Annotated in this window: 47 protein-coding genes and 4 pseudogenes (1 of these 51 only partly in view); 32 read left to right on the plus strand and 19 right to left on the minus strand. The window is 61.9% G+C overall.

Translation table 11 applies throughout. The features are described from left to right. The first annotated feature begins 1490 nt into the window (after window positions 1-1490). From HY556_05380 to HY556_05405, 6 genes and pseudogenes are all read left to right on the plus strand, one after another. Window positions 1491-1862: pseudogene (locus tag HY556_05380) on the plus strand (PKD domain-containing protein). A 1788-nt stretch (window positions 1863-3650) separates the two neighbouring features. Further along, a pseudogene (locus HY556_05385) lies at window positions 3651-4964 on the plus strand (PKD domain-containing protein). A 192-nt stretch (window positions 4965-5156) separates the two neighbouring features. Then, window positions 5157-5435, plus strand: a pseudogene (locus HY556_05390) (PKD domain-containing protein). Between the two features lie 126 nt (window positions 5436-5561). Next, a pseudogene (locus HY556_05395) lies at window positions 5562-5951 on the plus strand (PKD domain-containing protein). A gap of 375 nt (window positions 5952-6326) precedes the next feature. Further along, window positions 6327-7124, plus strand: a complete 798-nt coding sequence (locus tag HY556_05400) for an Ig-like domain-containing protein (protein ID MBI4393217.1) — start codon at window positions 6327-6329, stop codon at window positions 7122-7124. Between the two features lie 223 nt (window positions 7125-7347). Further along, window positions 7348-8601 (plus strand): FAD-dependent oxidoreductase, encoded by a 1254-nt coding sequence (locus tag HY556_05405; GenBank protein MBI4393218.1) that lies wholly within the window; start codon window positions 7348-7350, stop codon window positions 8599-8601. Window positions 8602-8671: 70 nt separating this feature from the next. Here the strand turns inward: HY556_05405 and HY556_05410 are convergent, their stop codons facing one another. Next, window positions 8672-8881, minus strand: a complete 210-nt coding sequence (locus tag HY556_05410) for a hypothetical protein (GenBank protein MBI4393219.1) — start codon at window positions 8879-8881, stop codon at window positions 8672-8674. Window positions 8882-8982: 101 nt separating this feature from the next. Then, entirely contained in the window at window positions 8983-9672 is a 690-nt protein-coding gene (locus tag HY556_05415; GenBank protein ID MBI4393220.1) for a metal-dependent hydrolase, read from the minus strand. 79 nt (window positions 9673-9751) lie between these two features. Here HY556_05415 and HY556_05420 point away from each other — a divergent pair, with 79 nt between their 5' ends. Next, window positions 9752-10183 carry an HIT family protein gene (locus tag HY556_05420; GenBank protein ID MBI4393221.1) on the plus strand — a complete coding sequence of 144 codons (432 nt, stop codon included), beginning with the start codon at window positions 9752-9754 and terminating at the stop codon, window positions 10181-10183. 123 nt (window positions 10184-10306) lie between these two features. Here HY556_05420 and HY556_05425 read toward each other — a convergent pair whose 3' ends face one another. Next, window positions 10307-10555: a hypothetical protein gene (locus HY556_05425; GenBank protein MBI4393222.1), complete on the minus strand. Its 249-nt coding sequence runs from the start codon at window positions 10553-10555 to the stop codon at window positions 10307-10309. A 288-nt stretch (window positions 10556-10843) separates the two neighbouring features. Here HY556_05425 and HY556_05430 point away from each other — a divergent pair, with 288 nt between their 5' ends. Further along, window positions 10844-11653: a serine protein kinase RIO gene (locus HY556_05430; protein MBI4393223.1), complete on the plus strand. Its 810-nt coding sequence runs from the start codon at window positions 10844-10846 to the stop codon at window positions 11651-11653. Between the two features lie 61 nt (window positions 11654-11714). Next, on the plus strand, window positions 11715-12266 hold the full coding sequence (locus tag HY556_05435; protein ID MBI4393224.1) for an RNA-processing protein: 552 nt from the start codon (window positions 11715-11717) through the stop codon (window positions 12264-12266). 73 nt (window positions 12267-12339) lie between these two features. Here the strand turns inward: HY556_05435 and HY556_05440 are convergent, their stop codons facing one another. After that, window positions 12340-12789, minus strand: coding sequence for a hypothetical protein (locus HY556_05440; protein MBI4393225.1), 450 nt, complete (start codon window positions 12787-12789; stop codon window positions 12340-12342). Window positions 12790-13264: 475 nt separating this feature from the next. Here HY556_05440 and HY556_05445 point away from each other — a divergent pair, with 475 nt between their 5' ends. The 6 genes from HY556_05445 (at window position 13265) to glmM (ending at window position 19513) form a co-directional block, all read left to right on the plus strand. After that, window positions 13265-13795: a hypothetical protein gene (locus tag HY556_05445; GenBank protein MBI4393226.1), complete on the plus strand. Its 531-nt coding sequence runs from the start codon at window positions 13265-13267 to the stop codon at window positions 13793-13795. Continuing rightward, a complete protein-coding gene (locus HY556_05450) occupies window positions 13792-15018 on the plus strand; it encodes a cation:proton antiporter (protein ID MBI4393227.1) in 1227 nt (408 codons plus the stop codon). Before HY556_05445 ends, HY556_05450 begins: the two co-directional genes overlap by 4 nt. 228 nt (window positions 15019-15246) lie before the next feature. Further along, entirely contained in the window at window positions 15247-16092 is an 846-nt protein-coding gene (locus HY556_05455; protein MBI4393228.1) for a hypothetical protein, read from the plus strand. Between the two features lie 380 nt (window positions 16093-16472). Next, window positions 16473-16871 (plus strand): hypothetical protein, encoded by a 399-nt coding sequence (locus tag HY556_05460; GenBank protein MBI4393229.1) that lies wholly within the window; start codon window positions 16473-16475, stop codon window positions 16869-16871. Window positions 16872-17117: 246 nt separating this feature from the next. Next, window positions 17118-18101 carry an NDP-sugar synthase gene (locus HY556_05465; GenBank protein ID MBI4393230.1) on the plus strand — a complete coding sequence of 328 codons (984 nt, stop codon included), beginning with the start codon at window positions 17118-17120 and terminating at the stop codon, window positions 18099-18101. Continuing rightward, complete coding sequence (gene glmM, locus HY556_05470) at window positions 18101-19513, plus strand: phosphoglucosamine mutase (GenBank protein MBI4393231.1); 1413 nt, start codon at window positions 18101-18103, stop codon at window positions 19511-19513. The genes HY556_05465 and glmM overlap by 1 nt, the downstream gene beginning before the upstream one ends. Window positions 19514-19571: 58 nt before the next feature. On the opposite strand, the gene HY556_05475 is transcribed toward glmM, so the two are convergent. Next, entirely contained in the window at window positions 19572-20543 is a 972-nt protein-coding gene (locus HY556_05475) for a right-handed parallel beta-helix repeat-containing protein (protein ID MBI4393232.1), read from the minus strand. 110 nt (window positions 20544-20653) lie between these two features. Here HY556_05475 and HY556_05480 point away from each other — a divergent pair, with 110 nt between their 5' ends. Further along, entirely contained in the window at window positions 20654-26260 is a 5607-nt protein-coding gene (locus tag HY556_05480; protein ID MBI4393233.1) for a hypothetical protein, read from the plus strand. A 54-nt stretch (window positions 26261-26314) separates the two neighbouring features. On the opposite strand, the gene HY556_05485 is transcribed toward HY556_05480, so the two are convergent. Both HY556_05485 and HY556_05490 read right to left on the minus strand, forming a co-directional pair. Beyond that, entirely contained in the window at window positions 26315-27727 is a 1413-nt protein-coding gene (locus HY556_05485; protein MBI4393234.1) for a cysteine--tRNA ligase, read from the minus strand. Between the two features lie 130 nt (window positions 27728-27857). After that, a complete protein-coding gene (locus HY556_05490; protein ID MBI4393235.1) occupies window positions 27858-28865 on the minus strand; it encodes a DUF4910 domain-containing protein in 1008 nt (335 codons plus the stop codon). Window positions 28866-28953: 88 nt separating this feature from the next. Between HY556_05490 and HY556_05495 the strand changes: the two genes are divergently transcribed. The 3 genes from HY556_05495 (at window position 28954) to HY556_05505 (ending at window position 31712) form a co-directional block, all read left to right on the plus strand. Beyond that, window positions 28954-29328: a DUF4188 domain-containing protein gene (locus HY556_05495; protein MBI4393236.1), complete on the plus strand. Its 375-nt coding sequence runs from the start codon at window positions 28954-28956 to the stop codon at window positions 29326-29328. A gap of 97 nt (window positions 29329-29425) precedes the next feature. Next, window positions 29426-30886: an RtcB family protein gene (locus HY556_05500; protein MBI4393237.1), complete on the plus strand. Its 1461-nt coding sequence runs from the start codon at window positions 29426-29428 to the stop codon at window positions 30884-30886. A 97-nt stretch (window positions 30887-30983) separates the two neighbouring features. Then, window positions 30984-31712: a prepilin peptidase gene (locus HY556_05505; GenBank protein MBI4393238.1), complete on the plus strand. Its 729-nt coding sequence runs from the start codon at window positions 30984-30986 to the stop codon at window positions 31710-31712. Here the strand turns inward: HY556_05505 and HY556_05510 are convergent. Next, window positions 31678-32640 carry a hypothetical protein gene (locus HY556_05510; GenBank protein MBI4393239.1) on the minus strand — a complete coding sequence of 321 codons (963 nt, stop codon included), beginning with the start codon at window positions 32638-32640 and terminating at the stop codon, window positions 31678-31680. The two genes, HY556_05505 and HY556_05510, sit on opposite strands and share 35 nt — an antisense overlap. 111 nt (window positions 32641-32751) lie before the next feature. On the opposite strand from HY556_05510, the gene HY556_05515 reads away from it, so the two are divergent. The 3 genes from HY556_05515 (at window position 32752) to HY556_05525 (ending at window position 35842) form a co-directional block, all read left to right on the plus strand. Then, complete coding sequence (locus HY556_05515) at window positions 32752-34983, plus strand: DEAD/DEAH box helicase (protein MBI4393240.1); 2232 nt, start codon at window positions 32752-32754, stop codon at window positions 34981-34983. Window positions 34984-35094: 111 nt separating this feature from the next. Continuing rightward, window positions 35095-35475 carry an acyltransferase gene (locus HY556_05520; GenBank protein ID MBI4393241.1) on the plus strand — a complete coding sequence of 127 codons (381 nt, stop codon included), beginning with the start codon at window positions 35095-35097 and terminating at the stop codon, window positions 35473-35475. A 103-nt stretch (window positions 35476-35578) separates the two neighbouring features. Then, a complete protein-coding gene (locus HY556_05525) occupies window positions 35579-35842 on the plus strand; it encodes a UPF0147 family protein (GenBank protein MBI4393242.1) in 264 nt (87 codons plus the stop codon). Window positions 35843-35888: 46 nt separating this feature from the next. Here HY556_05525 and HY556_05530 read toward each other — a convergent pair whose 3' ends face one another. The 3 genes from HY556_05530 to HY556_05540 form a co-directional block, all read right to left on the minus strand. Beyond that, window positions 35889-36059: a DUF1931 domain-containing protein gene (locus HY556_05530; protein MBI4393243.1), complete on the minus strand. Its 171-nt coding sequence runs from the start codon at window positions 36057-36059 to the stop codon at window positions 35889-35891. Window positions 36060-36187: 128 nt separating this feature from the next. Beyond that, the gene (radA, locus tag HY556_05535; protein ID MBI4393244.1) at window positions 36188-37129 is read right to left on the minus strand and encodes a DNA repair and recombination protein RadA; all 942 of its coding nucleotides are present in this window, start codon (window positions 37127-37129) and stop codon (window positions 36188-36190) included. 106 nt (window positions 37130-37235) lie between these two features. Then, on the minus strand, window positions 37236-38126 hold the full coding sequence (locus HY556_05540; protein ID MBI4393245.1) for a hypothetical protein: 891 nt from the start codon (window positions 38124-38126) through the stop codon (window positions 37236-37238). Between the two features lie 206 nt (window positions 38127-38332). Between HY556_05540 and HY556_05545 the strand changes: the two genes are divergently transcribed. Together HY556_05545 and HY556_05550 are read left to right on the plus strand one after the other, a co-directional pair. Then, window positions 38333-42547, plus strand: coding sequence for a hypothetical protein (locus HY556_05545; GenBank protein ID MBI4393246.1), 4215 nt, complete (start codon window positions 38333-38335; stop codon window positions 42545-42547). Between the two features lie 885 nt (window positions 42548-43432). Next, window positions 43433-44527, plus strand: a complete 1095-nt coding sequence (locus tag HY556_05550) for a hypothetical protein (protein ID MBI4393247.1) — start codon at window positions 43433-43435, stop codon at window positions 44525-44527. On the opposite strand, the gene HY556_05555 is transcribed toward HY556_05550, so the two are convergent. From HY556_05555 to HY556_05590, 8 genes are all read right to left on the minus strand, one after another. Beyond that, window positions 44496-45374 (minus strand): DNA adenine methylase, encoded by an 879-nt coding sequence (locus tag HY556_05555; GenBank protein ID MBI4393248.1) that lies wholly within the window; start codon window positions 45372-45374, stop codon window positions 44496-44498. The genes HY556_05550 and HY556_05555 overlap by 32 nt on opposite strands. Beyond that, window positions 45361-46209: a DNA adenine methylase gene (locus HY556_05560; GenBank protein ID MBI4393249.1), complete on the minus strand. Its 849-nt coding sequence runs from the start codon at window positions 46207-46209 to the stop codon at window positions 45361-45363. The genes HY556_05555 and HY556_05560 overlap by 14 nt, the downstream gene beginning before the upstream one ends. A 169-nt stretch (window positions 46210-46378) precedes the next feature. Beyond that, a complete protein-coding gene (locus tag HY556_05565; GenBank protein MBI4393250.1) occupies window positions 46379-47560 on the minus strand; it encodes an MFS transporter in 1182 nt (393 codons plus the stop codon). Window positions 47561-47619: 59 nt separating this feature from the next. After that, complete coding sequence (locus HY556_05570; GenBank protein MBI4393251.1) at window positions 47620-47982, minus strand: PIN domain-containing protein; 363 nt, start codon at window positions 47980-47982, stop codon at window positions 47620-47622. A 12-nt stretch (window positions 47983-47994) separates the two neighbouring features. Beyond that, window positions 47995-48294, minus strand: coding sequence for a hypothetical protein (locus tag HY556_05575; protein ID MBI4393252.1), 300 nt, complete (start codon window positions 48292-48294; stop codon window positions 47995-47997). A gap of 52 nt (window positions 48295-48346) precedes the next feature. Next, window positions 48347-48808 (minus strand): gamma carbonic anhydrase family protein, encoded by a 462-nt coding sequence (locus tag HY556_05580; protein MBI4393253.1) that lies wholly within the window; start codon window positions 48806-48808, stop codon window positions 48347-48349. Between the two features lie 101 nt (window positions 48809-48909). Next, window positions 48910-49332, minus strand: coding sequence for an acyl-CoA thioesterase (locus tag HY556_05585; protein MBI4393254.1), 423 nt, complete (start codon window positions 49330-49332; stop codon window positions 48910-48912). 64 nt (window positions 49333-49396) lie between these two features. Continuing rightward, entirely contained in the window at window positions 49397-50260 is an 864-nt protein-coding gene (locus HY556_05590) for a hypothetical protein (GenBank protein ID MBI4393255.1), read from the minus strand. Between the two features lie 185 nt (window positions 50261-50445). Here HY556_05590 and nth point away from each other — a divergent pair, with 185 nt between their 5' ends. The 8 genes from nth to HY556_05630 form a co-directional block, all read left to right on the plus strand. Continuing rightward, window positions 50446-51078: an endonuclease III gene (gene nth / locus HY556_05595; GenBank protein ID MBI4393256.1), complete on the plus strand. Its 633-nt coding sequence runs from the start codon at window positions 50446-50448 to the stop codon at window positions 51076-51078. 349 nt (window positions 51079-51427) lie between these two features. Then, entirely contained in the window at window positions 51428-51757 is a 330-nt protein-coding gene (locus tag HY556_05600; protein ID MBI4393257.1) for a hypothetical protein, read from the plus strand. A 5-nt stretch (window positions 51758-51762) separates the two neighbouring features. Continuing rightward, the gene (locus HY556_05605; protein MBI4393258.1) at window positions 51763-53838 is read left to right on the plus strand and encodes a V-type ATP synthase subunit I; all 2076 of its coding nucleotides are present in this window, start codon (window positions 51763-51765) and stop codon (window positions 53836-53838) included. Window positions 53839-53883: 45 nt separating this feature from the next. Further along, window positions 53884-54204 carry a hypothetical protein gene (locus HY556_05610; protein ID MBI4393259.1) on the plus strand — a complete coding sequence of 107 codons (321 nt, stop codon included), beginning with the start codon at window positions 53884-53886 and terminating at the stop codon, window positions 54202-54204. A 12-nt stretch (window positions 54205-54216) separates the two neighbouring features. Further along, the gene (locus HY556_05615) at window positions 54217-54771 is read left to right on the plus strand and encodes a hypothetical protein (protein MBI4393260.1); all 555 of its coding nucleotides are present in this window, start codon (window positions 54217-54219) and stop codon (window positions 54769-54771) included. Then, window positions 54772-55839: an ATP synthase A1 subunit C gene (gene ahaC / locus HY556_05620; GenBank protein ID MBI4393261.1), complete on the plus strand. Its 1068-nt coding sequence runs from the start codon at window positions 54772-54774 to the stop codon at window positions 55837-55839. Further along, on the plus strand, window positions 55836-56141 hold the full coding sequence (locus HY556_05625) for a V-type ATP synthase subunit F (GenBank protein MBI4393262.1): 306 nt from the start codon (window positions 55836-55838) through the stop codon (window positions 56139-56141). Before ahaC ends, HY556_05625 begins: the two co-directional genes overlap by 4 nt. 12 nt (window positions 56142-56153) lie before the next feature. Further along, window positions 56154-57671 carry the 5' portion of an ATP synthase subunit A gene (locus tag HY556_05630; protein ID MBI4393263.1) on the plus strand. 246 nt of this gene lie beyond the right edge of the window, so only the first 1518 of its 1764 coding nucleotides appear in the window; the start codon lies at window positions 56154-56156; the stop codon falls past the right edge of the window.

Below are 57671 nucleotides of genomic sequence, written 5' to 3' on the forward strand. Positions count from 1 at the left end.
CCCAAGGCGTCAACGTCGGCTCCAAACCCGCGGGCGTCTACGTGACGGTGGGGAGCGGCGCCGAAGAGCGCGCGACCGACGACTCGCCTGATTCGGCGACGTGGCACATCGACCATGACTTCTCGGTCTACGCGCCCGGGACCGGGCTCGTCATCACCGCAGTCTTCTTCGACGGATCCTCGGAGAGCGCGCCTGATTCGGTGAGCGTCACCGTGGGCGAGTCTGGGACCATCACCATCACGAGTCCCGCCGACGGGGCCTACGTGGACCCGGGCATCGTCCCCATATCGGGCACGACGCCGGATTCAAGCGGCTCCGGCCAGTCCTCCGGCATGTGGACCCTTCCGTTCGCGGACGACGTGGACATGGATCGCGTCCAGGACGCCTTGGAGGACGAACTTTCGCAAGCCAGCGCAAGTGACGTCTACAGCGTCAAGGTGCTCCTCGACCACCCGGCGACGGCGTTGGACGCCTTCAAGTTGGGAAGCCGCGGACACGCGACATACTCGTACCCGATCAAGGTGATCGACGCCGTCGACCTCGAAGGTGTTCCCGCTTGGGCCGTCAAGGGCCTCTTGCGCCACGACGGGGCGATCCGTGTCGAGTGGAACCCGCCGGCGGTCCTCGCTGACGGTCTCTCCGGGCAGATCATCAAGGCTAGGCCGTCGAGCACCTACGCGGACTGCGTGTGGGGCGGGGCGGGTTGCCTCGGCTACACCGGCAAAGGGGTCGGCTACGCCAACTTCGACGCCGGCGCCATGGGCACCCACAAGGCGTTCGAATGGGGCGCTTTCGCCCCGACGGGCGTCTCGCCGTCGACCTCGAAGCGCGTCGCCACCCTCGACGTCTGGGGACAGAACACGGTCGGCAACCACGCGACGGCGACGGCGGGTCTCGCCGTCGGGACCGGCATGGCGACCACCGAGCAGCCGCTTTACGGTTCGGCTCCGGGTGCTTCGCTCGTGAGCGTCATCGCACTCCAGGAGATCGGCGGCGCGACGGGGAACAGCGTCAACGTGCGCACCTGCCAGGCCGTGGACGCGGTCATCGCGGCGAAGGCCACGTACAACATCCGCGTTGCGAGCCTTTCATACGGAAGCCTCCTTCCCGCGTCCACTTCGGACGACGCGTGTGTGGATCGCGCGGTCGACAACGGCATCGTCATGGTCATCGCGTCAGGCAACACGGTCGGGATCGGAAGCCCCGGTACGGCCGCGAAGGCGATCACGGTCGGGAACCAGGACGATCTCCGTACCGTATCCCGTGTCGACGACACCGTCTGCCACGGAGCCTTCTTCGAAGCCAACGGTTTCGGGGGTGCTTGCGGTGTCAGCGGTTCCGTCACGGCCTCCAACCAGGTCGGCAAACCCGATCTTCTGGCGCCGGGCGTCTGCGTCTCGGTGGCCCAGGCGACGTCCACGACCGCCTTCAACGAGTGCGGCTCGGGAACGAGTTACTCTGCTCCCATCGTCGCGGGCATCGTCGCCCTCATGTTCGAGGCGAACCCCGCGTTGACACCGACCCAGGTCAAGAGTATCCTCAGGGAGACATCCCACGTCGGCGACCTGCCGCCCACCAACACGTGGGTGCCCGGGATCGGCTACGGTCACGTGGACGCCTTTCTTGCAGTGAAGGCCGCGAAGGACCTTGCCGGAACGACGCCCCTCAGCGTCGATGCGGGCGGCCCGTACGTGGGCTCCCCTGGCGTCGATGTCGCGATGTCGCCGACCATCAGCGGCGGCACCTTGCCCTACACCTATTTGTGGAATTTCGGCGACGCGCAGACCTCGACACAGGCCGCTCCGAGCCACGCTTGGGCCTCGGCCGGGACGTACACGGTGACGTTGACCGTCACGGACTCGGCGGCAACGCCGTCCATCGTCAGCGACTCGACCACTGCCACCATCTCCGCGGGGCTACTCGCGGCGATTGGAACCCCAGCCGCGGATGACGTCGTGTCCGGCTCCGTCCCCGTTTCGGGCACGGCCTTCTTCCCGCCCTCGGCGGGAAGTGCTCTCGACCTCAACGCCCCGCTCTGGACGGACACGGCGGGCGACGGGGGCGCGGGCGGCGCGAACATCGATCACATGGACTTCGTCTCTGGGTACGCTTGGGGAGACGACGGGCCGGCGGACACCACGTTCAACGTCGGCGCCCGCCTTGCGTCGCTTCCGAGCGACCCTCGTAACGCCGAATACGCGCGTTACACCCTGCAGTTCGTCTACGGCGACAGGCAGTACTACCTCCTGAGCCGCCTCTCGAACATCGCGGGGACGAACCTGCCGGATGGCGAGTTCAAGGAACGCTTCGTGCTCTACAACCGGCCATGGCCCATCGCCTCGACGAGCCTCACCTACATCGCGGACATAACCGGTTCCTGGGACAGGAACACGGGGCTCGTGACGTGGAACGTCCCCAAGGACCGTATCCAGGATTCCAGCGGTAACGCCGTGCAGCCGGGCGAACTCCTCACCGACTTCGCCGGCTCGACGTCGCTTGCGGCCGCCGGTTCGGGTATTGTAAGCATCGATTCCACGAGCGCTCCCGCATCGGCCACGTTCACTATCGGCCCCTCGGGAGGCGACCCCTCGGTCGAGGTGACCTTCGGTTCTCTAGGGCCCGTGCTCGCGACGGGGACGACGTCCTGGAGCACGTCGTTCGATTCGACGCTCGTTCCCGACGGTTCGACCACCATCACTGCGATCGCCTACGACGGCCTGGGCCACGCGAGCCCGCCGGCGACGGTCGTCGTGACGGTCTCGAACGGCGGCGGGACGGACCCGTCGGTGTCCTTCACGACTCCGGGTGCCGGGGCGACGGTCTCTGGTTCGGTCCTCTTCTCGGGAACGGCCTCCGCCGGCACCGGGGGTTCAAGCAGCATGCCGCAAGGCGTCGGTGGGATAGAACTCCATGGAACGAACGGTGCGGTCCCCATGCGGGCCCAGATCGAGACCTACGCGTACCGCGACGTGCGGTCGTGGCGCCTTGAATGGGGCGACGGCCAGATCGAGGCCGGCGTTGGAGCCCCGTCAGGCCTCTACAACCACCTCTACCTCATCCCGGGCACGCACGAAGTGCGTATGCTCACCGAGGACCACGATGGTGTGTTGCACCTTGACGACTTCACGGTGATCGCATCGAGCGACCCCAACGGCGAGCCCGGCCCGACCAAGAAGACGCTCTACTTCCACATGGCGGATACGAGTGTGCCCGCGGACGGTCTCATCGACGAACAGTGGGTCAACGCGGATCCCGACGATCCGGAGGGCAACTCCGACGGCGCGATATCGAGCGGCGGCTTCAGCCCCGACGGCGTCGACGAGTGGCCGCTGTCTCCGGCACCCAGCCAGACGCTTTACCTCACGACGGGCGGCGTCGGTGTCGCGACCCTCGAATACGAGGGCCCGGCCGACGTACAGACGCGCGTCGTCGTCGACGTGCTCGTCGACGGGGAGCTGCGCGCCACGGGTTCGACGACGGCGGACTTCACGGGCCTTGCCCCGACGACGGTGACTTTCAACGTCGTCGTGACCACCGATTGGGACGGGACCATCCCCGCGGGAGCGGACGTACGAGTCGTGACCAAGTACCAGACCGCCACGGGCGGTTGGGTGGGAGCGCACGGGTTCGACACGACGTTGTGGAGCCTCATGCTGCCCTTCACCACCACCTCCGGTGGAGGCGGCGGGGGCAGCACCATCGAGGAGGTCAAGTACTACCCGCAGAACGTCGTGACGACGTTCAACTCGGGCGGTTGCAGCAACACGGCGGCCGGGTCGATGGCCTTGACCTCGCCGGCCGGGCAGGCGTACCTCCACACGACGAAGCTCGCGAACGCGAACTGCGCCCAGAACTCGCTCACGTTGAAGTTCCTGACGGACGTCTTGGTCGACGACCTCGACATCTCGAAGGACGGCGACGTCGAGGTAGTGATGGGCGTCAGCGGTTACCCGTGCGGTGACTGCGCGCTCGCCCCGATAAGCATCGGGGCCAAGGTCGGAACGGCCGCGGACCCGACGCTTGTGGGCTCCGTCGAGGCGGTCGTCGGGCCATCATCGCCGCTTGAGTACCCGTGGATGTTCACCTTGACGTTCACGCCCGCCGCCGATGTCACGATCCCGGCAGGCTCGAAGCTGCGCCTTGAACTCGAATGGGACAGCTCCCAGGGCCAGGGCCGCTACTTCGGTCCGCCGCACGCCGTCTACGGCGGTGGCGACGATCTGACGCAAGGCCCGGCGTATTGGAGCGTCACAGTCCCGAAGAAAGTCGCGATCCCGCCACCCGCGCAGGTGACAGGCCTCTTCGCGATACCCGGTCCCGAAGAGATCACGCTCGGATGGAACGTCGTGTCGGGGGCGACTTCGTACAAGATCTACCGCGACGGCGTGTCCATCCAGCAGCAGAGCGCGATCGGGTTCACCGACACCGGCCTCACGGACGGGCAGCTTTACACGTATGAAGTGAGTGCTATGGGTCCGGGCGGCGAAGGCCTCAAGTCCTCACCCGTTTCCGAGACACCCGGACCGGTCGAGGTCGACGAAAAAGTCGACGTGACCGTGCGTAGGACAAGCGACAGCGTCGTCGTGTTCGGTCCCTCGACCGCGACCGGCGTTTCCGCCTGGAGCCTGTCGTGGGACTCGACGACGGTGGGCGACGGCGACTACGTCGCGACAGCAGTCTACCAGATGACGGACAGCTCCACGGTGCAAGCCGAACGCGCGTTCAGCGTGGACAACGTGCCAGACGTGGTCGCTCCCACCGTGAGCCTCTCCGCCGACAAGGCGAGTGCGCTCACCGGCGAGACGATCACCTACACGGCCATCGTGACGGGGACAAGCCCCACGATCGAATGGGCCTTCGGCGACGGCGCGACGGCATCCGGCGGCACCAGCCAGACGCACAGCTACGCATCGGCCGGGACCTACACGACCACCGTGACGGTATCCAACTCCGCCGGAAGCGATGCGGACAGCGTCTCGGTGACGGTCCTCGTTCCGAAGACGGTCGAAGTGCGCATCCTGGGCTCCATCGATGATTGGGCGCTTGCGACCCCCACGGGTCCTGCGGGCTCTTGGTCGTCGTGGGCCTACGATTGGGACGCGACCGGCCTACGCGGTACCTTCACCATCGAAGCACGCTACTTCGATGGAACCACGATGAACGATCCGACGTCGATATCGGTGACCGTAGACGCCGCGCCGACGGCCGCCCTCACGGCGACTCCGGGGACGGCCCCGACCGGCATGGACGTGACTTTGGACGCCAGTGCGTCCACGGCCACGACCGGTGGTTCTCTCGTCGAATACAGTTTCGACCCCGGTGACGGAAGCGGTGTCGTGACCGGCGCCGGCTCCTCGCTGGTGCACAGTTACGCGGCCCCCGGCACGTACACGGCGAGCGTGACCGTCGAGGACGACCTCGGGCGCGTAAGTGCCCCTGCGACGATCGACGTCGTGGCCGAGGATCGCGCCCCGACGGCAGCCTTCACAGCGCCGTCCACCGTGCTTACCCTTGTATCCGTGGCCTTCGACGGTTCGGCAAGCTCGGACCCGGACGACGCCATCGCGTCGTACGCTTGGAACTTCGGAGACGGGGGTTCCGGGTCGGGTGCTGCGACGAGCCACGCCTATGCAAGCAAGGGTACGTACACCGTGACGCTCACGGTGACCGACGGCCACGACGCCTCCGGCTCGGTGTCGAAAGACATCCAGGTCTTGAACAGGCTTCCGAGCGCGTCGCTCGATGTGAGCCCCGCGTCGGCCCTTGCAGGAACGGAGAGGACGCTTTCTGCGGCTTCAAGCTCCGATGCGGACGGCACGATCGTGGAATACCGCTTCGACCCAGGGGACGGAACCGGCGTCGTCATCGGCACGGCGAGCTCGATTGCGCACACCTACGAGGTCCAAGGACAGTACACGGCAAGCGTCGTGGTCGTCGACAACGACGGCGACACGGACCTTGCCGAGTTCCTCGTTACGGCGGCCAACAGGGCCCCGGTCCTTGGCGCGATCGGGAACAAGGCGGGACCCGAGGGAGCGCTCATCACCTTCACGGTGACGGCGAGCGACCCCGACGGCGACGCCGTGACGCTTTCCGCGTCGAACCTCCCCGCAGGCTCGGACTTCGACACGACGACTGGTGTGTTCTCGTGGACGCCCACCTACAACCAGGCGGGCACCTACGTGGACGCGCACTTCGAGGCGTCCGACGGCCTCACGTCCGATTCGGAGGACATCCTCATCGCGGTCTGGAACGTAGACCAAGCGCCCGTGATCGCGGCGATCGCCGCCCAAACGGTCGTCGAGAGGACGCAGCTCGTATTCTGGATGCACGCTTCCGATGCGGACGGGGACACTTTGACCCTCTCGGCGCTCGGGCTTCCAGCAGGCTCGATGTTCACGACGACGCCCGCCAACGACTCGGCGTACGTCGCATGGACGCCGGGCTTCGGTCAATCGGGCTCGTACGTGGTGACGCTACGTGCTAGTGACGGCAACCTCACGACCGCGGTCGCGGTGGGCATCGTCGTCGAGGACTTCCCGGACCACGAGGCACCGGTTACAAGCGCCGCGATCACCAGCGGGACCCAGTCGCCGAGTGGCTGGTACACGACGAACGCGGAGGTCACGTTGACGCCCGCAGACGCGGGCGGCTCGGGATTGAAATCCACCTACTACCGCTACAACGGCGGTAACAGGATCGGCTACAATCCGTCGACCAGGATCAACGTGCCGAGCGAAGGGACGACCGTGATCTCGTACTGGTCGGAGGACAACAACGGCAATCTCGAGGCCGAGAAGACGATCACCGTGCGTATCGACAGGCTCGCTCCCACGGTGACGATCACTTCGCCGACCGGGGTCTTCGGCACCGACATCGCGACGACCGAGGGCGGGACCGTGAACTTCACCATAAGCGCCAACGACGGCAGCGGTAGCGGCATCGGCCAGGTCCGCTTCTTCGTCGACGGGGTGTTAGTGAAGGTCGACACGTCCGCCGGCCCATACTACTACAACTGGAACGCAGGCGCGGCAACGACCGGTCGCCACGTGCTTTCGGTGAAAGTGGTGGACAACGTCGGGATACTCGTTGAGAAGTCGATAAGCGTCGTGAAGCTCACGTAGACGACGCGGCAATGGGGGGCCTGCGCGGGGCCCCTTCTCCTCTTCCCTTTCCAACGTAGCGCAAGCCACACCGAAAGGCGGGTTGTGGGGCGCCGATCTTGGCGCTGTCAAGGGTTGACATGGGTGACAAGCGCATGGTCACTACCATTGGCCGCGTCTTGTGGCCTCCTTCGGCGACCCAACAATGATTAAAGTGTGGTCCTCGTATAGCCGCATAGTCAAGATGCCGCGACCTCGCTACGTCGTCATCGGAGATGGGATATCCGGGGCCACGGCAGCCGTCACCCTTAGAAAGAACAGTGCCGACTGCGACATCACCGTCCTATCCGACGAGCTTGAGCCGCTCTACAACCGCGTGAAGATCAAGGACTTCGCGAAAGGATCCGTGACGGAGCAAAGCGTCCGGATGCACGACGCGAAGTTCTACAAGGACAATGAGATCGAGCTCCGCCTCGGCACACCGGTGCGCAACATCTACGACGTCGACAAGCAGGTCGTCACGGAAGACGGCGAATCGATCCCTTTCGACAAGCTCCTCATCGCCACCGGCGGGATCCCGAGACGCCACCCGGCTCCCGGCTCCGACCTTGGAGGGATACACAGGTTCTGGACGTTCGTGGATTCCCGCCGCATACGCGCTCACGCGCAAAAAAGAGGGAACGGGGTCGCCATAGGAGCCGGGCTACTCGGTATCGACATCGCGGTGGTCTTCGCCGTGAACGGCGTCAAGACCAGGTACATCATGCGCGGAGACCGCTGGTGGCGTGAAGGCATCAGCAAGGTGGGCTCCGAGATAGTGGAGGAGGCGATGCTCAAGAAGGGCATCGAGTGCGTCTTCCATGAGAACCCATTGGAGTTCAAGGGCACCGATGGACACGTCTCCTCGGTCGTCACGGACAAGGCCGAGTACCCGTGCGAGATCGCAGGGGTCGCCGTCGGGCTTCAATTCAATACGAGGCTCATCGCGGGGACGAAGGTGAAACTGGGTGAAGGGATACTCACGGACGAAAAACTCCAGACATCTGTGCCGGGCATCTACGCGGCCGGCGACATAGTGCAGTTCTACGACGTTGTCCAGGAGCGTGTGAACATGAACGGGTCGTGGGCCTCCGCGAAGAAGACCGGGGAGGTCGCCGCGATGAACATGCTCGGCAAGGACATGGTTTTCCGCCACGTCGACACCTACAGCATCAACCATTTCGAGTTCATGATCGGCTCCGTCGGGTCGGTCTTGGGCACCGACGCGATAGAGGTGAAACTGGGGCCGAAGGACTACAGGCGCGTCGTGTTCAAGGGAGACAGATGCGTAGGCGCCGTCTTCATCGGAAGCCTCGCGATGCAGGGAAAGTTCAGCAAACTCATCGACGGGAAGGTGGACATCTCAGGGAAGAAGGAGCTTCTGCTGGAGAAGGACGTCGACTTGACCAAGTTCGGGTTGGCCGCGAGGGCGCCGGCCCCGGTGACGGCCACCGAGTGACGGAGTCACCGACGTAGCGACAGTCAAGTGGCCCGCGTGCCCGGACGTGAGCACCAGCATCCAATGGCGTCTACGCGCCCGAGACCTCGGGTTGCCTTCCCCCTTCCGTCTTCTCTATCTCGTCCCTTCTGAACGGTTTTCTCATCCCCGTCTTGAATTCAATGACTATGTAACCGTCGGGCCTGAAGCCTTTCACCGTCCCCCAGGCGCCCCTCCATTGTTCCTGTACGGTGGGAACGTCAAGGACACGGACCTCATCCCCCTTCTTCAAGACCAGCATGCCGGGCTCATCAACGCATGCGGACTATAAAAATCGAGGGAATGGGCACGGTGAGGGAAAGCGCCCACGCCGCACGGGCGCCGCATGCTTGTCGCGGCCCCCTAGAAAACGAGCGTTTCATCGGCTTTTGGGATGTGCACTTGCGCCTTCGACCGTTCGGCCACCATCCGCTTGAAGGATACGGGCGCTGCGACGATTGTCGGAACCGTGTTGTAATGGATCGGGATGACGTGGTCGACCCCGAGCCAATCCGTCGCGATCGCCGCCTCGAGTTCCCCCATAGTGTAGTGCCCGCCGATGGGAAGCAATGCGATGTCCGGCCGGTAGAGTTCACGGATCACGTGCTTCATGTCGCCGAACAACCCCGTGTCGCCCGCGTGGTACACGCGATGCTCGCCATCGTCGATGACGTAGCCGCAGGGGTTGCCTCCTTGGCCGTCGAAGGGCCCTGCCTGATCGTCCTGGATGCCGCTCGAATGGGCCGCGAACGTCATCGCGACCATGATTCCGGGCGAGACGACGTATCGACCGCCGATGTTCATGCCGGTCGTCTTCAAGCCCTTCCTCTGGAGGTAGTTGGATATCTCGAAATTCGCGACCATGGGAGCGCCGATCGTAAGCGCGTCGCCCATGTGGTCGTCGTGGCCATGTGTGACAAGGACAAGGTCCGGCCTCAAGTCGGTGGCCTTGGCGCCCGTGACGTTCGCCGCGAACATCGGGTCGATGAGGATCCTGAAACCCGTCCGGCACTCGAGCTCCACGTTGGCGTGGCCGTGCCAGGTTATCTTCACCGGAAGACCGCTCCAGCCATGGGGTAGTCAAACGCCTCGGTATCCTAAAGTATTTCGACAAGGACGAAAATCAGGCCCTATGCCCGATTGCATCTTTTGCAAGATCGCGAAAGGCGACATACCGAGCGTCAAGGTCCACGAGGATGAGCACTCGTTCGCATTCCTCGACATCGACCCGCTCACGGTCGGGCACACGCTCGTCATACCGAAGAAACACTACGACAGGCTTGAAGCGATGCCGCAGACCGAATCGAATCGGCTCTGGGCGACCATCGCCAGACTCGTTCCAGCCGTCCAAGAAGGGGCGGGCGCCACGTCATCGAACATCGCCTTCAACAACGGTCCCGAGGCTGGCCAAGAGGTCGCCCACGTCCACTGCCATGTCATCCCGAGGCGGAAGGGGGATGGTGGCGGGCCGGTGCATGCGATCATACCGCAGGCCGCAAGACCGAAGGTGACGAAGGACGAGCTCGCAAAGACCGGAGAAGCGATCCGGACGAACATCCGTTGATGGGACCATCCGGGCCGGGGTCGACGGGGGCCGAGCCGGGACGCCTCGCTCGTTGCGGGAGACCTGGAATCGACTGGGACGCCCGGTCGCATCAAGCGTGCTTTCGACAAAGTGATGGTGATTTCACGGCTTTGACAAAGGCCGCCCGCGTCCGTAGCAATGTAGGCACGGCACGAGGTGGGCGGCCTTCAAGACCTTCGTGGCGGAAAGCTCGTCCTTGTAGTACACGCGTTTGTCTGGGGGCACATCGGGGAGGCGGCATGCGGGAGTGAGGCGGCCGATGTTATGGATCTCGCCTTTTACCAGGTCGCGGACGAACAGGCCCTTGGCCAGTTCCGAATCGCGGGTCGGCTCGAAGTCATCGTCGGCCATTTTCAACCCTGTACGGGTCCAGGAATGAAGGCCCATCGTTATCAAGGGAGGGGGGAAGGTTGAAGTCGTGGTCAGGCCCTTTCGCCCTTGTCCTCGACTCCTGCCGGGGAAGATGGGCGCCCGACCTCACTCCCCTGAAGCCAGAATGACGGGGAATTCTGGGCCGCCCGAAAACCGTTTTTCCAGCACTGGCGAACGCATTACGCTCCTGCCTCGCCCGTCTTGCACTAACTAATATAAACGGGAGGGTGGTAATCATCAGCCGTGGAAGATAGTTGGCTGGACCTCGTGGAGAAGCGCCTCGAGCGCGTCCTCGACAGGACGAACCGGGAGCGTGAGCTTCGAAAGGAGGTCGAATCGAAGGACAGGAAGACCGTCGACGAGGTCTTCGACCGGCCCACATTGTTGGCGCTCTACAAGCTCATCAGCAACGGCGTCGTCCACACCGTCGATTACCCGGTCTCGACCGGCAAGGAAGCTAACGTCTTCCACGCAACGGACGGAAAAGGCAAATCGATCGCCCTCAAGATATTCCGTGTCCACACGGCGACGACCCACGCCTACCTCACGTATCTCCAGGGCGATCCACGTTTCGACGGCGCCAACCGCGGCCGGCGGGACACCATTAACACCTGGGTGAAGAAGGAGTACAAGAACCTTCTAAGGATGGCCGACGCCGGGGTCCCGGTCCCGAAGGCGATCCACGCCATCGACAACGTACTCGTGATGGAATTCATCGGTTCCCACGGGACGCCCGCACCGATGATGCGAGAGGTGCGCCTACGCGACCCACAGAGGTCGTACAACCAGATAATCGCGAGTGTGCGCAAGATCGTGCGCACGGCCAATCTCGTGCACGGCGACCTCTCCGAATACAACATCCTCGTCAAGCAAAGCGCCGGCGCCGACAAGCTCTACGTGATAGACGTGGGGCAAGCGGTCCTCATCAGGCACCCGATGTCGAACGAACTTCTTGCCCGCGACCTCAAGAACCTCTCCCGGTACTTCAAGAAACTCGGTGTCGACGCCGACCCCGCGGTCGCGTTGAAGAAAGTGATGCCAAAACAAGGTTTTGCCCGGGAAGTGGTCGTAGCATGATGGCACCGACGGTGAAGTTTCCGTGCTACTTGTCGGATCGTGACATGGGACGTGCACCCACGTGACCGAGGATGTCGTCCGGATCCCGGTAAGGCGCATCGGTGTCCTCATCGGGAAGAACGGGGAGGTGAAGGCCGAGCTCGAAGCGCGCGCGGGCGTCGTCCTGGGGATAGATTCCGAGAGCGGCGACGTGACGGTGGAGGATTCGAAGGCGTACGACCCCGTGGTCGCGCTGAAAGTGAGGGACATCGTGAAGGCCATCGGGCGCGGCTTCTCGCCAGAGCACGCGTTCCGGCTCTTCCAGGACGAGACCTATTTCGACGTGATGGACGTGACGGATTACGTCGGAAAAAGCGACAAGCACATCAAGAGAGTGAGATCGAGGCTCATCGGCACGGGCGGGAAGACGCGCCACATCATCGAGGAGCTCTCCGGCGCCAACGTATCGATAATGGGCAACTCCGTGGCGTTACTCGGCGACATCATGGAAGTGCGGGTCGCTCGCGAGGCCGTCGAGATGCTCATGGAAGGCGCGCCGCATTCGACCGTCTACAAGTTCCTGGAGCGAAAGAGGAAAGAACTCCGGCTTTACGACCTTGGTATCCGTTACTAGGGAAGCTTGGAGTGGCAAGCGGGGCCACTCGTGACCTTGGCATTGGGACGCGGCTCGGGCCGCGACCTCATCATCAGCGTTGATCTTGCGGTAGATCGACCGTTGCGCCGTTCTTCACGCCAGGTGCTCTCAACATCGTCCCGGCGAAAAGCACGGCGAGGCCCGACGCGAACGCGACGAATACGCCGCTTCCCCGTTCGCATTTGAAGAAACCGCACGATTGGGCCGCGTCGGGTTCGAAGGCGAGTGAGAAGGCCAGGAGCGCGGTCGCTGCACCCAGGAGCATGAACGTCCGTCCACGGGCCCCACGTCCTGGGACGGACCAGAGCGCGACGTACCCCGCAATTGCGATCGGCGCAAGGAACACGGCGCTCGTGTCGTAGCCGTACACCGGGACCGCGGTGGATACGGCGCCCGTCTTGGTCATCCAAGGAAGAACGACCGAAAAAAGCATCGTGGGAAAGGCGACGGCAGCAAGCCAGTCGCCCGGCGGCATCCCATCCCTCGCTTCGAGCGAAGCCACCACTTGGAGACCCGATTGCACGTGCCGCACTTAACGGTTTGGGTGACACCCATGCTGGAGTCGAAGCCGGTCCGCTACGCGGGCGCGACCAGTCAACGTGCCCTTCTCGTGCGCTCATCGCGAGATGATGGCCCCGGTCGCCGACCCTGTCACTGCGTCGCCGAAGATCTTGGCGACGATGCGCGTCCTTTTCGGTTTGTGATCGCATAGCGTGTGATATGTTTCTCATTGATCGACCGCGACGTTGGAACTCGGCCTGGGAAGCGACAGGCGTCTTGATCCGTGAAAGTAACATCGGGTCATCGATGGTTTGCAGGCCGCAGTCCGTTTGGCGATCGACTTCGAGGATCGAACCGGGATTCGAAGATCGGCTGGCGACGGACGTGGGGCACAAGGAAGGTTGGATTTTCTAAAACGAATAAAATAGCAACCTTCTTATTGGCGGACCCCGCATTTCTCGCTGGGATGCACAGTGGTGAGCATAGAAGAGTGTGAACTACCCGGGGTCGGACACAAGTTCACGCTCGAAGAGACGCCCGGCGGTCAAAAGTTCGTCGTCATCTTGAGAAACGACGGCCGTCGAGAGCTGTACGAATTCCACGGGCCGGATGCGACACCCGTCTCGGTGACGATGAGCGAGGAGGAGGCCAAGCGGGTGGCCGTCGTGCTCCTTGGTGCATACTCGGTGCCCCACAGTGAACCCCGCCCGACGGTCGGCCTCGGGGAGAGCACCTTGTCTTGGTACGAGGTCCCGAAACTCGGGACGCATCCCCACACGGGCCACGACCGGCGGGGAGTTCCCGAAGCCAACGCTGGATCCGCGCCCCAACTTCTCAAGCAGCTATCGGACTGCGGGCTCCAACTGGTAGGCCTTGTCCGCGCCGGCGTCACTCTATCGCCGCCCGCGAAGGAAGCAGACATCCGCACCGGGGATCTCATGGTCGTCCTCGGGCCGCCGCGCGCACTCGACTCGTTCGCTAGAGGCTTGACGGGGAGCGCAAGATGATAGGCCTGGTCGAATTGGCGGTGGCGCTTGGCGGCATAGCCGTGGTGGCACTCCTAGCCGCGCGCTTCGGCCAATCGGCCATCCCTGCCTTCATACTCTGGGGGATCGCGTTCGGACCCTTCGGGTTCCGGATCGTCGACGCCGCCCACAACAGCGAGGGCCTCGCGCTCGTCTCGGAACTGGGGATAATCCTCCTCCTCTTCTACCTGGGGCTCGACTTCTCGATCAGCAGGTTCCTCAAAAGCGGGAAGAAGACATTCGAGAACGGGGCCGTCGACACTGTCCTGAACTTCACGCCGGGTTTCCTCATCGGTTGGATCTTCGGCCTTGGCCCCGTCGGGGCGATGTTCCTCGGCGCCATCGTCTATTGCACGAGCACCGGCATCGTCGCCAAGGTCATAACCGATCTTCGAAGGACCGCCAACCCCGAGACCGAGATAATACTCGGGCTCTCCATCTTCCAGGACCTCGTGATCGCCTTTCTCATCGTCGTCCTTTCCGGACTCGCGTTCGGAGGCCTCGATCCGGGTTCCGCGGGCGTCGCGATCGCCAAGTCGTTCGGATTCTGCATCGCGGTCATCCTCGCATCGCGCAGCCTCGCCGCCCCCATCCAGGCGTTTCTCAAACCGCGTTCCGAGGAGATCTTCGTCCTTCTCGTGATCGCCGCCACCGTGACTGGCGCCGCCCTCGCCCATCTCGCGGGGCTTTCGGCCGCGATCGGGGCATTCCTTACCGGATTGGTCTTTGCGGAGACGAACGTCGTCGGACGCATCAAGGCCAAGGTCGCCCCCATCAAGGACCTGTTCGTCGCCCTTCTCTTCTTCGTGTTCGGGCTCACGATCAACTTCTCATCCGTCGATTCGGTGATGCCGCTTCTTCTTTTCGTCATCCCGGCCGTGCTCATCACGAAATTCGCAACAGGCATCATCATCGGGCGCTGGAGGGGCCAGACGGAACGCGGTCAAGCCAACATCGGAACCTCGCTAATAGCCGTCGGCGAGCTCTCCATCGTGCTCGCGCAGGTCGCGGTCTCTGCCGGCTTTCCCCAGGAGATCGCCGTCTTCACCGCCATCTACGTGCTCGTCACGGCGCTCGTCGGCCCCATCATGATGACCCTCTCGCACCCAATCTCGGACCAACTCAAGTACACGACCGGGATAGGCCTTGCCGCCTCCGACATGATATTCAAGGCGCGGATGGCCTTCAACCGGCGCCCGGGTTGACGCTTTTCTTGGCTTTCGCCGTCGCGCTTCATGGATATCCGTTGTTCAACAACCCTTAGTATCGCGCAAGGCGGCGGCCTTCAGGGAAGGCGGGTCGCATAGGCGGCCTGCCGAAACCAAAGGTGTTGCCAGAATGCCGGACAAGTATGACGATAGCCCCAGCGCAAGCGTCGTGTCGAACGATTCGTTGCTTGAATGCTCTCTCAACGCGTGCGCGGAGGCTTGAACATGAAGCTTCTCAAAGCCTCCGTCGCGATTATGGCAATCCTGCTTTCCGCGCCCGCGTGGGCCGATAACGTCGACACGCAGGCGAGCGTTTCGAACCAAGCGCCGACGGTGGTCGAGGTCGCCTTGGTCGAAGATGACGACAGTGGCCTTCCTGGCGCACAGATCGCGCCCACGCCCGGTTCCTCGAGGACCCTTTCCATCAGAGCAAGGGCCCAAGACGGAAACGGTTGGAAGGACCTCGATTCGCTGTCCCTCGAGATCACGCGCCCGGACGGCACCGTCCTTGTAAATCTCGCGGCCACGCCGACGAGCGAGCACTCGGGTAGGACCCAGGTGTATTCCGCCTCGTTCAACATGGACTATTACGAGGCGCCCGGGATCTACACAATCACTTCGGACGTCTCCGACGGGCCAGGTTCCCATGGAGCCCATTCGGACTCGTTCACCTACCAGTCGCTCCTCGCGTTCGCCCTCGGTTCGAGTTCCATCAGCTTCTCGGCCGGGGCGCTCGATCCGGGAGCGACCAGTTCAGTCGCCTCCGTGAACGTCATGAACAAGGGGAACGTCAAGTTCGACACGCAGCTCTCTGGAACGGACCTAGGCGCGGTCGGCTTCGATGCGATGATCCCCGCCGACAAAGTCAAGTACAGCGCCGACTCCGCGATGGCCGGCGAGGTGGGCCTTTCTGGCGCACCCCGGACGGACGCGTCCTTCGACCTTGCCCCGGGCGCTGCGGCCGCAAGGAACGCCTACTTCGACGTCCACGTGCCGTCTGGTGACGACCAGTTCGTGCCTGCCGCGAACTACGTGGGCAGCATCACGATCGGTGCGGTCGCGAGCGCGTAACCTATCAGCCCCGACCCGACACGCGCCCCGGTCGTCGCCAGGCGGCGGCCGGGGCACCATTCCCCACCTCTTTTCGTTCCGCCTCGTCCCCCGGTCTCAAGCCGACTTTCGGAACGCATAGGCTCTAGTCCGTGCTACCATGTAGCAAGGCTTAATACCCCAACTTTCGGAACAAATGCTGGAGAGCGGCAGATTACAGTGACAATCTGCCGGGTTTGAGCAGGTGTTGCCGGATGAATGGAGAGGAGAACCACTACAATCACAAGGCCAGCGGAGCGGAGACCGATGAGCAAGCGGAACCGCGCCCGCCCTCGGATAACGAGTGTTCGATAAGCGTATTAGCCGCGAGGGCAGCAGAATACACGGGTGGAGCCAAAGCGATGCCAGCCAAGAAAGCCCGAACGGGAAAGAGCGCGAAGACCAAGCGGTTGAACGCGCTCGTCGGCGCCCTCGAACGCGAATTCAGGATGCAGGCCGACGACGCGAAGGCGATAGCCGAGATCGTCTCCGAACGCTTCGCCGAGGACGAGGAGGTCAACGACGACAACCTCGACGCGGAGATCCGATCCATCTTCTACACGCTCGAATCCAAGAAGCTCCTGTCCTTCCGCCGTGAGGAGTACCAGTGGGAGAACGGCGAGCACCGCCGCGCCTTCTATTGGAAGCTCCGGGACGAGGCACTCTTCGAGCACGAGGCGCCCGCGATGCCGCAGATGAACGATTCGGTCTACGACAGCCTCCCGGTCGACGCGTGGAAGCGCCCCGTGAGAGCCAGCTAAGACCCATACGTCTCAAGACCAACCTCCCATCGGGGGACGCGAAGTCCCCCTCCCTCTTTTCTCCGTTCGTTTCTCTCTACCCCGCCCGATCCACGGACGCGAGGTCGCGTCAGGCCTCCACGAGGAATAGAGACTAACGAGACGCCTCCTTCTTGGGCCGCCCGCTTCTGGCCACGCCCCCGTTTCCATCGCGCCGGCCCTCATCCACAATTCAATTTATAATGGCAACCCTCGTTCCAAGCCTCCATGCAGGCCGTTATCCTCGCTGGCGGGCTTGGGACGAGGATGCGCCCGCTGACGCTCACACGGCCGAAGGCGCTTCTTCCGGTCCTCAACAAGCCGGTGGTCGCGCACATCATCGACAAACTGCCGCGCGAGATCGACGAGGTCATCCTGGCGACCAACTACAAGACCGAGATGATCGAGGAGTTCTTCCTCGATGAGCCGTCCCGCATCCCCGTGCGGATAGTCACCGAACCCGAGCCGCTCGGGACGGGGGGAGCCGTCAAGAACTGCCGTGACCACCTCAAAGGCCCCACACTCGTCCTTAACTGCGACATCCTCGACTCGCTCGATCTCACCAAGTTCATTCGTTACCACCGTGAGAAGCGGGGAGCCGCGACGATCTCGCTCTGGGCCGTGGAGGATCCAAGCCACTACGGGGCCGTGTCCTACTCGAACGGGAGGATCGACAGGTTCGTGGAGAAACCGGCCCCGGGCGAAGCGCCGAGCAACCTCGTGAACGCCGGCACGTACCTCCTCGAACCCAGTGTGCTCGACTACATACCGGAAGGGAAGATGGTGTCGCTCGAACGCGAGGTGTACCCGAGGATCATCGCCGACGGGAAGGGGCTCTTCGGCTTTCCGTTCACCGGGCACTGGCTCGACGCCGGGCGCCTCGACTCTTACCTCGCCACCCACGCTAGCCTCCTAGGCGAACGCGGCATCGTGGTCGGCCATTCCGTGAAGATGGACCAGGCCCGCGCCAAACCGTGGGCCGCCATCGGGGCCAAGACGAGGCTTGGCCGCGGCTCCGAGGTCGAGAAGTCCGTGATATTCCCCCGCTGCCAGGTCGGCGAAGGCGTTTCCATAACGGGCTCGATCCTTGGGGAATCATGCTCCATAGGTGACGGTGCCGTCGTACAGGACTCCGTTCTCGGCGACGGCGTCGTCGTCAAGGCGAAAACGGTCTTGAAGAAGGCCACGTTGCAGCCAGGGGAGTCGAGGTGATGGGCCGGCTCTTCGGGACCAATGGGGTGCGAGGCCTCGCGAATGTCGAGATCACGCCCGAATTGGCGCTTGCCGTCGGCCGGTCCTTCGGCACGTATGTGATGGCCCAATGGCCTCCGAGGCCCGCGAAAGGCGGCGAAAATGGGCCCGTGACGGCGGCGCCGCGCGTTCTCGTGGGCTGCGACACGAGGACCACGAACGAGATGCTCAAGGCGGCGGCCATATCCGGCTTACTCTCTACTGGCTGCGCGGTCGAGGATTGCGGCGTCGTGCCCACCCCAGCGCTCCAGTATGCGGTGAAGTCCTTTGGCTTCGCCGGGGGGCTCATCATCACCGCGAGCCACAACCCGCCCGAGTTCAACGGCATCAAGATCATGGATTCGGACGGCTCGGAGATGCCGCGCGACAAGGAGGCGCTCGTCGAGGACGCGTATTTCTCGAAGAAATTCAACGAGGCGCATTGGAAGAGCATTCGCACGGACATGGCATTACCGGGCGTGAACGCGCACTACGTGAACGGCGTCATCGGCCAAGTGGATGCGAAGGCGATACGCGAGCGCGCATTCACCGTCGTCTTGGACACGAGTAACGGAGCCGGTTCCTTGACCGCCCCCTTGGTACTCACGGGACTTGGTTGCCGGGTCGTGACATTGAACGCGCAACCTGACGGCACTTTCCCCGGCCACCCGAGCGAGCCCACGCCCGAGAACGTGGCCGACCTCATCTCCACCGTCAAGGCCGTTGGGGCCGACCTCGGCGTCGTCCAGGACGGGGACGCGGATCGCGCCATATTCGTCGACGAGAAGGGCGCTTACGTCATGGGAGACCGGACGCTCGCGCTCATGGCCGGTTACGTCGTGAAGGCGAAGAAGGGTGGCGTCGTCGTGACGCCTGTCTCCTCCTCATCCGGCGTCGAGGACGTGGTGAAGGCCAACAAGGGCCGCATCGAGTACACGGCCGTCGGAAGCCCCGTCGTCGCCAAACGCATGAAAGAGGTGAAAGCGGTCTTCGGCGGAGAGGAGAATGGCGGCCTCATCTTCCCGGAGCACCAGCACTGCCGCGACGGCTCGATGAGCATGGCGAAGATGCTGGAACTACTCGCGAAGGAAAAGAAGCCGCTTTCGCAACTCATCGCGGCCACACCCCGATATTCGCTTTACAAGACCAAGCTCCAATGCCCCGACGCCAAGAAAGAGAAGGCGATCAAGGCCTACCTCGCGGCGAACAAGGGAACGAAGGTGGACGCGACCGACGGCGCGAAGGTCTACTTCGACGAAGGATGGGTCCTGGTGAGGCCGAGCGGGACCGAGCCGCTCTTCAGGGTGTTCGCGGAGGCGAAGACGGATGAGGCGGCGAAGAGGTTGGGGGAGACGGAGAGGGAGAGGATCGAAGCCATCATTGGAGAAGCCTAGAGGCGGCTGGAGAACCTCTCCAGGTCACTTGCGTGTCCATGCCATGGACGTCGCCCGACTACGGTCCGGCATCACCGTTCGCGGTCGTCAGCCACGGGTCGAACAAGGGCGGTTGTCCGCCTGGGTTGTCTAAGAGTGCGTCCCCCGTTCCGCTTCCCGCTCCGCTCGGGCCTGAGGCGTCGCCCCACCAGTTGCCCCGGAGATCGATTTCCAAAGTCGAACATGCGCAGGCACCGTAGTTCAAGTTGTCGAAGATGTTGTTCCCACTGTAATCCACGCCTTGGCGGCCAGCAAAGAGGCCGCCGCCGGAGTTGTTAGAAATGACGTTATCCGTGACGCTACCGGCAGAGCCCGTGAAGTAGATGCCGACGCCCGTGTTGTTCGTGACGAGGTTGTGGCTGATGGTGACGTTGGGGTAGGAGCCGCCGATTGAGAAGCCGGCGGCGGTTGTCCCGCTCACCGTGTTTCCACTCAAGAGGACGTTCGCCCCAATAACACTGATCCCCACCTGTCCGCCAGCGATGCCATTGCCGATGATGTCAACGTTTGAGCTGCCCATGAAAACGGCAATCCCAGTATCGTCGGTCGAGATGGAGTTGGTTTCAACCACAATGCCGGTGCTTCCAGAAACCAGCACACTGCCGGTCAAGGAATTGTCCATGACTCGTAGGTTCTGCGCGTTTTCAATTCTTAGAGCGTTGGCGAATCCAATGGGTATCGTGTTGTTTCTTACGAGGACGTGGCTAGTCGTACCGCGGATCACGATTGCGTCGGAGCTGATGAGCGCGTCATAGACAGGATTCGGCTCGATAAACCATCCCTCGATGACGTACGGGTTCGATGCGGTTCCACAACCTGAGACCACGCCGCTGGCAAGATTCGGAACGCAACCGACCCCGAGCATGGCATTGTTCGTGATGAAAATAGGTGGCCGCGACTGTTGGCCGGGCCCGAGCGGGTTTTCCGCGCTGACCCCCACGGGAATCAAGACGACGCAGATTATTGCCAAAACCACGACTTGACCTGACATACCCTTGAGCATCAGAGTAGGTGCGGCTGTTTAAGTGTTTTTTCGATACATTCTATTCCTTTCAGCATCCAGTATATGAACTCGCAGGGGTTTGCGTTTCCGGGGAGAGGTTGAGGCGCGATAGACTCCGCGCCGTGTTCTTGCTGGTCGTGCTGCTCATGTCGAGCTGGCCCGCGCCTGTGGACCGTTGGCAGCCTGTAGGTAGCGCGGTCGCCTCGCACTCGAATTTTGATTTCGGCAACGTCACGATCGAGCCGTCGAGTCCCAACTCTTCACAGGACGTCGTCGTGAAGATCACTTGCAATCCATGCACGAAGGTTCTCCTGCTCGCCGAACGCGGCGCAGATACGCTCGCGGAGGTCGAGATGTCTCCGATCACTCCGATCGTGAATGGGCTCACCCACGAGTTCATCAAGATCAACGCGTCGGACCTAAGATTCGGCGATGTGATTCGATTGACGCTTACGGGCGAGTTTGGTCTCGAGGACCACGTACTCTATCACAATTTCACCATCGCCAACAGCCACCCGGTCGCTTCGAGCCAGTTTTGGACGAAGAACAATCTCAAACCAGGCGACCAGGCGTTTTGGACGGGCGGCCCTGGGATCGTGACGTACCGGCTGCGGAACACTGATCTCTTGAACATGAGCGGCGACGTTTCCGTGTTCAACTTTTACGACAAGGAGGCGGATCCGCTTATCGGCTTTCCGAATGTCACGACGAGCGAAACGGACTATCAGAGTCTAACCTTCAATTGGACTACGACGAACACCACGCTCAACGACATCGCCAGCTCGATCAACAACACCCGTTCCTTCCGCGGCATCGGCAATTACAGCGTCAGGGTGAACGTTTCGGATGGTCTCAATTTCACGTTGGGGGATTCGCGGGTCCAGGTCGTGAATTACGTTCCCTGGCTCCCCTTCGCCGAGGCACGTCGGATGCCGGCATCGAACTCGCCGACTTCTACGGATCCGAATGCCACGGTCGCCAACACGACCGTGGTCCGGGTCACGGTGAAGTGGCGTGACGATGACTCGAGCACGAGCGCGGATCGGGTCTACCTGGACTTCTACAACATGACCGCGGACACGACAATCGCGAACCCGAACGCGTCACGCGAAGTAAGCCAAGGACCCATCGGAGCGACCACATCCACTTTCGAACTTGACGCGTCCAGTTTCGTAAGCAAACTCATGAAGATCTGCATCCGAGACGTCGTCAACGATCTCAACGTAGGCGGAGCGCCGCTTCCCGGCGCCGGGACCGTTCTCGACGGTTACGGAAACATCTGTCTGAACGTGGACGTCATCGAGAACTTCGCCCCACTGGACCTGCGCGGCGTTCGCATAATGCACGTGATCCACGGGACTGCCCCGTCCTCGACGATGGGGAACGTCACCCACCTTTGGCGAAACGTGTCCGCCGCGGCCGACACGCCCGAAGGGACCAACCAGACGATTCTCGAGTTGCGCAAGATCCTCCAGGAAGCGATGGAACTCCGGCCGCGCATCGTCGCAATCGAGGGCAGCGGGTTCCCGCTCACGCCCGAGATTGAAGCGGACCTGGCGCTCCTACGCGACTATGGCACCCTCGTAATCGCTCCCGTTGACTCAATAGGCTTTGGCGCGTCCCAATACTTCACCGCCGGCGGCATCGGATCAAGCAGATACGTCATTGGCGTGGCCGCGGCCAACCAATCGGGAAACGGCGCGGCCACGGGTGTCCCCGCAGGGCCTACGTACTCATTGGCCCCTAAGCCGGATTTCCTGGTCGCGCTTCCCAGCGCAGCGGGATCGGACGTTCAAGCCGTCAAGAATGTGACGGACCTCGCAGCCCTGCTGATGCTCAAAGGCATCACCGACCCCTTCATCGTAGAAGAATACCTCCGCGCCCTCGCGGTTCCCGCTTGGAACGGCGTGGACACCGTTGAAAACGCGTGGCGCCAAGGGCATGGCGTGCTTAACACGACGCAGATCCTCGGGTGGACGCCGAACGCGACGTTCAGCCCCGAAAACGCTAGCGCCATACCAGGGCACCCCGCGTGGGCAAGCACGTCGCGATTGAACCACATCCTGGACCTTGCCCCCGTCGCGCTGACGTCCATGATCGACTTCGGCGTCACCAACAACGCGACCAGCGTAACCAGCAGCTTCAAGGTCGCAAATCCGTCCATGGCGTTGCCAAGTCTCCTCGACCAACTCATGGGCTCCCCCCGCACACTCCTCGAAGATGGTGAATTCTCCACCTCAATCCCGGGCTCGGCAAAGACCGTCAGGATCAACACGACCTTCTATTATTACCCCGAATCCTTCGTGAATAATGCGAGCGAGGCGATCCGCCGACTGGGCCACGAGACCGCTTTGAACGTTCTCCAGAACTCGTGGGACTCCACGGCCGCAACACCCGGAAGTCTCCCAGCTAGTACCAGCGTCGCGGCAGACGTTGACGATTCCCTGGGAAGCGTCACTCGCCCTACGAAGGCGTACTACTTCGTGCCCGAGGAGACGGTGAACGTGAGTGGAAGCTTTGCCGTCGCCCCGACATTTCCCCACCTCGATCCCTTGCTGGAACTTGCGGAGATCGCGGCGAATCGGAGCCAGGAGATATTCTACCATCCCCCCGTGGGTATGACGACGCCGCAATTGAACGAGATTGCGGCGCATCGGGCGGCGATCCTCGCTGCCCGAGCGAATATGACCACGACGACCAAGCCCGGGGGCGTGGCGGAGAGTCTCACGTGGGTCCGATCCCACGTCCAAGGTGTGCTAAAGATGGTGCCCGTGGACCCGATTCTGAAGCCACTGAACGAGACGACAACGAAGTACCAGGATCAACTCGATGCGATCCTTGACGCGTCGATCGGGAGCGTCATACCGACGACCGGGATGGCAAACATCGTTCTAGAGACCGATGCGTCACGCACTTGGGATTCGCCACTTGGTTACTACTTCGGCGTTGTACGCGTGATCACGGACGATGTTTGCGATTACAGCACCGGCACGGGGGTCGACACCTCATGCCGTCGGGTGGTCAACACTGTCCCGACTGGCCTCTACCTGACGCGGGACGTGAACATCACGACGCGGTATCGAGACGGCGTTGCCATCCCGGATGCACTCGTCGAACACTTCATGCTGGAGACCTCGAAAGAGGATCATCACAATTGCGACGGCGTTGTGATGTCGCCCAGAGCGAGCCTGGACGCGGAATTGGCCGGTAACAACCTGCGTCTCCAGACCGTGTGGCGAAACAACACGGGACCGGATGGGAACACGACCATGCACGCCGTTTTCCCCGGCCTTTGGTGCAGTCACTTCTACTACGAATTCCCCCTGGACTTCATGAGCAACGGAACGGACGCGTTGAGTGGCGCCGCGTTCAACGTCACCGAAGTCGCGAACATGAGTGAGGCGAGTCCACAAGATTGGGGCGTGATAGGTCTTCCGAGTGCGGGGAATTATTCCAATTGGCTGAACCTCTGGGGCCTTAGGGGGCGCATCATGGGTCTTGGCTCATTGGAAGCGGATGCGCCTGGGATCCCTCCCGTGCCGCCGGTCCGATTTTTCGAAGATGGCGAAGTCACCGATGCTGCGGAGCACTTGAACGAGTACACCGTGGTGCTTTCGAACGAGGAATTGGATTGGACTCGCGATGGGTTATGCAATCTCACGACGGCGTACAATGAATTGTTCGACGCGGACTTCGATCAAACGGTCTTGGATGATCATTTGGGCGAGTGCGACGCGCCAGTCGGTTCTTTCCAGTGGCGGACGCGTTTCACGTTGCACGAAGGCTTCGTCACGACGTCTCGCGTGCGGGATAATGTCGCGGGGACCGAGTGGTCGCACACGTCGATTCCCGAGGTTCCCGCCGCGCCGTTGCCGGTGCTTGAGCCCAATTGGAGCTTTGTCGGGTCTAATGAATCCTTCACGGCAACGAACGGGCCTTTGACTAATCTCACGGCGTACGGTGCCGCGTGGTACGATTTCGAGCTTCCAGAGAACGAGAACGTCCAGATCTCCACGAGCTTCCAATTCAGGTACGAGGGCGTGAAAGGATTCTACATTATCGCGCTTGGGGAGGATGGACGCGCTTTGTTGAACGATACGATGGCGTTGCTCGTCGGGTCTTTGCCCGCCTCGATCGGGGAGCCTTTGAATTATTTCCACAATCCATTGGTTCGAGTTATGCCGTTCAGCAGCGCGCCGAGTCTTCACCTCGTGTCCGGCAACACGAATTACTTTGAGACGAACGTGAGCCTTGAGAACAATTCCACGCGAGGGAACATGACGACTTATTCGGAGTGGGCGACGCGGGCTTGGTTGCCGACGAATGGGACCGTCATGTTCATGTATTGGCGCGAGAGCCTCCTCTCACCGGCGCTCGTGCGGGTGAAAGATTACAACATGCGCATAATCACGTACCTCGGCAAGGAACCGGGTATTTCCGCGACGTATGACAAGTCGTTGGGGAACCGGATCGAGAATTGGAACGTGAACCCGAAGGCCGAGGGGTGGGACGTGTTCGTCCCGACTAGTAAGAGGGTCACGGGGATCAACGTCAGTTGGAGCGACCCCTCGCCGGGCTTCACGCTCCTCAATTCCACCATGTTCGTTGATAGTGCGGATATTCCTTCGCCATCAGTGAACGTGACGCATTTGGGATTCGATGATCACCTCGTGATGCTTCCGAGTACTGTGAAAAACATTTCCCGGTTAATGGGCCCGGATGGACCGTTGAGGGTGGATAATGGGACTTGGTTGTACCTCGGCAGGGCGGGAAATCCCGGTGCGCCTGATTATTTGGAGCAGCGGTGGCGATTGTTGGCCGCGGATGGAGCGGGTGCGGTCGACCCGGTTGTTGCGTCGCTTGACGACCCGTTGGGATCGGGTTTGGCTCGCTCAATCTGTTTCGAGTGTCAGGATGACGTGTTGGATGCGTATTTGCCGTCTTGGCGGGTTTACTCGCCGATTCCCTATACTCTGAGTTTTGGCGATATAGTTCACGATGGTATTTGGTTGAACACGAGTTTCAATAAGGCCCACAATTCCACGTTGACGTGGGACGAGTATTTTGGGTCGCCAGCGTGGACGACGACCTTGGCTGTTCCTTTGGCGCCGGTGGATCACTTCGTGAATCACGGGATCAGTGGGAACTATAGTGTGGAGGCGCGGGGGATCGTTATCGCGTCGTGTCTGCCGTATTGGGATTTCTTGGATCCTGGGCACCATGTCGGCGATGGTCAGTGGAGTACGGGTTGTTCTGGTGCGACTCATGGGTGGGCGCGTGTGGGGGTGAATTTCACGTTGGCGTTTCTTGGGGGGTCGGTGGTGCAACGGTTTGATTTCGGGTCTTTCAGTCTCGAGTTGAAGGATTGGGGGTGGAGTTCTCAGGAGGATGACGTCCCGGATCGCGTGCGGGTCTGTCGGGACTCGATGTGCGAGGAGGAGGAAGTGGATCGGTGTCCGGGTACGAATGAGGCGTATGCGGGTAGCCTCGGGTGCATGTTGGACATGGCGCCGCCTGATGGGTTTGTGAAGGTCGAGTATTACACGATCAATCATCCGAAAGGGGATTTGACATTGCCGCATCGGATCTTCAGGTGGGACCCATTGTGGGTGCATGGGATGTTCACACCGCATTACGTGGAGATCTTCCACAGCACGTATCATTGCGACATACCAGCCCCACCCGGCGGATGCCCACAAGAGTAAGCGTCAAGAGGATTGGGCGAGCGCCATCAACGCGAGACTTGGAACATTGGTCGTTCAGCCCACCCTCCACTTCACTCCATCCGCCGTGTCCTCGACGATTATTCCGGCCTCTTGGAGCGTTTTCCTGATCTTGTCGCTTGTCGCGTAGTCCTTTCGGGCCCTCGCCTCGGCGCGAAGTTGTATCACGAGTTCCATGACCTTCGCGAGCGATTCTCCGCCTCCGGCCTTTTTTTCAGGAACGATCCCGAAAACATCCGCCAGGCCTTTGAAGAGCGTTGTGGCCTCGTCGAGTGTTTCCCTGTGCGGGTCCGCCGCCGCGTAGCCGTTCATGTCGTTCACCATCTGGAAGATGGCGGCAAGGGCCTCCGGGGTCGCGAAGTCGTTGTCCATCGCGTTCTGGAACGCGAGCGTCTGCGCGGCGAGGCCCTCGTGGAACTTCTTGTCCACGGCCGTCATTTCGCCTGCCCGCGCTTTTCCTTTCGCGTGCTCCACGTTTCCAAGCATGTTCACGATGCGTTCCACGTTCTTCTCGGCCTGCGTGATGGATTCGGGCGAGTAATCGATGGGGCTCCTGTAGTGCGTGGAGACCATGAAGAGGCGCACGGCATGTGGATCGTGGTCTTTGAGGAGATCGCGGATAGTCACGAAGTTGCCGAGGCTCTTCGACATCTTCTCGCCGGAGACCGTGAGGAAACCCGTGTGCATCCAGTACTTCACGAACGGTTTTCCGGTCGCTGCCTCCGATTGGGCTATCTCGTTCTCGTGGTGCGGGAACTTGAGATCCATCCCGCCGCCGTGGATGTCGAAGGTGTCGCCGAGGATCGCCCCGGACATGGCGCTGCACTCTATGTGCCAGCCAGGGCGTCCCTCCCCCCAAGGTGATCCCCACGCGACTTCGCCCGCCTTGGTCCGTTTCCAAAGCGCGAAATCAAGCGGGTCCTCCTTGCCTTCGGCCGCTTCCTTGCGCACCTCATTCAGCATCTCTTCGGGGTCGATCTTCGAGAGTTTGCCGTAGTCGGCGAGTTTACGCACGCGGAAATATACGCTTCCTGCCGCTTGGTACGCGTATCCCCGTTCGATGAGCCGTTGGATCATGGAAAGGATGAGGTGCATCGAGGAGGTGACCTTGGGGTAGTGGTCCGCCCGGGAGACGGAGAGGAGGTCGAGGTCGCGTTCGGCCTCGCGCGTGAAGCGGGCCGCGAGCGCCACGGGGTCCTCGCCCGTCTCGGCTGCGCGTTTGATTATCTTGTCGTCTACATCGGTCACGTTCTGGACGTGGGTCACGCGAAGCCCGCGGTGGAGCATGTAGCGTTTCGCGACGTCGAAGGCCACGTAGGTGCGGGCGTGGCCGATGTGCGCGTAATCGTAGACGGTCAAGCCGCATACGTAGAGGCGGACGTGGCCCTTCTCAAGCGTCTCCAAGGGTTCCTTTCGGCCGGTGAGACTGTTGAAGACTTGGAGCCCCATGGTCGGCGTGAAGACGCCGTGAGCGTTTAAATGCGTTACGAGAAACCGACCCTAGACGTGACGCCCTAAAAGGCCGGCGCCCGTCGCTTTGGTCCGGGTCTTCGTACCAATGCATCCCGGCGGGGGATAATCACACCGCTTCCCCTTGGTCGATCCTATGGATTACGCCTTCGATGATGCGCCCGACGACGCCAAGGCTTTTCGCGGAGACGTGCTCCAAGTCGTCGAACGTCGTGTGATGGGAGTCCGGGAAGACGGACGATCCTTTCTTGTCAAGATGTATCACGTCGACCGCCTTGATGCCGCGGGCCAGGAACGGCGCGTGGTCGTCGATTATGCTTCCGCCGCTTGCGTTCACGAACTGAGTCGCGTTCTGTCGCCTCGCTTCTGCCCAGATGAGGTCTTGAAGGGCTTTGCCCGGCCCGTTCGCCGACGTCGATTCACGTAGGAACGACAGTTCGGGGTCGCCGACCATGTCGAGGAGCACGAAACCCATCGCGTTCGCGACCTCGCTCGTCGTCATGTTGGACGCGTAGTGGGTGCTCCCGACGATCCAACCGTCACCGCCACGGCCACCGTCCTCCCCGTCGAAGAACAGGAAGGTCACGCTGAAGTTCAGGGACCGGTTGGAAAGCACGCGCGCCAATTCAAGTAGCACAGCAACGCCGGAGGCCCCGTCGTTGGCGCCCAAGACCGGTTCCGATCGACGTCGTGGATCGGGGTCCTCGTCGGCCCACGGGCGCGTATCGTAGTGGGCGGCGAGATAGACGGTCCGAGGCGTCGTCCCGAGGCGGCCGACGACGTTGTGCATCCGCGTCTCGTTTCCGGCGTAGGGGCCGGTGAAATTGTCCCAAGTGACGACCGTGCCGATCGCGGAAAGTCGCGCGGCGATGATGTTCGCGGCGTAGTCGTTGCCTTCCGTGCCGGGGATCCTGTAATAGTTTTCCAAGGCCGTCCCATTGACGCGCTCGACTTGGTGTCGTAGGGCCTCGAACGCAAGATCCTCGTCGAAGAGGACGTCCGGGCGGTGCGAGCCGTTCACATGCGGAGGCGTCACGGTCTCGGTCGGGAAACTGCACCCTCCAAGGGCCGGAAGGAGCAGCAATAGCGCCGGTAAGACGCGTAAAGTATGGCGCACTTGCAACCATCCCGTCTGCCCTCCTTAAGGGCTTTGGCGCCGTTGCAGCATGGGCATCGTTAAGACCGGCCCGGAGATTCTCCTCCCAATGGGAATACTCGGTTCGGAAGGGGTGCTCGTCGTCGTCTCGCTTCACCTCAAGACGCCGCACGCCATTCTCGGTTGGGCCCAGCGAAGCGGCGGGTTCCTGAAGGCCTTGAACGCCTCAGAAGGGTTGATCAGGTCCCATGCGGCGATCGAGTCGCCGACCAAGGTGTTGATTGTCGCGTATTGGAAGGACATGAAGACGCTGATGGCGTGGTACGGGTCGCAGGAGCACCAGCGCATGGTCGCCTGGGCAAACTCGCATTCCCACGACATCGACCTCACGATCGGCCTCTTCCGTGAGGAAAAAGGCGGATTCGAGCGCATGTCCTCCGACGACACCGGTGCGCCGCCGCGAAAACTCTCCGCGCCGTCGTAGACTCCCCGCCGACCGATGGCGCCGGTCAATCTGGCGACGCAATGAACGCCGTGGCTTATGGCACACCTTTATCATCAATCGGGATTGTGGCCGTGCAATGGATAAGGAGTGGACCGGGCCCCTCGAACGCCTCGACGATTATCGTTGGGCGATCCCGAAGACGTACAAGAAAGGGATGAGGGCGCCAGGATTGATTTACACCAACGAATCGATGGTGAAATCGATCGTGAAGGATCATGCGCCGGAACAGGTCGCGAACGTCGCCCACCTGCCGGGGATCATCGGGCCGTCCATGGCCATGCCGGACATCCATTGGGGCTATGGTTTCCCCATCGGCGGTGTAGCGGCGTTCGATGCGGAAGAGGGCGTGGTGTCGCCCGGTGGCGTGGGGTTCGACATCAATTGCGGTGTGCGCCTCATCAGGACCAACCTTGCACGTGAGGAGATCACGCCAAAGTTGAGGGAACTCGTCGAAGTGCTATTCGTGAACGTTCCGTCCGGCGTAGGCAGCAAGGCCAAGGTGAGATTGACCCCGCAGGAGTTGCACGACGTTTTGAAGGACGGAGCGCACTGGGCGGTGGAGCACGGTTATGGTTGGGACGCCGACCTCGCCCACACCGAACACGAAGGGCGCCTCACGAGCGCGCGCCCCGAATGGGTCTCCGAGCGGGCCCGGGAACGCGGAAAAGTGCAGGTCGGGTCCTTGGGCGCCGGGAACCATTTCTGCGAGATCCAGGCCGCAGCGGACATCTTCCGCCCAGAGACCGCGAAGGCGTTCGGGATAACGAAACGCGACCAGGTCTGCATCATGATACACACGGGTAGCCGCGGTTGCGGGCACCAGATCTGCTCCGACTTCCTGGAATCCATGGAACGCGCCCAGAAGAAGTACGGGATAGAGCTCCCGGACAGGCAACTCGCGTGCGCTCCCGCGAAGAGCCGCGAGGCGGAGGAGTACTTCGGCGCCATGTGGGCGGGCCAGAACTTCGCCTGGGCGAACCGGCAGATGATCACCCATTGGGTGAGGCAAAGCTTCGAGAAGGTGCTCGGGAACAGCCCGGAGTCAATGGACATGCAGATCGTCTACGACGTCGCGCATAACGTCGCGAAGCGGGAGTTCCACGAGGTCGACGGCAAGAGACGGGAACTCATCGTACATCGCAAGGGCGCCACGCGCGCTTTCCCAGCAGGTAACCCCGACATCCCGTCCGATTATCGTGACGCGGGGCAACCGGTCCTGATCCCCGGCGACATGGGGACAGAATCGTACCTCTTGGTCGGCACCGAGAGGGCGATGAAGGAGACGTGGGGCTCCACGTGCCACGGCGCAGGGCGTAACCTCAGTAGGGCCGCGGCGACACGAAACTTCCGAGGCCAGGCGGTCATCCGCGACCTTGAAAAACGGGGGATAATCGTGAAACCAGCATCCTTCGAGGTCGCGGCCGAGGAGGCGCCGGGCGCTTACAAGGCCGTGCGAGAGGTCGTCGACGTCTGCGAAGGCGCAGGCATCTCGCAAAAGGTCGTAAGGCTCGTGCCGATGGGCTGTGTCAAGGGCTGAATCAGGAGGGTGGCTCGGCCGTCGCTGTCGATGACACGGACGCCACCAAGAGGGCCGGACCGGAAACGTATTCTAACGTGCTCCCGATTCCGGCGGCGTGGATACGGCGCTACTCTTCGACCTCGCGCGCTTCATTGCGGGTGTCTTGGTCCTCAGCTATGCCTCCGTCACGGATTGGTTCTGGCGTAGAGCCCCGAACTACCTATGGTTCGGGCTCGGGGGTTTCGGCCTGGTGCTTCTAGGCGTCCAATACTTCGTCGGCGCCGTTGCGTTGGACGCGTACCTCTACCTGGGGGCCGCTGCGGTCTTCGCCCTCGCGGCGTACGTCTTCCACCGGTTGGGCCTCATCGCCGGCGGGGCGGATGCGAAGGCATTGATGGCGCTCGCCGCATTGGCCCCGCTTCCCATTCATTTGGAGGCCCTCCCGGCCTATCCGGGTATCGTCCCGACACCGTTCTCCATCCTTGGTAACGCGCTTCTTGGCATCCTCATCGTCCCGCTTGGGCTAGTCCTCGTGAACGTTGCCCGCGGCGATTTCCAGTTCCCCGCCATGTTGATAGGTTACAAGATGCGGCCGGAGAACGTCGTGGACAGTCCCGTATGGTTGATGGACCGGCTCGAAGAAGGCCGGATGAAGCGACGCTACATGCTTCCGCACGATGACGCGGAGGAGCAGGTGCCGCTTTTCTTGGAGAAAGGCATCGATCAAGTCTGGGTGACGCCAAAGGTCCCTTTCATGATCCCGCTGCTTCTCGGGTTCGTCCTCGCGTTCACCGCGGGTGACGTCGTCTTCAGCCCGATTGTTTCCCTGATCCTTCAGCGCTAGCTTGGGTCACAGGCTTCTGTACTTTGGCAACGAGCTCGATTCGAGCGACCTTGTTCGGGGAACTCTTGCTTTTCGCCTCAAGGGCCACCTTGACGCTTTCCCCTTCCTTGGCGTCCGGCGGGGCTTTCACCATGAGCCACAGGTTCTTCTCCTCCTTGGGGCCCACTTGGATCTCCGGGAGCGCCATGAACGCGCTCCAGCCCGCAGGCACTTCGGCGACCTTGAAAACGGCCGTGTCCGCCTTGTCGGAGCGGTTCTGGAGGACCACGGGGAAACTCGCGCCGCGCCCCGGCGCCAACTCCTTGGTCCCCTCTGCGGTCTTGAGACGCACACCCACCGGTTTCGTGGTGAGGACGAGATAGGCCGCACCGGCGACGATGGCGAGCGCGATCACCGTGATGAGGAGGGCGTTGCCGTCGGGGGGAGGCGGCTCTGGTCCCACGGTCTCGTTGGTTCCCGAGACGTTCAGCACCGGTTTGAATGCGAGTTGCTGGTTCGAATTCGCAGTACCAATGTTGCCGCTGGCGTTCGAGCAGGAAAGGATCCCCGAAATCGTGAACGTCGGGGTCTTCGGTGCGTCGGCGGCGGAAGGGGCGAATACGGTGACGCTCCCAGCACCCGCGCCTTGCGCGTCGAGGCTTATCTGTTGGCTGGTTGGGGTTCTCGACCAGCCCGTCGCCCCTGGATCTCCGTAGGTCATCTGCACGATCCTCGTCTGAGCTGCGGGTCCCGTACCGGGTTGCGTGTTCTGGTCCGTGAGGGTGATGTTGACGACGTAGCTCGAGCGCTGCGCCATCGATGGGCTTGCGTTGGTCCCTGGCGCAAACGCGATGTCAAGCGGTCCGCATTGGTTCGGAAGAGCGCCCGCCACGAAGGCCGACCCGGCGAGCGCCAGGACCAATGCGACAGCCTTCGTCCGTGTCCCCATGGCTTTCCGTCAATCGAAGCAAGGTACGGCTATAAAACCCTCCCATAAACGGCGTAGCGCCCCAATCGAGAGGGCTAAACGTTAAGGCCGGCCACCGCGCTCCTTCGCGCCGTGGCCGAAATGGGCGCATCCCTCCTTGTCCCAGGGTCGATAGAGGAGCGTCCATACCAGGTAGTCATCGCCCGGGAGTGCCTTCGGAGGAACACCCTCGTCGTGCTTCCCACCGGCCTTGGAAAGACTGTCATCGCCCTCAGGGTCATCGCGGAGCGCTTGAGGTCGGGCGACTCAAAGTGCCTGTTCCTGGCGCCCACGAAACCCCTCGTGGAGCAACACGCCCGTTTCCTCGAGTCGCGCCTCGACGGGCTCACAGTCGCCATGATGACGGGGGAGACGTCGACCAAGAAACGTGCGAAGATCTGGGAGGCATCGCGCGTCATCGTCGCAACACCGCAAGTCGTCGAGAACGACATCCTGAGCTCACGGGCGTCCCTAAGGGACGTGGGTCTCATCGTGTTCGACGAAGCGCACAGGGCGGTGGGCGATTACGCGTACGTCTACATCGCCGAACAATACCAGCGCCAGACGATCCACGGCCTAGTGCTCGGGATGACGGCCTCCCCGGGTGCTGACCCTCAAAAGATCCGGGAACTCTGCCACGTCCTGGACATCAAGGGCGTCGAGGTCCGCACCGAAGCGGACCCGGATATCGCGCCGCATGTGCATGGCATCGACGTGAACTGGATCGAAGTGCCTCTTCCCGAGAACCTTCGCATCATCGCGGAGCACGTGAAGCGCGCTTTCGCAAGGCCCATCGCGGAGTTACGGTCTGGTGGAGTGATCAAGACCGCCCGCCCCCCGGTCAAGGACCTGCTTCTTGCCCAAGGCCTCCTCCTCAAACGCATCAAGGACGCCGGGCCGGAAGGCGCGACGAGGGCTTACTCGCTGCTTTCGTCCCAGGCGGCCGCCCTGAAGCTATCGCACGCCATCGAACTCGTCGAGACGCAGGGCCTTCGCGCGTTCGTCTCGTACATGGAGAAGATGAACAGGGACGAATCGAAGGCGGCGAGGGCGATACTCGCCGACCCCGACGTCGTGAAGGCGGTCATCCTCGCGCAAAACGCGAAAGTCGAGCACCCGAAGCTACGCCGGGTCGCCATCATCCTCCAACGTCAATTCACCAAGAAACCCGATTCGCTCGTCATCGTCTTCACGCAGTTTCGAGAGACTGCGGAACTCCTGTTCCAGGAATTGTCCAAAGTCGAGGGGATCCGCCCGATCCGATTCGTGGGCCAGGCGGACAAGGCCAACGACAAGGGACTGAGTCAAGCGGAGCAGAGCGCGATAATCGAGGACTTCAAGAAAGGCCGCCACAACACCCTCATCGCCACATCGGTCGCGGAAGAAGGCCTCGACATCCCGGCCACCGACCTGGTCGTATTCTACGAGCCCGTCCCCTCGGAGATCCGGAGCATCCAGCGCCGGGGAAGGACCGGCCGGGGCCGCGCCGGGACGGCGTTGATCCTCGTCACGAAAGGCACGCGCGACGAGATCTCGAGATGGAGCGGACGCAACAAGGAACGGAAGATGTCGGCCGAGGTCGAGAACCTTCGCCGGTACCTGGAGCACGTGAACGTGTCGTGGACGGCGTCGCTTGATGAACCCGTACCCGCGCCGGAGATCGCGAAGCCGGACGACGGTTCCAAAGTTTCCGTCATCGTCGACAGTCGCGAACTCGCTTCCCCGGTTGTGAAGGAACTTTCGAGACTTGGGATGGATTTGACCGTGGAACCTATAGAGGTGGGAGATTTCGTCGTGTCGGACCGCGTCGTCATCGAACGCAAAGAGGCGCATGATTTTGCCGATTCACTGCTTGATGGGCGCTTGTTCGCCCAAGCGCGCGCCCTTCGCCTGAACTACGAAGCGCCCATCATGGTAATCGAAGGCGAGGACCTCTTCACGGCGAGGAAGATCGAGCCCTCCGCGATATACGGAGCGATGGCGGCGCTTCTTTCTGGTTTCCAGATGGCGGTCATCCGGTCGAAGGATGCGAAGGAGACGGCGGCGATCGTGGCCGCGCTTGCAAACCGCGAGCAATCCGACGAGAAACGGTCGCTTTCGCTACGTTCGGAAAAGCCGGTGATGACGCCGGACGAGGAGCTCCAGTTCATCGTGGAGGGCCTTCCGGGCGTGCGATCCACCCTCGCGAAGCGCCTCCTCGCGCGTTTTCGCACCGTCGAGGCGTTGTCGAAGGCGACGATCGACGAACTCGCCGAGACGCAGGGGATAGGCGAAAAGACCGCGAAGAGGATACGCGATGCGCTGCATCGCCGGTACGGAGGGTGACACGTGGCCGAGCGGAACCTCACGGTACACAAGAGTCCCGGGCCCCACAATTCGCTCTGGTACTGGACGAGGATCCTCAACCCGTTCCGGGTCTCGTACAACTACCTCCTCATGAGTGTCGCGAGGCCTTCGCCGTCGCTACGGCTCAAGAACTGGCTCTACCGGCGGATGGGCGTGAAGATCGGTCGCCACGTGTCGATGGGACTTGAGACGACCCTCGATATCTTCTACCCGCAGATGATCGAGATCGGCGACGACTCCATCGTCGGCTTCAACACGACGATCCTATGCCACGAGTTCACGGTCGATGAATATCGGACGGGCGCCGTGAGGATAGGCAAGCGCGTAACCATCGGGGCGAACTGCACGATCTTGCCCGGCGTCACGATCCACGACGGTTCCGTCGTCTCGGCACATTCACTTGTGAATTCCGACGTTGACGGTTTCTATGGTGGAGTCCCCGCGCGGCCGCTCGAACGCCGCGTTGGTTAGTCTTTCGCCGGGCCCGGAAGAACGGTTTCATCCAAGGGCCAATATTTATCAGGAAGAAGCGGACTACCCGGTAACGCCGATGCTTTCGCGAACAGGAGGTGTCATGTTGAATCCCGATGAGAAAGTGAGACAAATCACAGAATTGATAGATCAGCTCATCGAGGACACCTCGGTCCCTCGCAACATCAGGCGCGGCGCCGACACCGCGAAGAAGGTCTTGGCCAACAAGACGGAGGCGTTCGACGTCCGGGTCGCAAAGGCGGTCTCAAGCCTCGACGAATTGGCGAACGACCCCAACATCCCGCTCCACGGGCGCACGCTGATCTGGAACATCATCAGCGCGTTGGAATCGCTCACCGCAAAGTAGGCCGCCCGCACGCGGTTTTCCCTGGGTTCGATCCGCTTGTCCCTTGTCAGAGGTCGTGCGGCATCAGCGTGTTCCGGCCGTTCGCTTCGGCGCGTGTTTTCGCTTGCTCGATGGCGTCCACGAGGCGTGCCTCGAGTGCCGCGTAGAAACTCGCGCTTACGCGGAACTTGCCCGCGACGTCTTTCACTTTGCTCTGGTTCACGAGTGAGTGTGTCATTGGATCCCCCTTTCACCAACCCATAGGCACCTTAAAAGTTTGCCGATTCAGGCCGTAGAATCGGCATATTGTCAAGACGTGGAAGAAAAGGAAACAGGCGGCCCGTGGGCCGCCGACCATGTCTCCGGTCAGTCCCTTACGCCGTCTTCGCAGACGCGTACCACTGCTTCTCCCTCTGGTAGATGCGGCGAGTCGATGAGGCGCACGATCCTCTTGTCGCCTTTGCTCTTCCGCATGTAGATGCGGAAGGTCGCCGTGTGGCCGACGATGTGGCCGCCTATCGGGCGTGTCGGGTCGCCGAAGAACGCGTCTGGTTTCGCCATCACCTGGTTCGTCACGGCGATGGCGGCGTTGTGGAGGTCCCCGAAGCGCAGCAACCCATGCATGAACTTGTTGAGCTTCTGCTGCCTTTCCGCAAGCGTCCCTCTCCCGACGTATTCGGCGCGGAAGTGAGCGGTGAGCGAATCGCAGATTATGAGCCGGATCGGACGCTTCTTCGCAAGCTCCTCGGCTTTGTCAAGGAGCAGCATCTGGTGATGGCTATTGTAGGCGCGGGCCACGTGGATCTTGTCGAGCACCTTCTTCGGGTCGAGTTCCAGAGCCTCGGCCATCTGGCTGATGCGTTCCGGCCGGAACGTGTTCTCGGTGTCGATGATGAGGCACTCACCGTCGAGGCCGCCCTCGTCCTTGGGAAGTTGCACCGTGACGGCAAGTTGGTGGCATATCTGCGTCTTGCCGCTTCCGAACTCGCCGTAGAACTCGGTTATCGATTGGGTCTCGAAGCCGCCGCCCATGAGGTCGTCGAAGGCCTTGGAGCCGCTTGTGAGTTTTCCGATGGCCTGTCGCTTCTCAAGAAGCTCCACGCCGGTCCTGAAACCGCCGACGTCCGCGGACTTCTTCGCCGCCTCGATGATCTTGGTGGCGGCCGCTTCTCCGAGTTCCGCGGCCTCCACGAGGTCGGAGGGTGATGCCACGGCTATTGCCATGAGGTCGGTGTAACCTGCGTCCCTGAGTTTGTCGGCGGTGGCCGGTCCGACGCCGGGCAAGCTCTCTATGGTAGGCTTTTCGATCGATTCCTTTGTCATGCTCGCTGTCTGTGCCATATGCTGACCGTCGCACTTCTAACTTTTCCACGGCTATTTAGAACGCCTGTGCGGGGGTCGTCGAAACTACCGTTCATAGGGAGCGGCTTGCCGAATCGGGTGCGGGGGCCGGTAGGAGCGGTGTGCCGATCGTCACGCTCGGCACACCAGCACCCATGGTACCGTCTCCAACTGACGGGTGGGCAGCGTCATCTATGAAAAGGACGTCCGTCGACCGTGTCGAGTTGAGCGTCAGCCTGCCGTTCCTCTGCTTGGCGTACAGGCCGTGGAGCGCCACGCGTTCACCGATCGTGAGTTTCTGCGCCACTTTCGCCGCGCCGTCCCAAAGCGTCACCGTCACGCTCTCGCCTTCGCACTCAAGGCCCACCTCGCAAACGAAGCCCGTCCCCCCTTCAGGACGAATGAAACTGCGCGGTTCGGAGAACGCTGTGACGTGTCCTTTCAAGGAGATGCCGGTCTCGCCCGCCGAGATGGCCGACGGCCGTTTCGCGGTCGGCGTCGCGGGCTCCACGTCCACTTGCGACCAATCACCCGCGGTCAATTCAAGCGTGGTGCCCGCGAGGGTCGCCTCGGCGTTCACAATGATGAGTGTCGAACCCGGGACGACCCGCCGGCTGTCGACCAATCCGACCTTGTCCCCGCGAATTTCGAGCTTGGCCGATCTCGTCCCATCGGTGACGTCTAGTTTCACGCTCGGCTCGGTTGACGAACGGCGCGGCTCGTAGACCTTCTTCACGACGACGCGAGTGTCGAGCATCGTCCGGTCTGTGATGGACGCCAGCGGGGCCGAGGAGCGTTTGACGAGTCCCGCCTCTACAAGGAGGACTTTTGCAAGGGTCGAGCGCGCGATGAGCCCGCCGGTCCGCTTTTCGAGCTCCTCGATGCGGGCGAGGGAGTTCGCCCGGGGAAAGACCGCATCCAAGGCCAAGAGGTGCCTTTCGAGCGCGTCCCCATCCATCATCACGTGGTAGCCTCCTGTCCCTTAAAAAGGCCCGGTTTTGCACTTGAACGCCGGCGGAGGAATAGGTGGATCGGCTGACCCCCCATGGGGCGCGTAGGGTAATACCGGTGGCCGACGCATCGGAAAGAGCGCTAAGGTTATGAGTCGGGAATCGGTGGCGGAAACGGGTTGGTCAGGTGAACAGGTCAAGTACTTCGAAAATCGTAGCCTTGCTTTGCGTCTGTTTTTTCGTCGGGTCGCCGGTCCTCGCGGCCACTGACGTCGTCCAGGTGCCCGCAGCACCGACAAGGCCGGACGCCCGTCAGGCGGAACCGAACCAGATTGCGATCCGTGGCTCCAGCTTCAGCGCCCCGGACGTGACAATCACCGTCGGCCAGAGCATCACATGGACGAACCACGACGGGTTCGCCCACACAGTAACGGCGAGCGACGGGAGTTTTGAGAGCGGGCGACTCGAGCAAGGCGCGACCTTCACCCACGTTTTCAAGACGGTCGGCAAGTTCGCCTATTTCTGCTCCATCCATCCAGGGATGCAGGGTATAGTGAACGTCGTCGACGCCATGACCAGCGACACCGGCTCCGTGACAGAGCCCTCCACAAATTCTGCGTCAGTGACGATCCATGCAACAGGATTCGACCCCCAAAAGATCGTCCTCAAGGCCCCCGTCACGGTGACTTGGATGAACATGGCCGACAACGCCCGCCAGTTGGCGTTCGAGGACGGAACGCGTTCCGGCGAGATCCCCGTCCATGGGACATACACCCGGACGTTCGAGAAGGCCGGCGCCTATGTCTATTTCTTCGCCCAGCGCCCCGACATCCGCGGCGCGATCATCGTCTGTGACGCCACCGGGTGCCCGCCCGATCAAATGGACGACTCGGGGAGCGCCACGACACAACCGTCGATCGACCAATCCGAATGCCAGCGCATGTACGACGAGGCGAGCGCGAGGTTTCGCTCCGAAGTGCTTGAACCCCAAGAGATGCGCCACAAGGAGTTCCACGCGAGCGAACGCACGGCCGAAGAGGATGAGGCGTTCCACCGGGAACTCGCGCAAGAACGTGACTCGAAGCAATCCTCTTACTATACCGAGGCGGACGCAAAATGCTCGAACGACGGTTCGTCCTCGGGCGACTCATCCTCTGGCGCCGGAGGAAACGAATGCGAGAACCTTCGTGTCCAAGCCGAGCAGAACATGCGCGATTACATGGTGAATGTGGACGCGCGGCGGAAGCAGTTCAAGACGGACCTCGATGCGGCGCACGCCGAGTTCGACGCCGAGACGCACACGGAGGAGGAGCACTCCCAGTTCCATTCGCAGCTACGGGCGAAGATCGGCACCTTCGAATCTGAACTCCAGACGGAGATCGGCGAGACGCGTCAGGCGTACTTCAAGGAGTTCTTCGAGCGGTGCGCCCAATCGGGATCCGCCGGCGGACAACCGCAATTCGGGTCCGAATGCGATGGCCTGCGCCAGAACGGTGAGACGGCCTTCAGGGACTTCCTTTCGGGAATCGAGGCGCGGCGGCAGGCTTTCCAGGAGAGCCAACACGCTGCAATCAGGGAATTCGAGGCCGGGGACCACAGCGAGGAGGAGCGCGCGGAATTCTTCTACAAGATCAAGGCGTCCGGCTCCGATTTCGAGTCGCAGATCGAATCCGAGATCGCCGGCAAGAAAGACGAGTTCTTCAACGAGTTCAACGCCCGCTGCGGCGGCCACGAGGTCTACGCGACCGGCGCCGGCGGAGAAGAGTTCCGAAACGAGTGCGAAGGGTTGGGAAGGACCGCGGAAGAGTCGTTCCGCCAGTTCGTCTCCCAACTCGATGCCCGGCGCAAGGACTTCTTCACGTCGATGGAACAGAAGCGGTTGGCGTTCGAGGGCGAGCGGCACAATGCGACGGAGAAGGAGGCGTTCTTCTCGGAGTGGCGGCGCGCCATGGACGACTTCCAACGCTCGCTCCAGGCCGAGATCGATTCGAAGCATTCGGAAATGTTCCGGGACTTCGAGGCCAAGTGCGGCCAGTTCGGCGGATTCCGCGGCTCGCCGGGCGAACCCATGCTGGGCGGAGGGCCCGGACCCGGCGGGTTCGGCGAATCGCAGGAATGCATCTCGCTACGCGAGAACGCCCGCGTCGATTTCGACGCGCTTCGTAGCGAACAGGAAGCCAAAAGACGCACCTTCTTCGAGGGTCAGGCCCAGGAGAAGAGGGATTTCTTCAATGCGAAGAGGACGGACGCCGAGATCTCCGAGTTCGCGGGCCGCCAACAGAAGGCGCGCGACGCATTGGAGGTCGAGATGCAGGCGGCGATGCGCGCGCTTGAAGAGCGGCTCCGCAAGGCGATGAGCGAGAAGTGTGGCGCTCCACCGGAGGGTCAGGGCGGCGAGATGCAGCACTACGGTCCTCCGCCAGAGTGCATCGAGTTCTTCAAGAACATGGAAGCGGCCGGCTTCGGTTTCGAGCAGGAACGAAGGGCGGCCCGAGAGGCGTTCGAGGAGCGCATGGGCACCCTGTTCTCGAAACTCGACGACTTCGACCTCACGGACTTGGAGCGGCAACAGATCAAGAAGGAGATCGACGAGGCGCGCTACGCCTTCGACGAATCCGAACGCAGCGCCATCCAGGCCTTCAAGGCCGCGAACTCGTTCCCCGAGAAATGCCGCCCGCCGGGCGACATCGGCGCCGACCAGATCGGCGCGAACGCCTGCGGCGGCGAGGACATCTATGTCTCGACCCGCGCTTTCGAGGAGCGCCTCCACGACGAGCGCGCCAGGATGGAGGATGCGATAAAGGACAAGGCTGACTCGTTCAGGCGAAACCTCGATGAGCGTGAGAAGGACTTCCTCGCGACCACCCACACGGAGGCGGAGCTTTCGGCCTTCAGGGCCAAGCAGGAGAAGGCGCGCGTCGAGTTCGAAGAGACAGTGAGGCACGAGTTCGCCCAGTTGGAAAGTCGGATGAGAGCGCACTTGGATGAATATCGCGCTGAAAAGAGCGGCGGTTGCTTCGGGTCCGACGTCGCCAATGCCACGCGGCTCGGGACGGCGCCCGAGCGTAAACAGGTGCAGAGGCCCCAACGTGTCGATGACACGTTCGAGGACTTCCGGGCCTGCGGCGAGGGACGGCACGAGGAAAGGCTCGACATCGATCTCCAAGTCAGGCTCAAGGTCAAGGACTTCGAAAACGAGATGCTGCGGGCCAAGGTCGAATTCCTCCAGAGCGGCGACCATACGCCTGAAGAAGTCGTGGACTTCGAGTCGCTCCAAAAGCAGGAGTTCGAGCGCTTCATGGCGAGCTTCAAGAGCGAGCAGGCAAGGGCCGAGGGCTCTAACCGGGTCGAGTTCGAGAAGTGCAAGGACCTGGCCGTGAAGGACGCGAAAGCCCACGAGCGGCTCGGGAACTTCGAGATCACGATGGACGAATCCACGGGGACGGTGGAGGTCACCGGCAAGTTCGTGTCCTTGAAGGGCGACCAGGCAACGGAGCTCATCTCGGAGTACTCCGTGGGCGGGCAGCTGTTCTTGGACGGCGTCTCGACGACGGCCGTGTTCTCGGATTTCGGCACCGATACGGACCCGGACGGCGTCTCGATGAAGATCGCTGGCGAAGGGTTCTCGTACAACATCCACGACAACCCGACCGGTCTTTGGAAGTTCCGTTCGACCGATGGCGTCCAGTTCAAGGTGGACTTCGCGGACTATCTCGCCATCACGGACAAGGACGGAACGATTGCGTTGACCGATGGGACGACGACTGCCAAGTTCATCGTGCGTGGCGGCGAGTACAAGCTCGAAGGCGACGTCTTGACCTTCGAAGGCGAGGGGTTGTTCCTCCTCAAGGCCAAGCGTGAGGCGCTCGACAAGGTCGCGAATTCCGCGACCGACGAGCTCGACGCGGCCGTCGAGAAGGGCACTCTCGGTGGAGAGGTGACGATCGTCAAGAAGGACGATTCCTCGCGCGTCGACGAGACGCTCGAATACGAGGACATCACCTTGACCGTCGAGGCCCCAAAGGCGGATAAGGGGGTGTCTGTCCGCGTCTCTTCAGTAGAGGAGACGGGGAAGGTCATCGTCCTCAATGTCGACAAGTCGATAGTCGAAGGCGCAAACGCGGTCGTGAAGTTGTTCGACGTGACGACCGGCGCCGAGACCGAGGTCAAGATAACGAAGGCTTCTAGCCTGACTGCGCTCCTTGCCGCGAGCGGCACGGAGTCGCAGTACTGGATCGTGACCGACGAGGACGGCGTGCAAGTGCTCGTCTACGTGGGACACTTCTCCGAGAAGAGGATCGAGGTGCAGTCGGCCGAGGCCGGAACGCAGGACGAAGCGAAGCCGAAGTCGCCGATACCCGGCTTCGAGCCTCTCGCCTTCATCGGCGCGGCGGCCCTCGTCGCGATCGCGTCGAGACGGTCGAAGAAGGATTAGCCAGGCTCTTGGAGGATACCGGGGCGGACGGCGGATCGAAGTCCGCCGTTTTTCCGTTTTTTCACTTTTGCCGAGCGGACGCGATGAGGGCCACGACGGCAAGCGTCGCTATCCCGGCGGACGCGAGGAACACGGATTGGAAACCGTAGAGTTGCCAGACGACTCCGGCCCAGACAGCGGCGGATAGCGCCCCCACGTCGAGGATCTACGGGTACGAGCCGGGATGCGGCGCATGAGGCGGACTTCGTGGATTTGATTGGACGTCACGGGTCGCTCTTTTGCCTTGTTGCAACGATGATCGCGGGGGCTAGACACCGCGTTGGTCAAGGAGGTCAAGCCGCAAGTAACGCGTGACCAGTCTGTAGACAATCGCCTTCTCTTTCTTGTCGTACGTTTTTTCCATTATCTCCGCATCAACCATGATTTCGAGGTCGCGATATGTCGATTCCCGGTGGCGGTGCCCACCCCCGCGCTCCGAAACTCGGCTGTGAATCTCTTGCGCCGATAGCCTGTCGTCGGCTAGTACTTGGATAAGGCGGAGGCGGGTTTTCGACCGGAGGACCAAACCAATTCGTTGAAGGTCCATGGTTCGACATGGGCGTAACCTTTTTTGTGACTTTGTTACATGTTTCAGTATCAATTACCTTATTCCCGCTACAAATCTACGTTTGATGGCTAATTGGTGCCACTCACCTGACAACCGTTAGAGAGGGACGGGCGGGGCCAACGAAACAAACGCGGCAAGAGTCGGGATCGCCGCCTGGGCGCATCGCGGGAATCATCAGGGAAGTTGAGGCGAAGAATTCGAGTCCTGACGGACGCGGGATCGCTCCGTCCACAAAGTTAGCTGCCTTAGCCAACGTACTCGATTTCAATGCAACAGAGTTGGATCAATTGCTGGCCTCCGAATCCGCCATCTTGCGGACCGTGAAGGGGCACGCGTTCGAAATCGTGTTTGATAAACTATTGGCCCATATGGGCGTCCGGTGCGACGCGGTTGGCGGCGACACGGACGTTGATCGGGTCGTCAACGGTTTCAAGCTTCAGCTCAAGACTCCTACGCTAGCGGGAACTCGCGGAGAAATGGTGCAGTACAAGACCCACAAGACTCATGGTGCCAAATCCCAGGACGAATCTATGGATTACTATTCAGCTCGTGCGGAATTCCCCGATTTTCTAATCGGCCTCGTAACATACAAACCGCTGCGAATACTGTTTCTTCGTCGAGACGAATTGCCCGTGCATGCTGATGATCCGTCGAGAATCAAGAGCCCATTCGACTTAGATTGGAAAAGGCATGGTGGACTCAACGCGTCCCATCGTATTGGGCTAAAGCGTATAACGGAGGTAAACGGCGTTACTCCAGGTGAAACGGAATTGCTTCCTCTCACATCGAAGAAGCTTGGTCTCGCGAGCGACATTATCTTGGATTCAATCCTTAAGTCCGAGAACTTTAGGGTGTGGGACATGAACGTCCTTGGTTTCGCGCGCGAATTCGCATTCCGGCGCCTGGCGCGTCTCAAAGGCGTTACGGTGTTACCGGCCAATCATTGTGGCAGGACGCGCGCTGAGAAGGCGGACCTTGCGTTGACCTCTATTGGGACGGCGCGTTGTCACCACTTTCAGGTCAAGGGTGCGACGTATAGCGCGTGCAAACTGGCCGGCAGAGGTTCAACCGTGGCTTTGGAGACGCAACTATCCAGGGGTCGGGTGAACGACCATCCGACGCAAAGCAGACTGTACCTCAAAACTGATTTCGATAGCATTATCGCCTGCCTTGAACCTCCCGTTGCTGACGCCTTCCGCGAAGAATTAGGCTTCAAAGCAAGAAAACGATGGGCATTCTTCTCTGTTCCCACGTCCCTTTTGGAACCCCATCCCAAAATGCCACACCGGTTGAAGTCAATGCAACACATATCGTATGAGACGTTGGTCGCCAAACACGAGGTCAGTGAGCGTTGGCTCGAACGCTGGAGGTAACGGTTGGCGGAAGTGGGGACTGAACTATTTGTCGAACCGGGTAGTTTGTGATCACAAGTTCGTTTCCAGTTTTCCGTCGTTGGCCTCGAAGATTCGACGTGTTGTAAAGCCAGCTACGTTCGTACACGTGTGCCCAACGGTAAAAATCTCTGACTTCTGGGCAATCGTCGTAGGATAGACAAAAACCCGCGTCAAGCACTTTCAGAGCACGCGCCAAGCGCAAGTGATCGGACGCCTTGAAGGGCTTCGTGTATGCACGTTTTTGATCAGCATGAAAGTATGGAGGGTCAAGGTACATCAAAACGCGCTTGCCCCTCGGGGGAGCTTCAAGAACCAGAGAGAAATCCCTGTCTGTAAGCTTCGCTCCAAGAAGCTTTTCGTGGGCCTTCCGTATTTTTTCGCCCCAAGTTCCGGGCGGCGCGCTTTGTGATTCTCTGTAGCCCCATGCTGGCTTGTTGATAATTCCTGAATACGACGTTCGATTCAAGTAATACGTCTTGAAAGCGATTTCAAAGTCATTCGAGGGCCCGAATGCCTTGAGTTCGGCGTGACGCGTAGGACTGGCAACCTCAGCCTGCATGCGTGCCGCGAGTTTCTGCGACAGCTCTGGGTCCGCCATGATTCGGTACGTCGCCATGAGATTGTCGTCAAGATCGTTGAGCCAATTGTACGGGACGCGGCGTTTCGCGAAGAAAATTGTTCCCCCGCCTAGGAACGGCTCCCGATATTCGTCGTGATCGTAGGCGTTGATAAATGGCAGTAGATGTTTGGTTGCATAGTATTTGCCTCCTGGGTATCGAAACGGCGAGATGACGGTCGTATCGACCGAGTCGCTAAATGCACTCATATGGAAAATCCTCCATGTGTTCTTGGGTGGGAAGCTTGTAATTTGTAATGACTAGTTCACAGCCGCGTGTCCGCCTTCCTTGCGCCGTGTTAGAATTCCCGACTCGGTAGAAGAACTTCAATTCGTGTATGTTTGCCCACTCATACATGCTACGGACCTGTGGAACGTCGTCATACGTGAGGAAAAACTTGTGTGACGTCCCCTTCAGGGCCTCGGCGAGCCGATGATGATCTTCGGCTGTGAAGCCGTTTCGGTAATGTTTCCGGCGCGGTGGCGCGTAGTAGGGTGGATCCACGTATAGAAGTACTGCCTTGCCATCTGCTCGTGACTCAATCACGTGTTGGAAGTCCCCGGTCGTTAGTTTTACGTTCTCAATCTTCTTCCCGCATGGCAGGAGGCGTTCTTCCCAGCGTTCCGGCGGCAGACTGCGCCGGGGGCGATAGCCCCACGATGCCGAAATGAGTTTTCCGCTGAAGGACGTCCGATTCAGGTAGTAATACTTGAAGGCCTGACCCAATTGGCTCGTCGGTGTCATGTCGCGGACTTGTTTCCAACGACTTGGCGAGGCCGTTTCTGTCCGCAAGCGGGCGATTAGGGTTTTTCGAGTCTTTTCGTTGGCGATCGTCCTGTAAACACCCATCAATTCGGCGTCCATATCATTCAGCCAGTTGTGCGCTACCCGCGGCTTATCGAAAAAAACAGTTGCTCCGCCGGCGAAGGGCTCCCGGTACTCGTCGTGCCGGACCGCAGACCAGAAGCGTCTTAGAAGCTTAAGGGCGTAGAATTTGCCGCCCGGGTAGCGGAGTAATGGTTGCACGCTCTCACATGTTTTCACGTGATCGTGGATGTGATTAGCGGGTAAAGTGGATTGCAAGGGCGTCCCGGCATGGCATGCACGCCTTGGCATGTCATCTTTGCGGATTAGAATTGGATAGTGCTTTAACAGGGCGTGTTAGGTCATTGAAAGTGTCGGCCCCGCGGCCAAGACATGCTTTCTTGGGGGACTATGGCCCCAAATCGGAGGGTTTCACCATTATCAGCAGCAGGACAAGCGCCACCGCAGCCAGCGTCCCCGATGAGACGAATACCGTAACGAACCCCAAAGTTCCCCACACGACGCCCGCCCACACCCCTGCGACAAGGGCCCCGACTCCGAGGACGGTGTTGAAGATGCCAAGCGCCGACGCGCGGTGTTCTTCCTGCACGAGATCCGACACGTACGCTTTCTGCACTCCCTCGTAGACCGCCATGAAGCCGCCGTAGAGGACGAAGAGACCTATTATCACGGGGCTTCCGAAGGGGACGAAGGCGAATCCGACCGCAGTGACGATGAACAGGATGAATCCGGCCGCGATGACCGTGCGGCGGCCCAATCGGTCGGAGAGCCGTCCTGCCGGGTAGGAAAGGAGCGCGTAGCTGATGTTGTAGATCAAGTAGAGGCCGATCGCCGCACCCAAGGCCTGACCCAAGTCCCTTGCCCGTAGAAGATAGAACGCCCAACTGAAGTTCGCGAGGGCAAAGACCGCTGAGACGGCCAGGTACCAGACGTACTCGCGTGGAAGCCCGGAAAGCGTGAAGCGGACAGGTGCCGCGGAAACGGCCTTCGCCTCCCTGACGTAGAACCAGATGACGCCGATTGCAAGGATGCCGGGGATGGCGGTGAGAAGGAAGAGGTTCGAGTAACCGAGCGCAGGAAGAAGCGCCAGCGCCACCAAGGGCCCGACCACGGCGCCCATCGTGTCCATGAAGCGATGTAGCCCGAACGCAGCACCCCTCGTGGCCTTGTCCGTCGATCCAGCGATGATCGCGTCCCGAGGCGCCGTCCGGATCCCTTTTCCGACGCGATCGCCGACGCGTAACGCCATCGCCACCGGCCACACGGTCGCGAAGGCGAAGAGCGGTTTCACGACGGCGGAGAGGGCGTACCCTGCGAGGACGAAGGGTTTTCGCCGCCGGACCTTGTCCGACCACACGCCGGAAACGCCCTTGAGTATCGCCGACGTACCCTCCGCGAGTCCCTCGATGAGGCCGAAGACGGCGGGGCTTGCGCCGAGCACTTCCGTGAGAAAGAATGGAAGGACCGCGAAGATCATCTCGCTTGAGATGTCGGTGAGGAAACTGACGAGGCCGAGGGCGAGGACGTTGGGGGGAAACCTATCCAGCCGGCCCCGGACCCATGCGGCCACGCGCTGCGACCATTTCGCCCGATGAAAACCCTATCGGAACCGACCCGTCCATCCGAGCCTTACGCGCGTCGCAAGATCTCCTTGTCGAAGGAAAGGGGCTTTGCATCCAATTTCGAGCACCACGCGAGGACGACCGCGTCTGGGTAACTCAAGGCGCCTCGGCCGTCGCAGTAGATGCGCCACGCGACCTCATCGATTTCGGCCCCTGCGTGGCAGCGTTCCGTGAATCCCGCGACTATCTCGGCCGCCCGCTTCGCATCCTCGAATCCGCGGCGACGCTGGATCAGGTTCACCGTTTCGGCGAAGATCTCGGCCGGGAGCAGAACGGGCCCTCCGCTCGCCAACGCTGCCATGGCGTCGTCATGGTGCGCGTCAAGACCAGAGAGCGCGGCGTAGATGAACGAAGTATCTGCTACCCGCATGTCGCGCCTTCCTCACGTAGCCGTCTCAGGTTTTCGAGGCTTGGAGGCTCGCTTTCCCGATTTTCCGTTCGCCTCGAGCCGTTGCGCCAGTTCCTCGTAGTATTCCCCGAGGTACTTGTCGTGGTTCTCCGAGGCATACGGGTCCGGGTCCGTGAAGAGCGGCAACCTACTGAGGTCGATTCGCCCCGCTGGCCCGACGCGCTCCACGCTGATCTTCACGGTCTCGCCTTCACGAAGCCCCAGGTCCGCCAAGTCCCTTTTCGTGAGACGGACGCCGAAACTATTGCCCCATTTCTTGATTCGGGCCAACACGTGTATACGTTCTGTATATACGAATAGAAATATCTTGCGGAGGGCCCACGAACTATGGATTCCCCTTCGGCCAGCCGCCGACGTCGCCCCGTCGATACGCCGCCACCACATCCGCATAATGGGTCGCGTTCGTGCGTATCGCGTCCTTGAGCGCGTCGCCCTTCGGCACGACCTTCGCCGGCACCCCGATGACTAGGCTCCCTTCGGGCACTTGCGTCCCTCGCGTCACGAGCGCCCCCGCCGCCACGATGCTCCAAGAGCCGATGGTCGCCCCGTCGAGGAGTATCGAGCCCATTCCGACGATGACGCGGTCACGCACCGAGGCTCCGTGTATTATCGCGCCGTGGCCTAGCGCGACGTGCTTGCCGATGTCGACGGTGACGCCGGGGTCGGTGTGGATGATGACGCCGTCCTGCACCGACGTCGCTTCACCGATTCGGATCGTTCCCATGTCGGCGCGGATGGATGCGTGAGGCCACACCGAGACCTCGGGGCCGATCTCCACGTCGCCCATGATTACGGCGGAGGGATGGATGAAGGCGGTGGGGTCGATGCGCGGCGAGCGACGCGCTCCGGCCGCGTTCCCGGCCTTTCCAGAGTTCCCTTGCCGGCCGCTCAGAGTTTGCGCCCCTCGTACTCGTTCACGCGTTGGCGGAATTCCGTCGGCACTTGCTTCGTCGTCTCGGCCTTGTAGTCATAGAAGACCTGCACGCTCTCCGCGTCTGCGACGAGTTTGTTGGTCTTCCTGTCCCAGAGCTCGTACTTGAAGTCGAAGCTCTTGTCCCCGATGCGGTTTACGCGTATCCCGACCTCGATCCCGTCGCCAAGGTGGATCGGCGCTTCATACTCGATGGTTATCTTTGCGACGATGAAGTCGACCTCTGGAAGGGTCTCGATGCCGCGGATCTTCATGAAATACTGGGTGCGCGCCTCTTCGAGGTAGGTGAGGTAGACGGCGTTGTTCACGTGGCCCATGCCGTCGATATCGCGAAAGCGCACTTGGATTGGAAGCCTGAAGCGGAACTCGGAAAGCGCCATGCGCGTTGAACGGCCCACGGCTATTTTGCGGTTACCTTGTGGGGTACGTACTTGTACGTATACACTATTTCCGGCGCCGGAAGGCGAACGCGGCGGAGGTCGCAACGAGCGCAACCGCCACCTCGAACCCGGGCGTGTTCCGCGATTGCTCGTCGCCGCTCAGGTTCCCGTCGTCGCCGCTCCCGTCGCCGTTAGATGGATCGCCATCGCCGCCCATCCCCATCGTGTCGTTCCCGTCCTCGACGACGACCGGTTCGGGCCGGGCCGGTCCGGCGCTCAGGGTGTAGGTTTTCTCCGTGCTGGATCCGTCCGGGAATCCGGCCTGGGCCGAGGCCTGGTTGGCGACGGCTCCTGCCGCCTGGCAGGCCGCGTCCCCGGCGGCGCAAGCGGCGAACGCCGTGAATGCCGTCCCGTCTATCACGAGCGCGCTAAGGTTCGTGAGGGCGTCGCCTTTGAAATACGGCCCAAGTTCCTTCTTCTGGAATTCCACTTTGAAGATCGGGGATCCTTGCGTCCCTGCGACGCCAGTGGTCGCCTTCTCGCTGTTGTTCAGCGGCTGGTCAGCGCAATCATCGAAAACGCCCTGCTTGAACTCCGGCGCGTTCGTCTGCCCGTTCACCCAGAAGTACGTATAGAATGAGTGACACGTCCCGTGGTGGTGTGCGAAACCGAAGATGTAGAGCATGTTCGGCGGTGTATTTGGCGGAAGTTGCGCGACCTTCACGTAGGTGGTTATCTTCGTTGCGTCGTCGGTGATCCATCCTGCGACAACATCCGCGTAGGCGGACGCGGAGGCAGGCTGCGTGTCGCCCGTGGGATCCGTTATCTCGGGTGCTTGCTCCGTGCCAGCAGACGCCACGGGGCCGAGGGGGGTGAACACGAGGAGGGCCGTGACGATGGTCGCGACGATGGCGAGCCGGGCTTCCATGCGTTCCCATTCGCGACCCTCGATATAAGGGATGCGGGGGAACGGTCGCGCGGAAGCGTGCGCCTCGTGGGTGCCACGGCAGCCGTAGCGAGAAAGATAACCGTGAAGCATGTTGGGAACTTGTGAGACCGTCTTCGAAGGCAACGCGACCGTCCGCCACGCTCGCCGCCCGCCGGGCCCGCACCATGGAGATCATCTCACGCCTCGAGAAGGAGTACCCCGATTCGAGATGCTCGCTCGACCACTCCTCGCCCTTCCAGCTGTTGGTCGCGACGATCCTCTCCGCGCAGTGCACGGACCAGCGCGTGAACATTGTGACACCCGCCCTCTTCGCCGCGTATCCTGACGCCGAGTCGATGTCGGTGGCAAGGACGTCGGACATTGAGCGCCTCGTCCGGAGCACGGGGTTCTTCCGGGCCAAGACGCGAAACATTCGCGCCGCGGCGAAGAGGCTCGTCGGGGTCCACGGGGGAAGGGTGCCGGACGAGCTTTCCGCGCTGGTCGAGCTTCCCGGCGTCGGCCGCAAGACCGCCGCCGTCCTCCTTTGGAACGCCTTCGGAAAGACCGAGGCGATCGCCGTCGACACGCACGCCGGAAGGTTGTCCCGAAGGCTCGGGTTGACCCGCAAGTCGACACCTGAAAAAATCGAGCGCGACCTCCTGAAGACCGTCCCACGCGCGTATTGGGGGAAGATCACGCACCTTCTCATCGACCACGGCCGCTCCACGTGCCGGGCCAGAGACCCGCGCTGCGGCCGTTGTACGCTCAGGGACCTATGCCCAAGCGCCGCGTCGTTCCTCGCCAAGGCCGGCCGTTGACCGGTCCATTGGCGGACGGCGCGGGCGCGCAGATGACGAACGACAGCGGCAGATTCCGGCGGGCGAAGAGGCGGAGCGCGTGGAAAGCTCCGACAAGCGCCGTCGATCGTTGATGCAGGCGCAAGTCCGGTCGAGGCCTCGACCTCTCGCCCCGTCCGAAGAACGACCACGTTGTCCAGCGGCGGTCCACGCGGCTGAAAGGCGGGGCGGACGTAATCCGGCGATTGCAAGACGGTTCCGACGCGCGCTTTTCCAAGGCAACGCGCGAGCGATTTCCCTTCTTCAAAACGCGTACACCGAGCGGCCAAGCCTATTTATATGGCAATCTGTATGCGAGAAGTCGATTTCCATGTCGGACGTCGAGTCCCTTAAGCGGATCAAGAGTGCGGAGGACGACGTCCGGACCGCTCGCGAAAAGGCCGAGGCGGAAAGCATGAGAATCGTCCGCGATGCCCGGGCCGAGGCCGAAAAGATCGTCGAGGGCGCGAAGGCCCATGCCGAACACGAGGCGGCGCAGATGATCACAGCCGCACGCGGGGAAGCGCTTCAGGACCGAACGCGTCTCGTCGCGGCCGGCAAGAAAGCGGCCGACGCGGTCATGGAGCGCACCGGCACGAAGGCGTTCGAAAGATCGGTGGAGCTCCTCGTCGAAAGGTTCGAAGCAAGACTGAAGGAGTGAACCTGATGCTTCGCCCGGAGCCCATGAAGCGCGTTCTCGTCATCTCCTCGAAAGAGAGCGAGGACACGATCATCCGCGAACTCCACCAGATGGGCGCCGTCCACATCATCGAATACAAGGAGGGCCAGCGTGAAGGCTTCCGGATCGGAAAGACGCTTGCCGCCTCGAGCGCCGCCTCCGAACGGCTCGTCCGGTTAAGGTCGCTTGCAAGGCAACTCGGCATCGTCGCCGGCACGGCGCCGCGCCGCGTCTACGCGGCGAAGGGCATAGAGACCAGGCTTTCCGCCGGCCTGGCCGAGATGGAATCGAACGCGAACTCCGCAATAGAGTCGCGCGACCGCATCGCCGCTGCCCTCACGGAGCTCTCGGACGAGGAGACGCGACTCCGACCCTTCGCCCAGTTGCCGCTCGTCATAGAGGATTACAGAGGGTACGACACGATCGATACCTTCGTCGGCACCGCGGCCGCGGGCTGGCGCGACGGGCTGGCGCGGGCTTCAAAGGATGCGATCGCTTTCGGTGGCGACGATGGCGTAGTCGCCGTCTTCGTCCCGAAGGACCAATCGCAGGCGACGATGGACCAACTCACGAAACACGGCTTCAAAGCGGTCGAGCTTCCGAGCGGCAAAGGAAGCCCCGCCGCGCGCATGGAGGCCATCCAGAGCGAGCGTAGGCTCCTCGAAGAGCGGCTCGAGAAGAGCCGGGGGGAGGTCGCGAACCTTCGCGCCCAATGGACGGACTTCATCCTGGCCGCGGAAGAGCACCTTTCGATCGAGACCGAGAAGGGGGAGGCCCCGCTTGCGTTCGCAACGACGGAGAACGCGTTCGTGGTGGACGCGTGGGTCCCCGCGACGCAGTTCCACTGGGTCGCCTCGCGCCTCAACCAGGCCACGAACGGCAGCGTCCACGTGGAGGTCGTCACCGAGGCGCATCACGAGCACGAGGCCCTCGGCCATGGACATTCGCCCGATGAGGCGGCGCGCGAGGAGCCGCCGACGAAGTACAAGAACCCGGGGGCGGCACGGCCCTTCGAGTTCTTCATCGACCTCTTCTCCAAACCGAAACATGACGAGATCGATCCGACGGTCGTGGTCGCGGTCGTCTTCCCGGTCTTCTTCGGTTTCATGATAGGAGACCTCGGCTACGGCATCCTAATGATGCTCATCGGGTACACGCTCCTCACCAAGCTGAAGTCGATCGAAGGTATTCCGAGTCTCGGGACCGCAATACTCGCGGCCGGTGTCGTCGCCTCGATCTTCGGAGGCGTCTTCTTCGTCGAGGCTTTCGGGATCCCTTTCGCGGCAAGCCATCACGCGATCGAGGAGCTCGGCCACGAGGGGCTTGCGGCGACCTGTGCCAACGTCCAGACGCATCTTAAGGAGACGACGTGGACTTGCATCGCAAGCGGCGGCGCGGAGACGGGCGTCATGGAACCCGTCCTCGGAAAACTCACCAACGTCACCGATCTCCTCGTCCTGTCGCTTCTTGCGGGTTTCGTCCACATCTTCATCGGCCTCGCCTTCGGCCTCGTCAACTCCCTCGGACACGGTTGGAAGCACCTTGGCGCGAAGGTCGGTTGGCTCTTCGTCCTGTTCGCGTTCCTAGGCCTCATGATGGGGATGGCCACCCCGCTCATCACCCACGGCACGTTCCTCGAACCCGCGGTGGCGGCGCTGTCCGTCCTTTCCGCCGTCACGCTTTTCCTCCTGGTCCCTGGCTTCGTCCTCCTCGTCGCGACGGAAGGACCCATCGGTGCCCTTGAGATACTCGGTCTCCTTTCCAACATGATATCGTACACGAGGCTCGCCGGTGTGGCGGTCGCGAAGGGGGCGATGGCGTTCGCGTTCAACGGCCTCTTCCTCGTCGGGATGGTCATGGACCCGAATGCCGGGCTCCTTCTGGTGGTCGTCGGGTTGTTGCTACTCATCGTCACGCAGCTCATGGTCTTCGTCCTTGGCATCCTCTCATCGGGGATCCAGGCGATCAGGTTGAACTACGTCGAGTTCTTCCTGAAGTTCTTCGCCGGCGGCGGGAAGTCGTTCGCGCCGTTCGGTCGGAAGAGGATCTACAGTACCGCTTAGGAAACGAGGTGTAAAGCAATGGTGAACAGCACAAAAGTCGTAGGAATGCTTGCAGTCGGATTCGTCGCGGCGCTCGCCGCGGCAGGTGTGGTCGCAGCCCAGGGCGAGACCGCCGGAGATGCGGCCATCGAGGCCGCGAAGGCGAACGCCTCTGGGCTTCTTGCCGTCGGAGCGGGGCTTGCCGTCGGCATCGCCGGGCTCGGAACGGGCCTGGCCCAGAAGGACATCGGGGCCGCCGCCGTCGGGGCGATCGCCGAGGACAGCAAGTTCTTCGGTCGCGGTCTCACGCTCATGGTCATCCCGGAGACCATCGTGCTCTTCGGGCTCGTCATCGCTTTCCTGCTCATGGGAAAGATCTCGTTCTAAGGGGAAGCGAAGATGGGGATAGAGCAAGTCATATCGAACATACGCGCGAAGGGCGAGGCCGACGCCCGATCCCGCCTCGACAAGGCGCGCGCGGAGGCGGCCACGATCCTCCAAGCGGCCAGGGACGAGGCCCGCTCAGCCAGCGAGCGGCGCCTCGCCGAGGCGCGCTCCGTTGCGGTGCAACTCAAGAAGCGCGAGGCGTCTGCCGCGGAGCTTGACGCAAAGAAGCTCCGCCTTGCGGCCGAGAAGGAGGCGCTTGAGCGCGTCAAGGCGGCCGCGCGAGAGCGCGTCGCCAGGGCGGGCACCAGCCAACGCCAGGCCTGGCTCAAGGCAGTCGCCTCGAAAGACGCCGCGAAGGCAAGCGTCCTGTGGGTCGCCGAGGCCGACAAGGCAACCGCCGCCGAACTCAAGCTCGTCGTCGCCGGGACGGTGCCCTCCATCGGCGGGCTCGTCGCCGAGTCGAAAGACGGCGCCACGCGCGAGGACCTCACCTACGAGGGGCTCCTCGACGAGGCGTGGCGCGACGCCTTGAACGATGTCGCGAAGAACCTGTTCGAGGGCAAGTAGATGAAACTCGGGTCGCTCGGGAGCGTGTTCGCAGCGGGCGGCAACTACGCCTACGTGACGGCCCGGGTGCGGGCGAAGAAGACCTTCCTCCTCCCAAGCGACACGTACCCGAAGCTCTTGGCCCGCGACGTCCACGAGATAGCGAGGACTCTCCAAGAGGGCCAGTACAAGCGGGAGATCGACGAACTCGGCGGCCGCTTCGCGGGCGCTCAACTCGTCGAGATGGCGACACGGTTGAACCTCGCGCGCCAGTACGCGTCGATTCTTTCGTGGTCGTCGGGCGAGCTACGCGGCATGGTGGAACTCTACCTCCAGCGCTACGACGTCTACAACATCAAGACGATCCTGCGAGGGAAATTCGCAGGCGTCCCTGACGAGGAGATCGGCCGCAACCTCGTGCCGGCAGGACAGCTCACTGTCGAGAACCTCGACGGGTTGGCGAAGCTTGCAAGCCTCGCCGACGTGATCGACGCGCTTCGGGAGACGCCCTACGGGGCGTCGCTCGGCGACTACGTCGCCGGGAGGGGCGCGGCATCGAGCCTTGCGAAACTCGAGAACGCGGTGGACAAGAGGTATTACAAGGCGCTCGTTGCCGCGGTGGAGCCGAAGGACCAACCGAAGGCCGCATTCAAGGCTTTCCTTGAGCGGGAACTCGATATCATCGACCTGAAGACCGTGCTTCGCCTCCGCGCGGACGGCATCACCGAGATCGGCGACCTCTTCCTTGACGATAGCGGCGAGATCACGCTTGAGAACGCGACGCGGCTCTTGAGGGCGAACGCCGATGATTTCGGCCACGAGCTCGAGGGCACCGACATCGGCAAGGTCGTGGCGCCGCACTTGCGGGAGGCCATCGACAAGGGCAACCTCCACCCCGTGACGACGGCGTTGGACGCGTACCTCCTGCAATCGGCCCGCACGTTCAGCCATCGTTACCCGCTCTCCATCCTCCCGGTGATCGATTACGTGTTGAGGAAGAAGATCGAGGTGGACAACCTCCGCATCATAGCCTCCGGTAAGCAATCGGGGCTTCGCGAGGAGACCATCCGGGAGTTGTTGTCCCTATGACGAAGGAGGTCTACGCGGTGGGCTCGGAGACGTTCGTCACCGGTTTCCGCCTCTCCGGCGTGAAGAAAGCCATCGCCGTGGAGGGCCAAGCGTACCAAGACGAGGTGGTAAGACTCCTCGATGCCGGGGAAGCGGGCATCATGATAGTCCATTCATCCGACGTCGCGAGACTTCCGGCGCCTCTTCGCCGCAAGATGAGCGAGTCGATCGACCCCGTGGTCATCCAGATGGGCGAGGCCTCATCGTCGGATCTGCGGGATAAAGTAAAGCGCGCAATAGGTCTCGATCTCTACAAGGAGTGATTCAGGATGGCAATGCAGGCAACCACAGTGAAGCAAGCGGGAAAGACCGGTTTGATCTACCGAGTCGCCGGGCCCGTCGTCACCGCCAAGGGCATCTCGGCCCGCATGTACGACGTCGTCTTCGTGGGGAAAGAGGAGCTCATGGGCGAGGTCATCGAGATCTCCGGCGACAAGACGATCGTCCAAGTCTATGAGGACACGAGCGGCATCAAGCCCGGCGAGCCCGTTCGAGAGACCGGTCAACCGTTGGTCGTCGAACTCGGTCCGGGCCTTCTCACCTCCATCTACGACGGCATCCAGCGTCCGCTCGTCGTCTTGAAGGATAAGATGGGCGACTTCATCCAGCGCGGCGTCTTCGCGCCCGGCCTCGACCACGCGAAGAAGTGGGATTTCAAGCCGAGCGTCAAGAAAGGCGACAAAGTGAAGGGCGGCGACGTTCTGGGAAGCGTCCAAGAGACGCAACGGATACACCACAAGATCCTCGTGCCGCCGAACGTGTCGGGCACGATCACGCAAGTGAGCCCCGAGGGAAAGTACACGATCGACGAGACGGTCGCGAAGCTCGATACCGGAGCGGACCTGATGCTCCACCACAAGTGGCCGGTGCGCATCCCGCGCCCGTTCACCGAGAAGCTCCGCCCGGAGATTCCACTTGTCACCGGACAGCGCATCCTCGATGGGTTGTTCCCGGTGGCGAAAGGCGGCGCCGCCGCCATCCCGGGCCCCTTCGGCTCCGGAAAGACGGTCACGCAGCAGGCACTCGCCAAGTGGTCGGACGCCGAGATAGTCGTCTACATCGGTTGCGGCGAGCGCGGCAACGAGATGACGGAGGTGCTCACGGAGTTCCCCGAACTCCAAGACCCCAAGTCCGGACGCCCCTTGATGGAGCGCACGGTCCTCATCGCGAACACGTCGAACATGCCTGTCGCGGCTCGGGAAGCGTCGGTGTACACGGGGATGACCATCGCCGAATACTATCGCGACCAGGGTTACGACGTGTCGCTCATGGCCGACTCGACGTCGCGCTGGGCAGAGGCCATGCGTGAGATATCGTCACGTCTCGAGGAAATGCCCGGCGAAGAAGGGTACCCGGCCTATCTTGCGGCGAAGCTTGCCGAGTTCTACGAACGCGCGGGCCGCGTCATAACCCTTGACGGACAGAAGGGGTCGGTCACCGCCATCGGCGCCGTGTCGCCGCCGGGCGGCGACTTCTCCGAGCCCGTCACGCAAAACACCTTGCGCATCGTGAAGGTGTTCTGGGCTCTCGACGCAAAACTCGCTCAAAGGCGGCACTTCCCCTCGATCAACTGGCTGAACTCGTACACACTCTACGAGGAACTCCTCGCCGACTGGTACAAGGAGAACGTGGCCCCGGATTGGAACACGATGCGCTCACAGTTCATGGACATCCTCCAGCAAGAGGCCGAGTTGCAGGACATCGTGCAGCTCGTCGGCTCCGACGCGCTTCCCGCCGAACAGCAGTTGACCCTTGAGGTCGCCCGCATGATACGCGAGATCTTCCTCCAGCAG

Source organism: Euryarchaeota archaeon, from assembly GCA_016207515.1.
Classification (GTDB): Archaea; Thermoplasmatota; SW-10-69-26; order JACQPN01; family JACQPN01; genus JACQPN01.

Coding starts and splice junctions, on each gene's coding strand:
- HY556_05400 (MBI4393217.1), top strand. CDS start 6,327: ATGCACGCTTCCGATGCGGACGGGGACACTTTGACCCTCTCGGCGCTC.
- HY556_05405 (MBI4393218.1), top strand. CDS start 7,348: ATGCCGCGACCTCGCTACGTCGTCATCGGAGATGGGATATCCGGGGCC.
- HY556_05410 (MBI4393219.1), bottom strand. CDS start 8,881: ATGCTGGTCTTGAAGAAGGGGGATGAGGTCCGTGTCCTTGACGTTCCC.
- HY556_05420 (MBI4393221.1), top strand. CDS start 9,752: ATGCCCGATTGCATCTTTTGCAAGATCGCGAAAGGCGACATACCGAGC.
- HY556_05425 (MBI4393222.1), bottom strand. CDS start 10,555: ATGGCCGACGATGACTTCGAGCCGACCCGCGATTCGGAACTGGCCAAG.
- HY556_05450 (MBI4393227.1), top strand. CDS start 13,792: ATGATAGGCCTGGTCGAATTGGCGGTGGCGCTTGGCGGCATAGCCGTG.
- HY556_05455 (MBI4393228.1), top strand. CDS start 15,247: ATGAAGCTTCTCAAAGCCTCCGTCGCGATTATGGCAATCCTGCTTTCC.
- HY556_05460 (MBI4393229.1), top strand. CDS start 16,473: ATGCCAGCCAAGAAAGCCCGAACGGGAAAGAGCGCGAAGACCAAGCGG.
- HY556_05465 (MBI4393230.1), top strand. CDS start 17,118: ATGCAGGCCGTTATCCTCGCTGGCGGGCTTGGGACGAGGATGCGCCCG.
- glmM (MBI4393231.1), top strand. CDS start 18,101: ATGGGCCGGCTCTTCGGGACCAATGGGGTGCGAGGCCTCGCGAATGTC.
- HY556_05475 (MBI4393232.1), bottom strand. CDS start 20,543: ATGTCAGGTCAAGTCGTGGTTTTGGCAATAATCTGCGTCGTCTTGATT.
- HY556_05485 (MBI4393234.1), bottom strand. CDS start 27,727: ATGGGGCTCCAAGTCTTCAACAGTCTCACCGGCCGAAAGGAACCCTTG.
- HY556_05495 (MBI4393236.1), top strand. CDS start 28,954: ATGGGAATACTCGGTTCGGAAGGGGTGCTCGTCGTCGTCTCGCTTCAC.
- HY556_05500 (MBI4393237.1), top strand. CDS start 29,426: ATGGATAAGGAGTGGACCGGGCCCCTCGAACGCCTCGACGATTATCGT.
- HY556_05510 (MBI4393239.1), bottom strand. CDS start 32,640: ATGGGGACACGGACGAAGGCTGTCGCATTGGTCCTGGCGCTCGCCGGG.
- HY556_05520 (MBI4393241.1), top strand. CDS start 35,095: ATGAGTGTCGCGAGGCCTTCGCCGTCGCTACGGCTCAAGAACTGGCTC.
- HY556_05525 (MBI4393242.1), top strand. CDS start 35,579: ATGTTGAATCCCGATGAGAAAGTGAGACAAATCACAGAATTGATAGAT.
- HY556_05530 (MBI4393243.1), bottom strand. CDS start 36,059: ATGACACACTCACTCGTGAACCAGAGCAAAGTGAAAGACGTCGCGGGC.
- HY556_05555 (MBI4393248.1), bottom strand. CDS start 45,374: ATGAGTGCATTTAGCGACTCGGTCGATACGACCGTCATCTCGCCGTTT.
- HY556_05570 (MBI4393251.1), bottom strand. CDS start 47,982: ATGCGGGTAGCAGATACTTCGTTCATCTACGCCGCGCTCTCTGGTCTT.
- HY556_05580 (MBI4393253.1), bottom strand. CDS start 48,808: ATGGGCGACGTGGAGATCGGCCCCGAGGTCTCGGTGTGGCCTCACGCA.
- HY556_05585 (MBI4393254.1), bottom strand. CDS start 49,332: ATGGCGCTTTCCGAGTTCCGCTTCAGGCTTCCAATCCAAGTGCGCTTT.
- HY556_05590 (MBI4393255.1), bottom strand. CDS start 50,260: ATGGAAGCCCGGCTCGCCATCGTCGCGACCATCGTCACGGCCCTCCTC.
- nth (MBI4393256.1), top strand. CDS start 50,446: ATGGAGATCATCTCACGCCTCGAGAAGGAGTACCCCGATTCGAGATGC.
- HY556_05600 (MBI4393257.1), top strand. CDS start 51,428: ATGTCGGACGTCGAGTCCCTTAAGCGGATCAAGAGTGCGGAGGACGAC.
- HY556_05605 (MBI4393258.1), top strand. CDS start 51,763: ATGCTTCGCCCGGAGCCCATGAAGCGCGTTCTCGTCATCTCCTCGAAA.
- HY556_05610 (MBI4393259.1), top strand. CDS start 53,884: ATGCTTGCAGTCGGATTCGTCGCGGCGCTCGCCGCGGCAGGTGTGGTC.
- HY556_05615 (MBI4393260.1), top strand. CDS start 54,217: ATGGGGATAGAGCAAGTCATATCGAACATACGCGCGAAGGGCGAGGCC.
- ahaC (MBI4393261.1), top strand. CDS start 54,772: ATGAAACTCGGGTCGCTCGGGAGCGTGTTCGCAGCGGGCGGCAACTAC.
- HY556_05625 (MBI4393262.1), top strand. CDS start 55,836: ATGACGAAGGAGGTCTACGCGGTGGGCTCGGAGACGTTCGTCACCGGT.